At 69.5% G+C, this 55,681-nt stretch carries 55 protein-coding genes and 1 tRNA gene (2 of these 56 only partly in view); 35 read left to right on the top strand and 21 right to left on the bottom strand.

Annotated features, from left to right (window positions below; genetic code table 11):
* On the bottom strand, positions 1–766 hold the 5' portion of the coding sequence (locus ACZ5KV_RS01015; protein ID WP_464240481.1) for an LPS-assembly protein LptD. The gene continues 1,754 nt to the left of window position 1, outside the view; only the first 766 of its 2,520 coding nucleotides appear in the window; it begins with the start codon at positions 764–766; the stop codon falls past the left edge of the window.
* 156 nt (positions 767–922) lie between these two features.
* Between ACZ5KV_RS01015 and alr the strand changes: the two genes are divergently transcribed.
* The 9 genes from alr (at position 923) to ACZ5KV_RS00970 (ending at position 9,233) form a co-directional block, all read left to right on the top strand.
* Entirely contained in the window at positions 923–2,068 is a 1,146-nt protein-coding gene (alr, locus tag ACZ5KV_RS01010; protein WP_464240480.1) for an alanine racemase, read from the top strand.
* Positions 2,069–2,133: 65 nt separating this feature from the next.
* Positions 2,134–2,448, top strand: a complete 315-nt coding sequence (gene rpsF, locus ACZ5KV_RS01005) for a 30S ribosomal protein S6 (protein ID WP_464240479.1) — start codon at positions 2,134–2,136, stop codon at positions 2,446–2,448.
* Position 2,449: 1 nt separating this feature from the next.
* Positions 2,450–2,710, top strand: coding sequence for a 30S ribosomal protein S18 (gene rpsR / locus ACZ5KV_RS01000; RefSeq protein WP_464240478.1), 261 nt, complete (start codon positions 2,450–2,452; stop codon positions 2,708–2,710).
* Positions 2,711–2,722: 12 nt separating this feature from the next.
* Positions 2,723–3,283, top strand: coding sequence for a 50S ribosomal protein L9 (gene rplI / locus ACZ5KV_RS00995; RefSeq protein WP_464240477.1), 561 nt, complete (start codon positions 2,723–2,725; stop codon positions 3,281–3,283).
* Positions 3,246–4,697, top strand: a complete 1,452-nt coding sequence (gene dnaB / locus ACZ5KV_RS00990) for a replicative DNA helicase (protein WP_464240476.1) — start codon at positions 3,246–3,248, stop codon at positions 4,695–4,697. The genes rplI and dnaB overlap by 38 nt, the downstream gene beginning before the upstream one ends.
* A gap of 39 nt (positions 4,698–4,736) precedes the next feature.
* Positions 4,737–6,038 (top strand): phenylacetate--CoA ligase family protein, encoded by a 1,302-nt coding sequence (locus tag ACZ5KV_RS00985; protein ID WP_464240475.1) that lies wholly within the window; start codon positions 4,737–4,739, stop codon positions 6,036–6,038.
* Positions 6,039–6,551, top strand: a complete 513-nt coding sequence (locus tag ACZ5KV_RS00980; protein ID WP_464240474.1) for a DUF456 domain-containing protein — start codon at positions 6,039–6,041, stop codon at positions 6,549–6,551.
* Between the two features lie 55 nt (positions 6,552–6,606).
* Positions 6,607–8,055 carry a threonine synthase gene (gene thrC, locus ACZ5KV_RS00975; RefSeq protein ID WP_464240473.1) on the top strand — a complete coding sequence of 483 codons (1,449 nt, stop codon included), beginning with the start codon at positions 6,607–6,609 and terminating at the stop codon, positions 8,053–8,055.
* 479 nt (positions 8,056–8,534) lie between these two features.
* The gene (locus tag ACZ5KV_RS00970) at positions 8,535–9,233 is read left to right on the top strand and encodes a molybdopterin-dependent oxidoreductase (protein ID WP_464240472.1); all 699 of its coding nucleotides are present in this window, start codon (positions 8,535–8,537) and stop codon (positions 9,231–9,233) included.
* An 18-nt stretch (positions 9,234–9,251) separates the two neighbouring features.
* Here ACZ5KV_RS00970 and ACZ5KV_RS00965 read toward each other — a convergent pair whose 3' ends face one another.
* The 7 genes from ACZ5KV_RS00965 to ACZ5KV_RS00935 all read right to left on the bottom strand — a co-directional run bounded on the left by ACZ5KV_RS00965 (position 9,252) and on the right by ACZ5KV_RS00935 (position 16,136).
* On the bottom strand, positions 9,252–9,995 hold the full coding sequence (locus ACZ5KV_RS00965) for an ATP-binding cassette domain-containing protein (protein ID WP_464240471.1): 744 nt from the start codon (positions 9,993–9,995) through the stop codon (positions 9,252–9,254).
* Between the two features lie 20 nt (positions 9,996–10,015).
* Positions 10,016–10,777, bottom strand: coding sequence for an ABC transporter permease (locus tag ACZ5KV_RS00960; RefSeq protein WP_464240470.1), 762 nt, complete (start codon positions 10,775–10,777; stop codon positions 10,016–10,018).
* Positions 10,774–11,760: an ABC transporter substrate-binding protein gene (locus tag ACZ5KV_RS00955; protein ID WP_464240469.1), complete on the bottom strand. Its 987-nt coding sequence runs from the start codon at positions 11,758–11,760 to the stop codon at positions 10,774–10,776. Before ACZ5KV_RS00955 ends, ACZ5KV_RS00960 begins: the two co-directional genes overlap by 4 nt.
* A gap of 8 nt (positions 11,761–11,768) precedes the next feature.
* The gene (locus ACZ5KV_RS00950) at positions 11,769–13,820 is read right to left on the bottom strand and encodes a TonB-dependent receptor (RefSeq protein ID WP_464240468.1); all 2,052 of its coding nucleotides are present in this window, start codon (positions 13,818–13,820) and stop codon (positions 11,769–11,771) included.
* A 2-nt stretch (positions 13,821–13,822) separates the two neighbouring features.
* Positions 13,823–14,065, bottom strand: coding sequence for a TM1266 family iron-only hydrogenase system putative regulator (locus ACZ5KV_RS00945; RefSeq protein WP_464240467.1), 243 nt, complete (start codon positions 14,063–14,065; stop codon positions 13,823–13,825).
* 453 nt (positions 14,066–14,518) lie between these two features.
* The gene (locus ACZ5KV_RS00940; protein ID WP_464240466.1) at positions 14,519–14,863 is read right to left on the bottom strand and encodes an iron hydrogenase small subunit; all 345 of its coding nucleotides are present in this window, start codon (positions 14,861–14,863) and stop codon (positions 14,519–14,521) included.
* A 19-nt stretch (positions 14,864–14,882) separates the two neighbouring features.
* Entirely contained in the window at positions 14,883–16,136 is a 1,254-nt protein-coding gene (locus tag ACZ5KV_RS00935; RefSeq protein ID WP_464240465.1) for a [FeFe] hydrogenase, group A, read from the bottom strand.
* Positions 16,137–16,422: 286 nt separating this feature from the next.
* Here ACZ5KV_RS00935 and ACZ5KV_RS00930 point away from each other — a divergent pair, with 286 nt between their 5' ends.
* A complete protein-coding gene (locus ACZ5KV_RS00930) occupies positions 16,423–17,175 on the top strand; it encodes a TlyA family RNA methyltransferase (protein WP_464240464.1) in 753 nt (250 codons plus the stop codon).
* Between the two features lie 105 nt (positions 17,176–17,280).
* On the opposite strand, the gene ACZ5KV_RS00925 is transcribed toward ACZ5KV_RS00930, so the two are convergent.
* Positions 17,281–18,168 (bottom strand): rhodanese-like domain-containing protein, encoded by an 888-nt coding sequence (locus tag ACZ5KV_RS00925; RefSeq protein ID WP_464240463.1) that lies wholly within the window; start codon positions 18,166–18,168, stop codon positions 17,281–17,283.
* Between the two features lie 150 nt (positions 18,169–18,318).
* Between ACZ5KV_RS00925 and ACZ5KV_RS00920 the strand changes: the two genes are divergently transcribed.
* Both ACZ5KV_RS00920 and ACZ5KV_RS00915 read left to right on the top strand, forming a co-directional pair.
* Complete coding sequence (locus ACZ5KV_RS00920; protein WP_464240462.1) at positions 18,319–18,858, top strand: rhodanese-like domain-containing protein; 540 nt, start codon at positions 18,319–18,321, stop codon at positions 18,856–18,858.
* Positions 18,855–19,727 (top strand): MauE/DoxX family redox-associated membrane protein, encoded by an 873-nt coding sequence (locus ACZ5KV_RS00915; RefSeq protein WP_464240461.1) that lies wholly within the window; start codon positions 18,855–18,857, stop codon positions 19,725–19,727. Before ACZ5KV_RS00920 ends, ACZ5KV_RS00915 begins: the two co-directional genes overlap by 4 nt.
* Here the strand turns inward: ACZ5KV_RS00915 and ACZ5KV_RS00910 are convergent.
* Positions 19,724–20,626: a LysR family transcriptional regulator gene (locus tag ACZ5KV_RS00910; protein WP_464240460.1), complete on the bottom strand. Its 903-nt coding sequence runs from the start codon at positions 20,624–20,626 to the stop codon at positions 19,724–19,726. The genes ACZ5KV_RS00915 and ACZ5KV_RS00910 overlap by 4 nt on opposite strands.
* A 175-nt stretch (positions 20,627–20,801) precedes the next feature.
* Between ACZ5KV_RS00910 and ACZ5KV_RS00905 the strand changes: the two genes are divergently transcribed.
* The 15 genes from ACZ5KV_RS00905 to ACZ5KV_RS00835 all read left to right on the top strand — a co-directional run bounded on the left by ACZ5KV_RS00905 (position 20,802) and on the right by ACZ5KV_RS00835 (position 36,507).
* Positions 20,802–21,140, top strand: coding sequence for a hypothetical protein (locus ACZ5KV_RS00905; protein ID WP_464240459.1), 339 nt, complete (start codon positions 20,802–20,804; stop codon positions 21,138–21,140).
* Positions 21,141–21,267: 127 nt separating this feature from the next.
* Complete coding sequence (locus ACZ5KV_RS00900; RefSeq protein WP_464240458.1) at positions 21,268–22,599, top strand: response regulator transcription factor; 1,332 nt, start codon at positions 21,268–21,270, stop codon at positions 22,597–22,599.
* A gap of 121 nt (positions 22,600–22,720) precedes the next feature.
* On the top strand, positions 22,721–23,296 hold the full coding sequence (locus ACZ5KV_RS00895) for a TorD/DmsD family molecular chaperone (protein WP_464240457.1): 576 nt from the start codon (positions 22,721–22,723) through the stop codon (positions 23,294–23,296).
* A gap of 22 nt (positions 23,297–23,318) precedes the next feature.
* Positions 23,319–25,595 carry a molybdopterin-dependent oxidoreductase gene (locus tag ACZ5KV_RS00890; RefSeq protein ID WP_464240456.1) on the top strand — a complete coding sequence of 759 codons (2,277 nt, stop codon included), beginning with the start codon at positions 23,319–23,321 and terminating at the stop codon, positions 25,593–25,595.
* An 11-nt stretch (positions 25,596–25,606) separates the two neighbouring features.
* A complete protein-coding gene (locus ACZ5KV_RS00885; protein WP_464240455.1) occupies positions 25,607–26,176 on the top strand; it encodes a 4Fe-4S dicluster domain-containing protein in 570 nt (189 codons plus the stop codon).
* Positions 26,173–26,973, top strand: a complete 801-nt coding sequence (locus ACZ5KV_RS00880) for a dimethyl sulfoxide reductase anchor subunit family protein (RefSeq protein WP_464240454.1) — start codon at positions 26,173–26,175, stop codon at positions 26,971–26,973. Before ACZ5KV_RS00885 ends, ACZ5KV_RS00880 begins: the two co-directional genes overlap by 4 nt.
* A 69-nt stretch (positions 26,974–27,042) precedes the next feature.
* On the top strand, positions 27,043–27,495 hold the full coding sequence (locus ACZ5KV_RS00875; RefSeq protein WP_464240453.1) for a hypothetical protein: 453 nt from the start codon (positions 27,043–27,045) through the stop codon (positions 27,493–27,495).
* A gap of 225 nt (positions 27,496–27,720) precedes the next feature.
* Positions 27,721–28,413: a class I SAM-dependent methyltransferase gene (locus tag ACZ5KV_RS00870; protein ID WP_464240452.1), complete on the top strand. Its 693-nt coding sequence runs from the start codon at positions 27,721–27,723 to the stop codon at positions 28,411–28,413.
* A 30-nt stretch (positions 28,414–28,443) separates the two neighbouring features.
* Positions 28,444–28,863, top strand: a complete 420-nt coding sequence (gene nikR / locus ACZ5KV_RS00865) for a nickel-responsive transcriptional regulator NikR (RefSeq protein ID WP_028586855.1) — start codon at positions 28,444–28,446, stop codon at positions 28,861–28,863.
* The gene (gene folE2 / locus ACZ5KV_RS00860; RefSeq protein WP_464240451.1) at positions 28,864–29,646 is read left to right on the top strand and encodes a GTP cyclohydrolase FolE2; all 783 of its coding nucleotides are present in this window, start codon (positions 28,864–28,866) and stop codon (positions 29,644–29,646) included.
* A gap of 60 nt (positions 29,647–29,706) precedes the next feature.
* Positions 29,707–30,066 (top strand): flagellar basal body rod C-terminal domain-containing protein, encoded by a 360-nt coding sequence (locus tag ACZ5KV_RS00855; protein WP_464240450.1) that lies wholly within the window; start codon positions 29,707–29,709, stop codon positions 30,064–30,066.
* A gap of 269 nt (positions 30,067–30,335) precedes the next feature.
* Positions 30,336–31,349, top strand: coding sequence for a sigma-54 interaction domain-containing protein (locus ACZ5KV_RS00850; protein ID WP_464240449.1), 1,014 nt, complete (start codon positions 30,336–30,338; stop codon positions 31,347–31,349).
* Positions 31,350–31,470: 121 nt separating this feature from the next.
* The gene (locus tag ACZ5KV_RS00845) at positions 31,471–34,827 is read left to right on the top strand and encodes a tetratricopeptide repeat protein (RefSeq protein WP_464240448.1); all 3,357 of its coding nucleotides are present in this window, start codon (positions 31,471–31,473) and stop codon (positions 34,825–34,827) included.
* A gap of 43 nt (positions 34,828–34,870) precedes the next feature.
* A complete protein-coding gene (amrB, locus tag ACZ5KV_RS00840; protein WP_464240447.1) occupies positions 34,871–35,680 on the top strand; it encodes an AmmeMemoRadiSam system protein B in 810 nt (269 codons plus the stop codon).
* Between the two features lie 77 nt (positions 35,681–35,757).
* Positions 35,758–36,507, top strand: coding sequence for a hypothetical protein (locus ACZ5KV_RS00835; protein WP_464240446.1), 750 nt, complete (start codon positions 35,758–35,760; stop codon positions 36,505–36,507).
* 384 nt (positions 36,508–36,891) lie between these two features.
* Here ACZ5KV_RS00835 and pnp read toward each other — a convergent pair whose 3' ends face one another.
* The 11 genes from pnp to ACZ5KV_RS00780 form a co-directional block, all read right to left on the bottom strand.
* The gene (pnp, locus tag ACZ5KV_RS00830; protein WP_464240445.1) at positions 36,892–39,168 is read right to left on the bottom strand and encodes a polyribonucleotide nucleotidyltransferase; all 2,277 of its coding nucleotides are present in this window, start codon (positions 39,166–39,168) and stop codon (positions 36,892–36,894) included.
* 175 nt (positions 39,169–39,343) lie between these two features.
* Complete coding sequence (rpsO, locus tag ACZ5KV_RS00825) at positions 39,344–39,613, bottom strand: 30S ribosomal protein S15 (protein ID WP_464240444.1); 270 nt, start codon at positions 39,611–39,613, stop codon at positions 39,344–39,346.
* Between the two features lie 41 nt (positions 39,614–39,654).
* Positions 39,655–40,587 carry a tRNA pseudouridine(55) synthase TruB gene (gene truB / locus ACZ5KV_RS00820; RefSeq protein ID WP_464240443.1) on the bottom strand — a complete coding sequence of 311 codons (933 nt, stop codon included), beginning with the start codon at positions 40,585–40,587 and terminating at the stop codon, positions 39,655–39,657.
* Positions 40,588–40,589: 2 nt separating this feature from the next.
* Positions 40,590–41,558, bottom strand: coding sequence for a DHH family phosphoesterase (locus tag ACZ5KV_RS00815; protein WP_464240442.1), 969 nt, complete (start codon positions 41,556–41,558; stop codon positions 40,590–40,592).
* On the bottom strand, positions 41,533–41,871 hold the full coding sequence (rbfA, locus tag ACZ5KV_RS00810) for a 30S ribosome-binding factor RbfA (protein ID WP_464240441.1): 339 nt from the start codon (positions 41,869–41,871) through the stop codon (positions 41,533–41,535). Before rbfA ends, ACZ5KV_RS00815 begins: the two co-directional genes overlap by 26 nt.
* Before the next feature lie 16 nt (positions 41,872–41,887).
* Positions 41,888–42,262 (bottom strand): DUF503 domain-containing protein, encoded by a 375-nt coding sequence (locus ACZ5KV_RS00805; RefSeq protein WP_464240440.1) that lies wholly within the window; start codon positions 42,260–42,262, stop codon positions 41,888–41,890.
* A 51-nt stretch (positions 42,263–42,313) separates the two neighbouring features.
* Positions 42,314–45,205 (bottom strand): translation initiation factor IF-2, encoded by a 2,892-nt coding sequence (gene infB / locus ACZ5KV_RS00800; RefSeq protein ID WP_464241788.1) that lies wholly within the window; start codon positions 45,203–45,205, stop codon positions 42,314–42,316.
* A 40-nt stretch (positions 45,206–45,245) separates the two neighbouring features.
* Positions 45,246–45,431, bottom strand: a complete 186-nt coding sequence (locus ACZ5KV_RS00795) for a hypothetical protein (RefSeq protein ID WP_464241787.1) — start codon at positions 45,429–45,431, stop codon at positions 45,246–45,248.
* Positions 45,432–45,538: 107 nt separating this feature from the next.
* On the bottom strand, positions 45,539–46,885 hold the full coding sequence (nusA, locus tag ACZ5KV_RS00790) for a transcription termination factor NusA (RefSeq protein ID WP_464240439.1): 1,347 nt from the start codon (positions 46,883–46,885) through the stop codon (positions 45,539–45,541).
* A gap of 49 nt (positions 46,886–46,934) precedes the next feature.
* On the bottom strand, positions 46,935–47,426 hold the full coding sequence (locus ACZ5KV_RS00785) for a ribosome maturation factor RimP (protein ID WP_464240438.1): 492 nt from the start codon (positions 47,424–47,426) through the stop codon (positions 46,935–46,937).
* Positions 47,427–47,509: 83 nt separating this feature from the next.
* Positions 47,510–47,584 (bottom strand) — tRNA-Gly (locus ACZ5KV_RS00780).
* Between the two features lie 288 nt (positions 47,585–47,872).
* Between ACZ5KV_RS00780 and flgF the strand changes: the two genes are divergently transcribed.
* The 8 genes in view from flgF to flgK are tightly spaced (at most 29 nt apart) and all read left to right on the top strand, a layout consistent with a single transcriptional unit that may run on beyond the window.
* Positions 47,873–48,658, top strand: coding sequence for a flagellar basal-body rod protein FlgF (flgF, locus tag ACZ5KV_RS00775; RefSeq protein ID WP_464240437.1), 786 nt, complete (start codon positions 47,873–47,875; stop codon positions 48,656–48,658).
* A gap of 15 nt (positions 48,659–48,673) precedes the next feature.
* A complete protein-coding gene (flgG, locus tag ACZ5KV_RS00770; RefSeq protein ID WP_464240436.1) occupies positions 48,674–49,456 on the top strand; it encodes a flagellar basal-body rod protein FlgG in 783 nt (260 codons plus the stop codon).
* Positions 49,457–49,476: 20 nt separating this feature from the next.
* Positions 49,477–50,502, top strand: a complete 1,026-nt coding sequence (flgA, locus tag ACZ5KV_RS00765; RefSeq protein ID WP_464240435.1) for a flagellar basal body P-ring formation chaperone FlgA — start codon at positions 49,477–49,479, stop codon at positions 50,500–50,502.
* Between the two features lie 29 nt (positions 50,503–50,531).
* The gene (locus ACZ5KV_RS00760) at positions 50,532–51,239 is read left to right on the top strand and encodes a flagellar basal body L-ring protein FlgH (RefSeq protein WP_464240434.1); all 708 of its coding nucleotides are present in this window, start codon (positions 50,532–50,534) and stop codon (positions 51,237–51,239) included.
* A gap of 20 nt (positions 51,240–51,259) precedes the next feature.
* Positions 51,260–52,405 carry a flagellar basal body P-ring protein FlgI gene (locus ACZ5KV_RS00755; protein WP_464240433.1) on the top strand — a complete coding sequence of 382 codons (1,146 nt, stop codon included), beginning with the start codon at positions 51,260–51,262 and terminating at the stop codon, positions 52,403–52,405.
* A gap of 1 nt (position 52,406) precedes the next feature.
* Complete coding sequence (locus ACZ5KV_RS00750) at positions 52,407–53,639, top strand: peptidoglycan DD-metalloendopeptidase family protein (RefSeq protein WP_464240432.1); 1,233 nt, start codon at positions 52,407–52,409, stop codon at positions 53,637–53,639.
* Between the two features lie 5 nt (positions 53,640–53,644).
* On the top strand, positions 53,645–54,121 hold the full coding sequence (locus ACZ5KV_RS00745; protein ID WP_464240431.1) for a flagellar protein FlgN: 477 nt from the start codon (positions 53,645–53,647) through the stop codon (positions 54,119–54,121).
* On the top strand, positions 54,122–55,681 hold the 5' portion of the coding sequence (gene flgK / locus ACZ5KV_RS00740) for a flagellar hook-associated protein FlgK (RefSeq protein ID WP_464240430.1). Its footprint extends 561 nt past the window's final position; only the first 1,560 of its 2,121 coding nucleotides appear in the window; the start codon lies at positions 54,122–54,124; the stop codon falls past the right edge of the window. It abuts the gene before it with no gap.

Here is a 55,681-nt window from a genome sequence, read left to right as displayed (position 1 = left end):
CGGCTTCGTCGCTGATGGCCCAGTAGATGGGCTGGTTGAAGGTGAAGCCGTTGCGCGAGCTGGTGCCCCATTCGGGCAGCAGCAGGCCGGACTGGCGCTTGCCCTTCACGGGCAGGATGGCCATGGGCGAGTAGACGGTGGGCACGTCGCGCACCAGCAGGCGCGGGTTCCACAGCCAGGCGTAGCCCTCCAGGGTGATTTCACCCTCGTCCATGGCGATGGACCATGCCTCGCCGGGGTCGTCGCAGGCCGTGACGCGGGCTTTCTTGAAGGAGTAGTGGTCGCCCTCGTGTTTTTCGATGTGTTCGCCCTGGAAATAGAGATGCTGCTCGGCGACGAAGATTTCGCCGTTCTTCAGCCAGCCGACCTTGTTGCGCAGGTCGAACTCGGCCTCCTCGGCGCGCAGGCGGTCCATGGACCAGTCGATGTCCACATTGCCCACGAGGTGGACCCAACCCGTGGCGCGGTAGTAGGTGGCGTGGTCGGCCTTCAGGATGTTGGGCCCCTGGGTCAGCACGACGTTGCCGTCGGCCTGGAGCACCTCGGTGTCGTGCTGGGCGGCGAGGTTGTCGGCCTTGATCTGCCAGGGCTGGTTCTTGCTTTCGGTTTCGAGCTGGTCGGCCAGCATGTCGCCCTCGGCCCGGGCGGACGGGGCGGGACAGGCCAGCAGGGCCAGCAGGGCCACCACCAGGGCCAGGGCCCCCAGGGCCGCAAGGGGCGGGGCCTCCGGGCGTTTCGGGCGACGGGGCGGGTGCGGTTCGGTCATGCTCTGCCTTGGGCTGCTGACGTGGGCTGGCGGCGGCCAGCGTGACGATGCCGCCCTGCTTATCACAGCCGGGGCGAAAAGAACAGTGGAAGACCGGACGGAAAATCCGTATATCTGGCCGCGTTGCGCCGCCAGGAAGCGGCAAAGGAGCATGCAATGACCATCGGCTACAATCATCTGGTCACGCGGGTCCGGCCGGGCGCCATCGCCCACAACTACAAGGTCATGAACGCCCTGGGCGGCAACGGTTGCGCGGTCGTCAAATCCGACGCCTACGGGCACGGGCTGGCCGTGGCCGCCGAGGCCCTGGCCGGGGCCGGGGCGCGGACCCTGGCCGTGGGCACCGTGGGCGAGGCGCTGGACCTGGGCCGCACCTCGTTCACCGGGCGAGTGGTGGCCCTTTTGGGGCCGCAACTGCCCGAGGACTACGAGGCCGCCGCGCGCAAGGGCGTCGTCTGCTTCTGCGCCCGGCGCGAACAACTGGAAAAGCTTTCCGAGGCCGGGGTGCGCGCCGGGTGCCGGGCGCCCGTGGCCCTGAAATTCGACACCGGCATGCGCCGCCTGGGCTTTCTGCCCGACGAGGCCGGGCGCGTGCTGGAAAAGATCCTGACCCTGCCGGGCATCGAGGTGGTCATGGCCGCCTCGCACCTGGCCGTGGCCGACGACCCGGATCAGGAGGCCTTCGTGCGCGAGCAGGGCGCGCGCTTCGCGGCGGCGGTGGCCGTGCTGCGGGCGGGCGGGCTGCGCGTGGAGGCGACCCTGGCCAACTCGGCGGCCATAGTGGCCTACCCGGACCTGCGCCTGGACATGCAGCGTCCCGGCATCGCCCTCTACGGGGCCGACCCCTTCTGGGGCACGGCCGCCCAGGGCCGGGGCCCGGCCCTGGAGCCCGCCATGGAGACCTTCACCCGGGTCTATCAGGTCCATGACCTCAAGAAGGGCGAGACCATCAGCTACGGGCGCACCTTCACCGCCGAGCGCGACATGCGCGTGGCCGTCATCGGCGCGGGATACGCCGACGCGTGGTCGCGCGGGCTGTCCAACCGGGGCCGGGTGCTGCTGCACGGGCTGCGCGCGCCGGTGGTCGGCCGGGTCTGCATGCAGATGACCGCCGTGGACGTGACCGACGTGCCCCAGGCCCGCGCGGGCGACAAGGTCTGGCTGCTGGGCGGCCCGGGGGAGAACTCCATCCGCAGCGAGGAGCTGGCCCAGTGGTGGGGCACCATCAGTTACGAGGCGCTGTGCCTGCTGGGCATGAACCGCCGGGAATACATCCTTGACAGCCCGGTGGAAAACGAATAACAACCCCGCTTCGCCTTGCTCGCGCCCAGGGGGGCGCGGGCCATACGACCGCAAGGAGAGCATCAATGAGAAAGTTTGAAACGCTGCTGCTGCTTTCGCCGGAGCTTCCGGCGGAGGAGCGCCAGGGCCTGCTGGACGCCCTGACCGGCGTCATCGCCCGCGAGGGCGGCGCGCTGGTGGAAGTGGACGACTGGGGCATGCGCGACCTGGCCTACCCGGTGCGCAAGATGGATCGCGGGCACTACGTCCGCCTGGTGTACGACGCCCCCGGGGCCCTGGTGGCCGAGCTGGAGCGCAACATCCGCATCGCCGACGGCATCTTCAAGTTCGTCACCGTGAAGCTGGATGAGAACGTCGAAAGCGCCGAGGAGGTCGCGTAGCATGGCTTTCCGCAAGAAGTTCACCCCCCGGCGCAAGTTCTGCCGCTTCTGTGCCGACAAGGACCTGCCCATCGACTACAAGCGTCCGGACATCCTGCGCGACTTCATCGCCGAGCGCGGCAAGATCATTCCCCGCCGCATCACCGGGACCTGCGCCAAGCACCAGCGCGCCCTGACCACCGCGATCAAGCGTGCCCGCCAGATGGCCCTTCTCTACTACACCGCGACCCACAGCTCGGCTGTGCGCAAGCGGACCATCTAGGAGGATACGACCATGAAACTCATCCTCCGCGCCGACGTGGATAATCTCGGCCGCCTGGGCGAAGTCGTCACCGTCAAGCCCGGCTTCGGTCGCAACTACCTGGTGCCCCAGGGGCTGGCCATGCCCGCCACCGAGGGCAACCTGCGGGCCTTCGAGCTGGAGCGCAAGAAGCTCCAGGCCAGGATGGACGCCGTGAAGGCCGCCGCCCAGGACCTTTCCGACAAGCTCACCGCCGAGCGCGTCATCGTGCGCGTGCGCGTGGGCGAGGGCGGACGCCTGTACGGCTCCGTGTCCACCTCGAACATCGCCGAGGCCCTGGCCGAGCGCGGTGTCGAGTTCGACCGCCGCAAGATCGTGCTGGGCGAGCCCATCCGCGCCCTGGGCGAATACTCCCTGGAAGTGAAGCTGCACCCCGACATCGAGACCGTGCTGGTCGTGGCCGTCGTGAGCCATGACTGGGTTCCGGGCCAGCCCATCACCCCCGAGGAGGCCGAGGCGGCCGCCGCCGCCAAGGCCGAGGAAGAGGCCGCCAGCGATGACGCCGGACAGCCCGAGGAACAGCCCGCTGTATAGCGACAAACGGCAGCGCCGCCCCGCAGGGGGCGGCGCCGCCGACGCCGGCGCGACCCTGGAACGGGTTTCGTCGGACCTGCTGCGCAAAGTCCCCCCCCACAACCTTGAAGCCGAACAGGCGGTTCTGGGGGGGGTCTTTCTTCGCAACGAGGTCTTCCACGACCTCGTGGACATCCTGGGCCCGGACGACTTCTATTCCCCGGTCCATCAGGTCATCTTCGAGACCTTCTCCGAACTCTTCCGCAAGAGCAGGCCCATGGACCTGCTCACCGCCCAGGACGAACTGGAGAAATCCGGCCGCCTGGACGAGGTCGGCGGCGCGGTCTATCTGGCCGAGCTGGCGGGCAGCACCGTGGCGGCCTCCAACGCCGTGCACCACGCGCGCATCGTGCGCGACAAGTCCGTGCAGCGGCAGCTCATCTCCACTTCGGCGGACATCATCGCCTCCTGCTTTGAAGGCCACCTGGACGTGGAGGAACTCCTCGACCGCTCCGAGCAGGCCATCTTCGACATCACCGAGAAGCGCTCCACCAAGGGCTTCATGGGCTCCAAGCAGCTTTTGCAGCACGTCTTCGACAAGCTGACCGAGCTGTACAACCGCAAGGAGCAGGTCACCGGCGTGCCCACCGGCTTCTACGACCTGAACGAGATCACCGCCGGGCTCCAGCCCACGGACCTGATCATCGTCGCGGGCCGCCCGGCCATGGGCAAGACCTCCTTTGCCCTCAACGTGGGCCTGAATGCCGCCGCCGATTATGGCGTGACCACCGCCGTCTTCTCCCTGGAAATGGGCATGGAGCAGCTTATGATGCGCATGCTCTGCACCCGGGCCCGGGTCAACCTCTCCAGCCTGCGCCGGGGCTTCCTGGACGACGAGGACTGGCAGCGCCTTTACGACGCCGGAGACTACCTCGCCCGCGCGCCGCTGTTCATCGACGACACCCCGGCCATCACCACCATGGAACTGCGCGCGCGCTGCCGCCGCCTCAAGGCCGAGCACGACCTGGGGCTGGTCATCGTGGACTACCTCCAGCTCATGCGCCCCGGGCGGCGCATCGACTCGCGCGAGCAGGAGATTTCCGAAATTTCGCGGACGCTCAAGGCCCTGGCCAAGGAACTGCACGTGCCGGTGGTGGCCCTGTCGCAGCTCAACCGCAAGGTCGAGGAGCGCACCGACAAGCGCCCCAAGCTCTCGGACCTGCGCGAGTCCGGCGCCATCGAGCAGGACGCCGACGTGATCATGTTCCTGTACCGCGACGCCGTGTACAACCCCGCCGAGGACAACCCCAAGCGCCACATCGCCGAGGTCATCGTCGGCAAGCACCGAAACGGCCCCACGGGCACGGTGGAACTTTTCTTCGACAACGAGTACACAGCCTTCCGCAACTTGACCCGCGAGCCCCGCGCGGAGTAGCCTGCTCCGGCCTTGCAACCCTCAACATCGGAGCACACCGTGGAAGTCTTCGACCGGGCGGAACGGCTCTCGCGCGAGGAGCTGGACGCCGTTCAGCTCGTGCGCCTGCGCGGCGCCGTGGAACGCGCCCGCCGCTCCCCGCACTACGCCAAGGCCCTGGCTGGCGTCACCCCCGATTCCATCCGCACCCTGGACGACGTGCGCCGCCTGCCGCTGACCACCAAGCAGGACCTGCGCGACAACTACCCCTACGGCCTGTTGACCCAACCGGTGGACCGCATGGTGCGCCTGCACGCCTCCAGCGGCACCACAGGCAATCCCACGGTCATTTTCTATACCCGGAACGACGTGGACACCTGGGCCGGGCTCATGGCCCGCTGCATGCACATGGCCGGTGTCCGCCCCGAGGACCGCTTTCAGAACATGTCCGGCTACGGGCTGTTCACCGGCGGGCTCGGGTTCCACTACGGCTCCGAGCACCTGGGCTGCCTGACCATCCCCGCCGGAGCGGGCAACACCGCGCGCCAGATCAAGCTCATCACCGACATGGGCGTCACGGTGCTGCACATCATTCCGTCCTACGCCCTGTATTTCGCCGGGGCTCTGGAGCAGATGGGCATCGACCCGGCGGACAAGACCCGCTGGCCCGTGCGCATCGCCATGATCGGCGCCGAGCCGCACACCGAGGAAGTCCGCCGCAAGATCGAGGAAAAGCTCTGCCTGCGGGCCTTCAACTCCTACGGCCTGTCGGAAATGAACGGCCCGGGCGTGGCCTTCGAGTGCCCGCATCAGGCCGGGATGCACGTCTGGGAGGACGCCTATCTGGTCGAAATCCTCGACCCCGTGACCCTGGAGCCCGTGGCCGAAGGCGAGGTCGGCGAGATCGTCATGACGACCCTGACCCGCGAGGGCATGCCCATCCTGCGCTACCGCACGCGCGACCTGAGCCGCTTCGTGCCCGGGCCCTGCGCCTGCGGGCGCGCGCACCGGCGGCTGGACCGCATCAAGGGCCGCGCCGACGACATGATCATCATCAAGGGCGTGAACATCTACCCGATGCAGATCGAGCAGGTGCTCATGTCCATGCCCGAGGTGGGCGAGAACTACCTGATCGTCCTCGAAAAGGAAGGCTTCATCGACCAGATTCGCGTCAAGGTCGAGATTCGCCAGGAGTATTTCGTGGAAGACATGCGTGTGCTCTCCGGCCTGCAAAAGCGCATCCAGACCCGCCTGCGCGACGAGTTGCTGGTGACGCCCCGGGTGGACCTGGTGCAGAGCGACAGCCTGCCCAAGAGCCAGGGCAAGGCCCAGCGCGTCCTGGACGAGCGCGGGGAGGGCTAGGTGGAACTGGCGCAGATCGTCCCCGGGCTGTTCATCCTGCTGTGCATCGCCGTCATGGGCCTGCACGTGCTGTCCCTGCCCGCCAACTGGATCATCCTGGTCCTGCTGGCGCTGTGGAAGTTTTTTCATCCGGCCATGGACATGAGCTGGTGGTTCTTCCTGGGCCTTGCGGCCCTGGCCGGGGTGGCCGAGGTGCTGGAATTCGTCATCCAGTTGAAGGGCGCCAAGAAATACGGCGCCACGGGGCGCGGCAACCTGGGCGGCATCATCGGCGCCATTGCCGGGGCCATCCTCGGGGCCGGGTTCCTGCTGGGTGTGGGGGCGCTGCCCGGGGCGCTCCTGGGCGCCTGGGGCGGCTGCCTCGTCGTGGAGCGCATGAACGGGCGCGACTGGGCCGAGGCCAAACGCGCGGCCATGGGCGCCATGTGGGGCAAGTTCTTCGGCATGACCGTCAAGATCGGCTTCGGGGCGGTGATCCTTTCCCTGGCCGTGCCGCCCGTCTGGGGCGGCTGAAACCTCCGGCGCGACGGCGCCGGGGGACGCGCCCGCGCGGGCGCAAAGGAGCGTTATGCGACATTGCGAGTTCCCGGCCCATCGCGGCCGGATGGAATACGTCTGCCTGGGCTGCGGCGCCACCTACGGCATCGGCGAGCTGCACTACACCTGCCCGACCTGCGGCGGGGTCTTCCTGCTGCGCGACACGGCTTTTGACGAGTTGAAGAAAACCTCCGGCGCCGCGTGGCGCGAGGTCTTCGACGCGCGCATGGCCGCCAAGCGCAGCGCCCTGCGCGGGGTCTTCCGTTTCTATGAGCTTATGGCCCCGGTGCTGGAGGAGGGCGATATCGTCTACCTCGGCGAGGGGCAGACGCCCATCGTGGAGTCTTCCCCCGCGCTTTCGGCCCGCCTGGGCGGCCAGCGGCTGGCCTTCAAGAACGACGGCCAGAACCCCAGCGCCAGCTTCAAGGACCGGGGCATGGCCTGCGCCTTCAGCTTCCTGCGCCAGCTCATCCGCACCACGGGCGCGGACGACATCCTGGCCGTGTGCGCCAGCACGGGCGACACCTCGGCGGCGGCGGCGCTGTACGCGGCCTATGTGGGCGGCGGCGTGAAGAGCGCGGTGATCCTGCCCCAGGGCAAGGTCACCCCGCAGCAGTTGGCCCAGCCCCTGGGCAGCGGGGCCGTGGTCCTGGAGGTGCCGGGCGTGTTCGACGACTGCATGAAGGTCGTGGAACACCTGGCGGACAATTATCAGGTGGCCCTTTTGAACTCCAAGAACGCCTGGCGCATCCTGGGCCAGGAGTCCTACGCCTTCGAGGTCGCCCAGTGGTACGACTGGGACCTCGCGGGCAAGTGCGTGTTCGTGCCCATCGGCAACGCGGGCAATATCACGGCCGTCATGGGCGGATTCCTGAAGCTTTTCGACCTGGGCGTCATCGCGGCGCTGCCGCGCGTGTTCGGCGTGCAGTCGCACCACGCCGACCCCGTGTGGCGCTACTACGACCAGCCCGAGGGCGCGCGGGAGTTCCACCCCGTGGCCGTGACGCCCAGCGTGGCCCAGGCGGCCATGATCGGCAACCCGGTCTCCTTCCCGCGCGTGCGCCATTTCGCCGAGCGCTATCTGGCCGCCGGGGGCCCCGGGGCCTTCCAGGTGGTTCAGGTCACGGAGCAGGCCATCGTCGAGGGCATGCTCGACGCCAACCGCCACGGGCACATCGCCTGCACCCAGGGCGGCGAGTGCTTCGCGGGGCTGGTGCGCGCCCGCGAGCTGGGGCTCATCGACCGCGACGAACTGGCCATCCTCGACGCCACGGCGCACATGCTCAAGTTCATCGGCTTCCAGGACATGTACTACGAGAACGCCTTCCCGCCGGAGTACGGCATCACGCCCCGGCCCGAATACGCCAACCGCCCGCAACTGGTCATCGACCCCGCGCGCAAGGCGGCCTTGTCCGAGGCCGACTACACCGCCGAAGCCGCCCAGGCCGTGGTCGAGCGCCTGGGCCTCAAGGCCCGGTAAGACACGGCTCCACCGGGCCCGGCGTCCGGCGTTCCAAAGATTCACGGCATCCGGCCCCGGTCCGCACACGCGGGCCGGGGCCGTCTGCTTTCCCTGCCGCTGCCGTGACCGTTTGTGGTCGCCCGGGCGGATATCCTTGCCTCTGCGCTCGCGGAGGCCGACCGCATGGCTCGCACCGGGGCGGCGGATACCCTGAACGGCCCGCACACCCTCGACCGACTCCTCCGGAATGGGGAAAACCTGATCGTCATCCGGAGGCCGCGTGACCGGTGCGCCCTTGATTTCGCGCGCCTGCCGGGCGCAGGGCGTCCGGCTTCGGGAACAGGCCGATGCTCCGCCCTTGTGCTTCCTCCCGCTCTTTGCGACAGTGTATCCTAGAGCCTCGGGGCGGCATGCCGCCCGGGCGCCGGGCCTACAAGGGCAGCGGCGGCGGGGGCGGTGCCTTCCGCCCGATGGCTCCACGTTCAGGGAGGTATTTTATGGAAAAAGATCCCCGGTTTTCCAGGCGTGCCTTTTTGACCGCCGCGGCGGAAAGCGCGGTCGCCATCGGATTGCCCGGCCTGTTCGCCACGGTTTCGGAGGCCCGCCAGCGGAGCCTGGCCGGGGAGTTGCGCAAGGATGGGCGGCCCCGGCTCCCTCCGGGGCAGCGTGCGATCGAGGAGCTTGAGGACATGGGCGGCACGCCCGGCTCGCCCGACCCCCGGGATTTCCGGCTCCGGGTCCACGGGGAAGTCGAAAACCCCTATGAGATCGACTTCCGGGAACTCCTGGAGTTCCAGCAGACGGACATCGTCTGCGACGTGCACTGCGTGACGGGGTGGACCCTGCTCGATTCCTCCTGGCGCGGGGTGCCGCTCTCCGCCCTGCTGGACCGGGCGCGCCCCGTGCGGGACGAGGGTTTTCTCGTTATCCAGGCCGCCCACGGGTACACCACGAGCATCCCCCTTGCCGAAGCCCGGAAGGAAAACGTGTTTTTGGGGCACACCCTGTCGGGCAACCCGCTGCCCGGGCCCAACGGCGGCCCGGTGCGGGCGGTGGTGCCGGACCTGTACTTCTATAAAAGCGCCAAGTGGGTGGAAGGGCTGAAGGTGACCTCGCGCGACGAGTTGGGCTTCTGGGAAACACGCGGCTACAGCAACTCCGCCGACCCCTGGAAGGAGGAGCGCTATTCGCGCTAGAGGCGGCGGTTCGGGGCGTCACCCCGACGCAACGGGCGCAGCGGGCGGAATCTTCGCCGGGGCCTGCGGCAGGCCGGAAACCACGGATTGTTTTTGCGGTGGCGCCGCCAGCACCAGCGGCCCCTGGGTGTCGCCGACGTGGACCACGGCGATGCGCGGGTCCAGGGTGGCGGGGGTCTGGTGGCTGGTCATGAGCAGGGCCGCGCCCGCGTCCAGGGCCTCGGTGAGCAGGGCGGCCACGGTGGCGCTCCAGGCCGCGTCGAGAAAGGCGAAGGGTTCGTCCAGGAACAGGGCCTCGGGGCGGACGGCCAGGGCCCGGGCCAGGTTCAGGCGACGGCGCATGCCGCCCGAGAGCGTCGTGGGCAGGGGCCGACCGGGCAGGCCCAGGCGCTCCAGCCAGGGCCGGGCCTGCTCGCGCCGCGCGGCCAGGGGCCCGCGCAGGACGTAGGCCACGTTGTCGCGGCAACTGAGCCAGGGCAGGAGCACGTCGTCCTGGAACATGCAGCCCAGGCGCGAGGTGCCCAGGCGCACGCCGCCCGCGTCGGGCCTGCTCAGACCCGCCGCCACTTCCAGCAGGGTGGTCTTGCCGCAGCCCGAGGGCCCGGCCAGACACAGCCCCTGGCCCGGGGCCAGGGCCAGGTCGGCCCGGGCCACCACCGGCCGCCCCCCGGCGGCCTTGACCACGCCGTCCAGGACGATCATGGGCCCGGCGGCGGCCCCTGCTCCCCGCGCCGCGTCGGCGGCGGCCATGGAATTCTTCATCCGAACCTCTTCCGGGGCGCTCATTGCGGCCCCCGGGCGCGGCTGGTGTAGCGCAGGGCCGCGCGGCGCAGCCGGGCCACCAGCCCGATTTCCAGGCTCACCCCGGCCAGCATGAGCACCAGGGCCCAGGCGAACAGTGCGGGCACGTCGAGCATCCGGTAGGCCCAGTACATGCGCGCGCCCAGGCCCTCGTCCGCGCCCAGGTACTCGGCCACGGCGGTGATTTTCCAGGCCGCCGCCATGGCGTAGGACAGCCCGGCCAGCACCGCCGGGGCGATGCCCGGCAGCACCTCGCGGGCCAGCCGCCGGGGCCAGGGCACGCGGTAGAGCCCGGCCATGGCCGCGTAGCGCGGGTCAAGCGCCGCGCAGCCCTGGGCCACGTTGGCGAACAGCGGCGGAAAAACCCCGGCGAAGACCACCAGCACGGGCATCACCGAGCCCGTGCCCGCCCAGACCATGACCAGACTGGTCCACAACACGGGCGGGCAGGATTGCAGCGCCGCCACCAGCGGGCCCAGCAGGGCCACGGCGGTGCGGTGCAGCCCGGCGGGAATGCCCAGGGCCAGGGCCGCGCCCAGGCCCAGGCCCAGGCCCAGGGCGCCCCGGGCGGCCGTCAGCCCCAGGGCGCGCCAGAAATCGGCCTGCGCGGCCAGCCCGCCCAGCACGGGCAGCACCCGCCACGGCGGCGGCACCAGCTCCGGCGAAAGCCACACCCCGGCCAGACTCCAGCCCCCCAGGAGCAACCCCAGGGACACCGCCAGCGGCGCCACGCGGTTGGTCATGGCCAGAAAAATCCCTCGGGCAGGAGCGAGGCGCCGTCCGGCCCCACGCTTTCGGGCAGGACCATGGCCAGATAGGCGCGCACGGCCTCGCGGCACTCCGCCGCCGGGCGCACGCGGATGGGGTCGCGCTCCAGGGAGCGGCGCACCGTGGCCGGGTCGATGAAGGCCGCGAATTCGGCGGGCAGCACGGCCACGGCGGCGTCCGGGTCGCGGGCCAGGGCCGGGGCCTCGTCCTGCATGGCTTGCAGCAGGCGGGCCACCAGTTCGGGCCGCTCGGCGCACAGCCGGGCGCTGACGGCCAGTCCGGCCAGGGGCAGGGTGCCGTCGCCGCCCGCCGCCCGGGCGTACAGGTCTTCCACCGCCGCCAGCACGCGCAGCCCGGGCACCTTGTCCAGCAGCACGCTGGTCAGCGGCTCGGGCACGACCATGTCGCACACCGCGCCGCGCGCGGCGTCCCGCAGCAGTTGCCGGGGTTCGGCCAGGCTGAAGGCCACGGGCGGCCCGCCCCGGCGGCGGACCTCGCGCAGCACGGCCACGGCCGGGCTCTCCCGGGGCGTCACCGCCAGATGGACCACTCCGTCGGGCCCGGCGAGGTCGGTAAGCTCCCGCGCGTCGGCCCGGGTGGTCAATACGGAAAACTTGCGCCAGCCGGTGACGGCCAGCAGCCGCACCGGCGCCCCGCGCAGGGCCGCCTGGGCGAAGCCTTCCAGGTGCCCGAGCCAGATGTCGCCCTGGCCCGCCAGCAGGCTGGCGCGCAGGTCGTCCAGGTTCTTCCAGTGCCGGACCTCCAGGTGGGCCAGCTCCGGCAGGCGCCCGTGGGCCACGGCGGCCCAGAAGGGCATCTGCGGTGTGGTGGCCTGGCCGGTGGTGTGGAAGCGCAGCGTGGGCACGACCTCGGCGGGGGCGGGCCGCTGGCCCTGGGCCAGCAGCGCCGCCCCCAGGGCAACGAGGCAGAAGGTGCAGAAGGCGAAAGCGCGCGTCATGGACGCCCCTAGAAGGACAAGGTGTAGAGCACCTCGGCGTTGAAGCCCGGCTCAAGGACGGTCATGCCCCGCGAGTTGGCCAGGGCGTTCACGTAGCGCCGGTCGAGCAGGTTGCGCAGGTGCAGGGAGATGTCGTGGTGCAGGCGGCCGGAGTCCGTGCCGTAGCCCGCCGCGAGGTTCGCCGTGCCCCAGCCGGGCAGGTCTTCCACGTCGTCGGGGCCGTTGTTCTTGTCCGCCGCGCACTGCACCTCGCCCAGGGCCCAGAAGCCGTTGCCCCGGTCGTAGCGCAGGCCGAAGAGGCCGGACAGCGGCGGGATGTTGCGCAGAGGCTCGTCGGCATTGGTGTCCTTGCCCGTGAGCCAGGCGACGTTGCCGTACAGGGTGTGGCGTTGGGTCAGGCGCCATTCGGCCTGGCCCTCGGCGCCCAGGATGCGCGCCTTGCCCACGTTCTCCATGGTGTACAGGGTCGGCGAGGCGTAGGCCTCGGTGATCAGGTCGTCCACCCAGTTGGCAAAGGCGTTGGCCGAGGCCGAGAAGCGCCCCTCGGCATAGCGCAGGGTGTATTCCAGGGAGCGCGACTTCTCGGGGTCGAGGTCGGGGTTGCCCGCGAGGGTCACGCCGCCGCCCAGGTTGATGGACTTGAAGCGTTCCATGATGTCCGGCGCGCGGTAGCTGGCGGCGGCCAGCAGGCTGTGGGACCAGCCCGGGGCGAAGCGCCAGGTCAGCCCGGCGTGGGCGATGCTGCCGGTGTTGCTGTGCGAATCCTCGGCCCGGGTGCTGGAATCCTCGTTGTCCAGGCCCACGCGGTCCAGGCGCAGGCCGAGGTTCAGGGTCCAGTCGGGGTGCAGGGCCCAGTCGTCCTCCGCGAACACGCCCATGGAGGTCATGGTCGCGTTGGGCGTGGGGTCGTCGTGGTTGATGACGCCGCTGTTGAAGAAGTAGGTGCGGTCGGAAGTCATGCGCCAGCGCCAGGCGTCGGCCCCGGCGACCACGGTGTGCGCGCCGGGGGTGGCGATGGCCTGGAGCTTGGCGCCCATGGTTTCGTGGGAGGCCACGGGCCGCAACTCGCGCACCAGCGGATTGGGGTTCTCGATGCGCGTGCGCCGGTCGTTCTTCATGTAATAGGTGTCCAGTTCCAGGCTTTCCAGCCAGCCCGCGTCCACGTCCCAGGTCGTGTCCATGCTGAGCATGACGTTGCTGGTGCGCGGGTAGGTCACGGGGGCGTTGGCGGGCATGCTGGACGAGCCGCCGGGAATACCGACCTCGTTGGCTTCGAGCACCAGGGCCTGGAACTCGGTGGTCAGCCCCGGGCCCCAGCGCAGCCCGGCGGCCAGGCGGCCCTGGTTGTCGGCGTAGCCGCTGTTGGTCATGGTCGTGGCGTCGCCGCCGCGGTAGTCGTCGTGGTCGCGCAGGCCGCCCGAGGCCTGAACCCAGAGGGTCTCGCTCTCGTAGGCCGCGCGGCCGTAGCTGTCCACGCCCTCGGTGTTGGTGGAAAAGCCCTGGGACACTTCGCCCGTGAGCGTCGGCTCCTGGCTGAAGCGGCCCTTCTTGGTGATGACGTTGATGACCCCGCCCAGGGAGCCCGAGCCGTAGAGCGCGCTCACGGCGCCCTTGAGCACCTCGATGCGCTCCACGTCGCGCGGCTGGACGAAACCCATCTGGGCGTTGATTTCCGTGGCGGTGTTCACGCGCTTGCCGTCGATGAGGAAGACCACCGAGGAGCCGGACAGGCCGCGGATGTTGATGGCCTGGCCCCAGGGCGAGTCCCCGCCGTGGAACACGCCGGGAATGCGCGCGGCGGCGTAGGCCAGGCTGCTCTTGGGCTCCAGGAGCACGTCGGTTTCGGTGGCCACGCCCACGCCGCCGGGCGTGTTGGACAGGGAGCTGGCCATGCCGCGCGCGGTGACGATCATTTCGTCCAGAACCGTTTCTTGCGAAGCGGTGGGCGCGGTGGCGTTCTGGGCCGCCCCGTCCTCCCGGGCGAGCAGGGGCGCGGGCAGGGCGCAGCACAGGGCCAGGGCCGACAGCAGCAGTGCGGAAGAAAATATGGAGTTACGCATGGCTAGACCATCAGGGACTTGACCTGCACGCCCGGGAGCATTCCCAGCTTGCCGGTCATTGCGCCGAGCTCGTCGGTGGTGGCCTCGACGATGAGGCTGATGACGCTGACGTTGCGCTCGCGGTAGGGCAGGCCCACGCGGGCCACGATGAGCTCGCCGAAGGTGGTCAGCACTTCGTTGACCTTGGGCGCGGTCTGGGCGCGGTTGCCGACCACGAGCCCGACGACGCCGATACGTTTCTCCATGACGGACACTCCGCAGGGGGTTGCGGCAGGGTTTCCGCCTGGGCGAGGAGGGGGGCTTCCGGCGGAGCCGGAGGGGCAGGGGGATCCACAAGCGCGGCGCGGGCGGTCGTCCTTGCGGAGAACCCCGCCCTGAAGGTCAGATGCTTCCTCGCCGCAGGCAGATTCCCAAACCAGGTTGATGAGGTGTCACGAATGTTCCTTCGTGGCGAATTCAAGGTGTACTAATTTGAAAAACGTGTCAAGAGTGTTGCGCTTAAAATGGATAATTTTTCAAAAAGTGTGTCACTATGTGCCCGCCGGAGGCGACAGCGGGTCTCCGTCCGGGTGCGCTCCCCGGCGGTGGGATCGTGGAGGGCACAGACGGCGGCGCGTTGAAACGGAAGGGAACGGGAGGGCAGGCCCTTGGGTCAGACGCCGGGGGGCATCCTCCACTCAGGCCGGATCGGCGGGAGGCTACAGCTTCAGGGCCACGCCCTTGGCCTTGAGGGCCTCGACGGCGGCGCCGCGCTCCACGTAGTGGGTGTGCAGCAGACGGTGGGACATGTGGCCGCAGGGGCCGTCGTGCAGGAAGCCGTCCTCATGGTTGTAGAGTTTCTGGACCATGGGGTTGTCCTGGGATTTGCGAATCTTGTAGACCTTGGCGTCGGCTTCGTACACGGCCTGCTGGCGCAGGCCGACATAGCCGCCGACGTTGGCGAGGGCCGAGCCCGCGAAGCGCAGGCCGACGATGGTGTAGCCGGTCACGATGGCGGCGGCCTTGAGGAAGCCGCGTCGGGACATGGTGGCAATGCCGCTCATTGTTCGTCCTCCTGGCTGGTTAGGCGGTGCGGTGCGCGAAGCGCTTGGTGATGCGGGCCACGGCGTTCTGGAACAGGGACGCGCGCAGAGCCGGGTCGATGGGCTGGCCGCCGCCGTTCACGCACCCGCCGGGGCAGGTCATGATCTCGATGAAGTGGTAGGGCGACGTGCCCGCGCGCACCTCGTCGCACAGCTTGGCCGCGTTTTGCAGGCCGCTGGCCACGGCCACCTTCACGGTGCCGAAGTTCGGCACTTCCACGTCGGCGGTGTTGATGCCTTCGTGGGTGCGCACGACCTTGATGTCCGGATTGGCCAGCTTCTTGCCCGAGAGCACCTCGTAGGCCAGGCGCAGGGCCGCTTCCATGACGCCGCCGGAGTTGCCGAAGATGGTCGCCGCGCCGGTGGACATGCCGAGCACCGGGTCGGGCTGCACGTCGGGCAGTTCGTTGAAGTTGATGCCCGCGGTCTTGATCATGTAGGCCAGCTCGCGGGTGTCGATGGTCGCGTCGATGTCGCGGAAGCCGCTGTCGCACATCTCGGGGCGCAGGCCCTCGAATTTCTTGGCGATGCAGGGCATGATGGACACGGTGTAGATCTTCTTGCCTTCGACGTGGACCTCGTGAGCGCCGTAGGTCTTGGCCAGCGGGCCGAGCATGCCGATGGGCGACTTGCAGCTCGACATGTGCGCCAGCAGGTCGGGGTAGAAGCTCTCGGCGAACTTGACCCAGCCGGGGCAGCAGGAGGTGAACTGCGGCAGGGGCCGCGCGTCCTTCTTGCCTTGTTCCTGCACGCGCTGGATGAGCTCGGTGCCTTCCTCCATGATGGTCACGTCGGCGGTGAACTCGTTGTCCCACACGTAGTCGAAACCCAGGGCCTTGAGGGCCGCGTGCATCTTGCCGCCGACGTAGGTGCCGGTGGGGTTGCCGAAGCTCTCGCCCAGGCCGTAGCGCACGGCGGGGGCGGGCATGGAGATGACGATGGTGTTCGGGTCGCGCAGCTTCTCGAACACTTCGTCCACGTAGGACACGCCCTCGTAGATGGCGCCGAAGGGGCAGTTGACCAGGCACTGGCCGCAGTTCACGCACGCGGCGGGGTTGACCACCTGGTGGATGCCGTCGTCGTTGATGGCCTGGATGACGCCGGTGGGGCACACCTCGTCGCACGTGCCGCAGGCTTCGCACTTGGTGGCATCGACCTGGACGAAGAAGATGTTCGCCGGGTCGACGTTTTTGGGCGCGTTGCTCTGGTAGAAAACGCCTTCGATCTCCCTCATCGTTCCCTCCTTGACTGGTTGAATGGAAGAAAGATCCACAGGGGCCACGGGTGGGCTCTGGGCCCTGCAACCTGCCATAGGCAGACCTCCTTGGAGCGCCACGGGGCGTGGCGCGTTGCGGTGATTAAATCAAAATACGTAGCACGAAACGTCGATAGTATGAAAAAAAGTAACCGTCAAGGGGCGATGGGGATTTTCAACGGCTGGAGCGGCCCTTGCCAAGGCCCGGGCCTTGGGGCATGAACCGGGCTGCGTCCGTGTCCGTCCTGTCAGCCCCGGAGAGCCTGTGCCCCCGAAAATCCGCGCCGATCAGCTCCTGTTCCAGCAGGGCCTTGCCGACAGCCGCGAGAAGGCCAAGCGCCTGATCATGGCCGGGCAGGTGCGCATGGAGCAGGGCGGGCGGATGGTGCCCGTGCCCAAGCCCGGCCACCCCCTGCCCGAAGACACGGCGCTGGAGGTGGAGGGCGGGCGGCGCTTCGTTTCGCGCGGGGCCTACAAGCTGCTCACGGCCATCGAGCACTTCGGCATCGACCCCGCCGGGATGGTCTGCCTGGACGCCGGAGCCTCCACGGGCGGCTTCACCGACTGCCTGCTGCAACACGGAGCCGCGCGGGTCTACGCCGTGGACGTGGGCTACGGCCAGCTCGACCAGAGCCTGCGCCAGGATGCCCGGGTGGTGAACCTGGAGCGCGTGAACCTGCGCCTGGCGCCGGACGACCTGATCCCCGAGCGGGTGGATCTCGTGGTGGCCGACGTGTCGTTCATTTCGCTGACCAAGGTGCTCGGGCCGTGCCTGCGCTTTTTACGGCCCGGGGGGCGGGTGGCGGCGCTGGTCAAGCCGCAGTTCGAGGTCGGCCCCGGGGGCACGGACAAGGGCGTCGTCCGCGACGAGGCCGCCAGGCGCGCCGCCGTGGACGGCGTGCTGGCGTTTTGCACCGCCACGCTGGGACTGGCCTTCCTGGGCGAGGTGCCCTCGCGTATCAAGGGCCCCAAGGGCAACCAGGAGTACATCGTCTACCTGGAGAAGCCCGGCGTGTAGGGCGGTGCGGGTCGGCGGCCGCATGCGGGCCCCCGCGTCGCGCGACGCGGGGGCCCGCATGCGTTTCGTGAACGGGAGGGGCGGCCGGGGGGCCTTCGGAATCGCTCAACCCCGGCCCATACGGTCCAGCAGGGCGCCCAGGGCCTTCAGGTGGCCGCGCTCCTCGTCGGCCAGCCCGCCGAACAGGGCGCGGGCCTCGGGGTTTTCGGCCCGGGCGGCGCAGCGGGCGTAGAGGTCCATGGCCTGGGCCTCGAACATCATGCCCGCCTCCAGCACGCCGCGCGGGTCGGCGAATTCCGCGCCGTGCAGGGCCAGGAATTCGGCGGCGGTGAGCCCGCCTTCCAGCGGAGGGGCGCCGCCGGGCGCCTGCGCTGCCGCTGCGGGCGCGGTGTCCGCAACGTCCGCGCTGTTCTCGCCCTTCCCCTCTCCCGGCGCCGCCTGGGGCCCGCCGTCTTCGGCGGTGCAGCCGGGCGTCTTGCGGCACAGCTCCAGCAGGCGGGCCTTGTGGCGTTCCTCGAAGCCCGCCAGGCGCCGCAGCAGGGCGGCGGCTTCGGGCGGGGCCGCGTCGGCCGTGGCCGCGTAGAAGTCGCCCAGGGCGGCCTCCATGCGCCAGGCCCGGGCCAGGACCAGGGCCGGAGGCCCGCCTGCGGGCAGGGCGTGCAGCCCGGCGCCGCCGGGGCCCGCGGCCACGGCGCCGTTCCAGGCGAGGATGCCGCCTTCCAGGTTGAAGACCTCGCCGAAGCCGTGGGCCGCGAGCATGGCCGCCGCCGCCGCGCTGCGGCTGCCGCTGCGGCAGTAGACCACCGTGGGCCGCCCGGGGGCCAGTTCGCCCAGGCGACGGTCCAGCTCGCCCAGGGGCACATGCACGGCGCCGGGCAGGTGCGCCTCGGCGTATTCCCAGTCCTGGCGCACGTCGAGCAGGGTGTGGTCGCCCTGGGCGCGCGCGGCCAGCCAGCGCCGGGCCTCGTCGGCGGTCATGGTCCCGTGGTGCATGAACGGTCCTCCTGCGGGCGTCCCCGCGTGGTCTGATTCCTTTCTAGCCCTTTCCCGGCGCGGGTTCCAGGCAAAAACATGTTTGCCCCTGCGCGCCGAAGCGGGTATACCCCTGAAACCGAACGCACACACCGGCCCCGGAGGAACCCCATGCCGCCCCTGTCCGCGCCGAAAACGTTGTTTCTGGAAGCGCTGGTCCTGCTGGCCCTGTCCGCCGCCCTGGCCGTGGCGCTGAACATGGCGCGCCCCGCGCCGCTGCCCTGGCTGGGCAACGGGCTGCCCGAGGCCCCCGCCACCCCCGCTCCCCCCGCCGGGACGGACGCCTCCGGCGAGGCCGCCGCGCCCGCCGTGCGCGAAGTGCCCGAGATCGATACCGCCCAGGCCCTGGCCCTGCACGCCGCCGGGCAGGCCCGCTTCGTGGACGCCCGCTTCGCCGAGGACTTTGCCCAGGGCCACATCCCTGGCGCCCTGAACGTGGCCCCCGGCCTGTTCGAGGACGAAATCCGGACCCTGCTGGGCGACCCGGACCCCGCGCGGCCCCTGGTGCTGTATTGCAGTTCCCCGACCTGTCCCATGGGGCAGGAACTGGCCCTGTTCCTGACCTATATGGGTTACGAGGCCCTGAGCGTGTACCCCGGGGGCATGGCCGAATGGACCGCCGCGGGCGGCCCGGCGGAGGTGACCCGATGAGCGCCGTCTTCACCGTGTTGCGCGTGCTGTTCGGGCTGACGTTCCTGGCCGCCGCCGTGTCCAAGGCGGCCTATCCCGTGGAGTTCGCGGCCATCGTCGCCAATTATCAGCTTTTGCCCGACGCGTTGGTGAACCCCGTGGCCATGGTGCTGCCGTGGGTGGAAGTCGTCTGCGGCGCGGCCCTGGTGGCCGGGTTCTGGCCCCGGGGGGCGGCCCTTGTGCTGTGCGGGCTGCTGGTCGTCTTCCTGGGCGCTTTGGGCTTCAACGCCATGCGCGGGCTGTCGGTGCAGTGCGGCTGCTTCAGCGTGGCGCCCCAGGCCGGGGCCTCCATGCGGGCGGACATGATCCGCGACGCGGTGATCCTGGCCGTGGGGCTGCTGGTCTTCGGCCACGCCGTGTGGGAGGAGCGCAGGCGCCGGGCCTCGGCGCGCTTCTGGGAGGTGTTCTCGCGTCCCGCCGTGCCGTCCATGGGCACGGGAGAGACGTTGATCGTCGGCGGCGCGGCGACCTTTGGGGCGGCTTCCGGAACGTTTTCCGCCGGGCCGTCGGGCGAGGGGGCGGGCGAAACCCAGGGCGAGACGTTCGACGCCGCCTCCGACGAGGCCCCCGCCGCGGCGCCCATTCCGGTGTTCGCGGCGCCCGAGGCCGCTCCGGCCCTGGCGCTGGAAGCCCAGCAGGAAGCCCTGGCCGACCGGGAGGATCAGGACCGGCCCGCCCCGGTGGCGGACGGCCCCGACGCGCCCGGGCAGCCCGGGATGCCTACGCCCGAAGCCTCTCCGGCCTCCGGGAGCCCCGATGCCCCTGGAGGCTCCGGTTCCACGGGTGCCGCCGCGAATGACGAGGACGACGAGGACGCCCGGAAGTTCTAGACGGCGGCTTCTTCCGGCGCGGCGGGCAGGTTCCAGACCTCGCGCACGGCGCGCAGCAGGGCGCGGATCAGGGCGTCCCCGCTGCGGCGCGAGTGGTGAATGAAGCTCAGGCCGATGCTGCCCGGGCAGTGGGGATGCAGGGCGACCGTGCCCCGCGCCAGCGCATCCAGGGCTTCGGGTTCGCGCATGAGCGCCAGTCCGTGCCCGGCCTCCACAAGGGCCAGAACCACCGATTCGTCGTCGGCCATGGCGGCCTTGGCGGGGCAACGCCCCCGGCCCGGGAACAGGCTCTCGGTCACCCGGGTGAACGGGCATTCCGGCGGTGTCCATATCCAGGGCAGGTCCACCAGCTCCTCGCAGGGGGTGCCCGCAAGCCGGTCGGCCCAGGCCGCTGGCCCGACCACGCGCATGGGCGTCCGCAGGACGGTCAGCGCGGCGAAATCCTCAGGAATTTCTCCGAATATATAGCCAGCGTCCATCTCTCCGGCGGCGATGGCCCCGATGACCTGATGGGACATGGTGTTGTTGAAGCGCACGCCCAGCTCCGGGTGGTCGCGGCGCAGGGCCGCCACGAGGCGGGTTCCGCGCAGCAGGTCCGGGCAGGTGTTCAGCCCCAGGCGCACCGTGCCCGTGAGCCGCCCGCGCAGGGTTTGCGCCGTTTCCAGCAGATCCTGCGCGCTGGCCAGGGCCTTGCGGGCGTGCTCCAGCAGCCGCCGGCCGTCCGGAGTCAGGTGCATGCCCCGGGGCGTGCGCTGGAACAGGGCCAGCCCCAACTCTTCCTCCAGGGCCTTGATCTGTGCGCTGACTGTGGATTGGCTGGCGTGGACGCGCCCGGCGGCGCGGGTCAGGTGGCCTTCCTCGGCCACGGCCACAAAGGTGCGCAACTGGTAGAGTTCCATGGCTGGGCTCGTGGCTGGGCGTTCGGCGGAGCCGAACGCGGGGTTCGAAGACTCTCGTTGGATTGCCGCGCGCGGGCCGGGGTAGGGTGACTGCGCCGGTGGACGGACGATGCCCCATCCCGGGGTGTTCGTCCAGCACCGGGCAGCCGCCCCGCATGGGGTTTCCGGAGGCCGCATGTCCCGTCGTGTCCCCATTGTGCAGCGCGCGTTCCGTCTTGCTTCGGCCTGCGGGCTGGTTCTGGCCCTGGTGGCGGCCCTGGCGCCTCCGGGCTCCCGGGCCCAGTCGGGCGGCCCCTCCGGGCCGCTGGCGCGCAGCGCCCCCTGGCGTGGGCCCGCCCCCCGCGTGGCGGACCGGGACATGTTTGCCCTGCGTTACCGTCTGCTGTGCGCCGACCCCGGCCGACCCTCGGCCCTGCCTTCGTCCTGCGAGGCCTGCATCGCCGCCGCTGTGGACGCCGGGGCGGGCCGGGCCGCCGCCGCCGCCGCCTGCCGTCGGGCCTGCGGGCTGCCCTAGGCCCGGGCGGGCCGCAGGCCTGTCTGCCCCTGAAGGTATTCCCTCCGCTCCGGGCGGGGTTTCCTTGCCGTCGCCACGGCTTCTCATGCCCGCCGAAATGCGCTAGCCTTGGGGACAAGGAGTCCGCATGGCCGCATCCGCCCCGGGCGTGGCGCTGATCCTGGCGCTGCCCGACCACCTGGAAAGCTTTCTGGAAATCTGGCCCCGGCGCATGGGTCTGGCCGGATATCTGGCCTTCACCACCGCCAAGCGGGAGGACTGCACCCTGTCCTTCCTGTGGTTTCTGGAGCCGCTGCTGGAGCGCCTGCGCCAGGGCGGCGGCGCCCCGGCCTTCGAGACGCTCATCCGCAACGCCGACGGCTGGGCCGACCCCCTGGTGGAAACCGCCCGGCGCCACCATTCGCGCGGGGTCACGGCGGGCATGTTCCTGGGCTGCCTGCACACCCTGGTCCATTCCATCGAGGAGATCATCGAGGCCCAGGACGCCCCGGCCGCCGAGCGCGCCGCCGCCCTGCACCTTGTGCGGCGCTATGGCGACGCCTACGCCGCCATCGTCATGGACGACTGGGACGCCAAGTCCGGCCACGAAAGCCGCAAGCGCCTGGACGCCACCAACCGCGAACTGACCCTGGGCAAGAACAAGTTCGAGAACATGCTGGCGGCCATTTCCGACATGGTGCTCGTGGTCGGGGAGCAGGGCGTCATCGCCGAGGCCAACGAGGCCGCCGTGGCCAGCCTGGGCAGCGACCCCGTGGGCCGGACCCTGTGGGACGCCCTGGGCCTGGAAGGCCACAGCATGGCCGACCTGCGCCGCTTCTATCCCGTGGAGTCGTCTCATGAAATCCCGCTGCCCGGCGGGCGCTTCCTGGAAATGAAGCTCGTGCCGCTCAGTGCCGTGAGCCTGTCGTCCACGGAGTCGCTGGTGGTTTTGAGCGATATCACGCCCCACGTCACCCAGCGCGCGACCCTGGAGCGCGTCGTCTCCCAGCGCACCGAGGACCTGCTGCGCGAGAAGTCGCAGCTCGAAGAGATGAACATCACCCTGCGCCACGTCCTGGGGTCCATCGAAAAGGAGCGCGAGGAGTTCGGCCGCTCCGTGGCCCATACGGTGAAGACCGTCATGCTGCCCGCCCTGGCCCGCATCCGCGTGCAGGACGACCCCTCCGTGCGCAAGGGCTACACGGACGTGCTGGAGGACCAGCTCCTGCGCCTGGCCCCGGGCGCGGACGGCGGCCAGGACGCCCGCCTGCTCAAGCTGACCCCCACGGAATTGAAGATCTGCCGCTTTTTGCAGGCCGGAAGCGCCACCAAGGACATCGCCGAGGCCATGCACCTCTCCCTGGGCACCATCCAGACCCACCGCAAGAACATCCGCAAGAAGCTCGGGCTCCAGGGCCAGGGCGTCAGCCTCTACACTTTCCTGCAAACGCTCGACACCGCCTCTTCTCCAAGTGGGTAGATAGGGATACCCATTTTATCACCGCTCCCTCACCTTGTTGCCCCGGGTGCGCACGGCGTATCCAGGGAAGCATGGATGGTCCGCCCTTTTCCCGGGGCAGGACGCAACGCAGGGAGACCCCATGGAATCACGACAGGACAGAACGGCCCTGACCACGGCGCTGCGCGACTTCTTTTTCGCCTCGGGCGGGGAGGAGTTGCGCCGGGCCTACGCACGGCTGGCCGCCGCACCGGGCACCCAGGCGCCATCCGTGGACGACTGGGAGCGCGAAGAGTTCGCCTTCAACCGGCTCTTCGTGGGCCCGGGCGCGCTCCAGGCGCCGCCCTTCGCCTCGGTGTACCTCGACGCCGAGCCCCAGGTCATGGGCCGGACCACGCTCATGGTCCGCAGCATCTACGACGCGGCGGGCCTTGCCTCGCCCTGGCAGGGAACCCTGCCCGAAGACCACCTGAGCCTGGAGCTGGACGCCGCCGAGGCCATGGCCGCCGGCCTGGACGCCGCCTGGGACGACGGACTGGCCCGGCTGCGGGCCTTCCTGGTGGCCGAGCACATGGCGGCGTGGCTCCCCGGGCTGGTGGGCGCCGTGGAGCGCAGCGGGGAGACCGCCCCGGGCGTGCTCCACGCCGTGCGGCGGCTTCAGGACTGGATGGAACACGAAAGGGCGGCCGCGGGCGTTGGCACCGTGGCCGCCGGATGAACCTTTCACCTCGGAGGACGGCATGCAAAACAAGACCCCCCAACAGCGGGAGCGGGCCTGCGGCCCGACCCTGGACCGCAGGCGCTTTCTGCAGGGGCTTCTGGCCTCGGGCGTGGCGGCGGCGCTGCCCTGCGGGCTGCTCGCGCCCGCATCGGCCAGGGCTGAAAAAATCGTCTATGAAGGCAATTACGATATTTTCCGCAACGCCTGCCCGCGCAACTGCTACGACACGTGCAGCATCAAGAGCTACGTCAAGGACGGTGTGCTCCAGTTCATCGAGGGCGCGCCGGAATCGACCTTCACCCGCGGCGGGCTGTGCGTGAAGGGCTACAGCTACACCCGCAGGCCCTACAGCCCCGACCGCATCAAGTACCCCATGGTCCAGCAGGGCCGGGGCAGCGGCAACTGGAAGCGCGTTTCCTGGGACGAAGCCATGGGCCGCATCGCCGACAAGCTCCTTGAAATAGGGGAGAAGGACGGCACCATGCTCGGCCTGGGCATGACCAAGTACTCCGGCAACTTCGGCATCACCAACTACGGCGTGGAGGGCATGCTGACCTCCCTGGGCTACACCACGCGCTTCGCGGGCACGCCGTGCTGGCCCGCGGGCATCGACGCCCAAAACTACGACATGGGCAACATGTGGTGCAACGACCCCGAAGACATGGTCGATTCGCGCTATATCATCCTTTGGGGCGGCAACCCGGCATGGTGCTCCGTGCACAGCATGAAGTACATCTACGAGGCCCGGCGGCGCGGGGCCAAGGTCGTGGTCGTCGACCCCATCCTGACCCAGACGGCGGCCAAGGCCGACGTGTTCTGGCAGGTGGAAACGGCCTCCGACGGCGCCCTGGCCCTGGGCATGGCCCGGCATATCCTGGACAAGGGGATGGTCGACGAGCAGTGGGTGCGCGCCAACTCCGTGGGCTTCGAGGCCTTTGCGGACTATCTGCGCCGCGAGGTCAGCGTGGAATGGGCCGCGCAGCAGTCGGGCATTCCCGCGCAGCAGATCGCCGAGGTGGCCGAGGAGTTCGCCCAGGCCAAGCCCGCGACCATCTGGATCGGCTACGGCATGCAGCGCCACGTCAACGGCGGGGCCAGCGTGCGCAGCATCGATGCCCTGGTGGCCATGACGGGCAACGTGGGCAAGGTCGGCGGCGGGGCGCGCTACGGCCACCTGCAAACCTGGGGCTTCAACTACCACGCCCTGCTCCAGCCGCGCCCCGAGGGCGCCAAGGGCTACGTGGGCGGCGGCACCATCAAGGGCGACTTCCACTTCACCGGCGACGAGGGCGCCGTGGAGTACACCGACCGCTCCATGAACATCAACAAGATCGCCCAGGAAATTCTGGACGCCAAGGAACCGCCGGTGCGCGTGCTGTGGGTGTCGTGCAAGAACCCCATGAGCCAGGACTTCGACCGCGCCAAGCTCCAGCGGGCCTTCGACACCCTGGAAATGGTCGTCACCGTGGACCAGTTCTTCAACGAGACGGTCAAGCAGTCCGACATCGTGCTGCCCGTGACCACGCTCTTCGAGGAGTGGACCGTCAACGCCTCGTACTGGCATTACTGGGTGGGCATCAACGAGCAGGCCATCAAGCCGATGTACGAAACCAAGTCGAACATCGAGATCGCCGCCGCCCTGTCCAAGGCCATGAACGAGCGCAAGCCCGGCTCCTGCACTTTCCCCACCGAAATCGACACCAAGGACTGGATGGCCAGGGAGTTCAACTCCGGCGTCTACGACCTGCTCGGCATCAAGGACTGGACGGAGCTGCGGGACGGCCCGCGCAAGGCGCGCATGCATCCCGCCGCGTGGCACGACCTGAAGTTCGGCACACCCTCGGGCAAGTACGAGTTCCAGTCCGACCTGTGCGCCGAGCACGGCCATCAGGCCCTGCCCGCGTACAAGCAGCCGCGCCCGGCCTACGACAAGCTGCGCGTGCTCACCCCGCACACCAAGTTCGCCATCCACTCCCAGTTCGTGAACCTGGACTGGATGGAGGACTTCAACCCCAAGCCCTTCGTCTACCTGCATCCCGCCACGGCGGCCCAGCGCGGCATCGCCACGGGCGACACGGTGCGCGTGTTCAACAAGACCGGCGAGGTGCGCCTGGAGGCCAAGCTCACGGACAACGTGCCCGCCGGATGCGTGCTGCTGTACGAGGCATGGTTCCGCAACAACGACTTCAACTGCCAGTACCTCGTGGACGACGAATCCTCGGACATGGGCGCGTACAAGACCGGAGCCCCCGGCGTCGCCATCCATGACCAGTTCGCCGACGTGGCCAGGGCCTAGGAGGAAAGACCATGAAGAAACAGTATGCCTTCCTGGTTGACGCCGAGCGCTGCATCGGGTGCTTCTCCTGCGCCATGGCGTGCAAGAACCAGTATCATCAGGAGCCCGGCGTGGTCTGGCGGCAGGTCCACCCGCTGGATGAGCAGATCTACCCGCACCGCGAACGGGCCTTCCTCTCCCTGGCCTGCAACCACTGCGAGCATCCGACGTGCCTGGAGGTCTGCCCCGTGCAGGCCTACTACAAGCGCGAGGAGGACGGTGTGGTCGTCCACGAGCAGGACAAGTGCATCGGCTGCGGCAACTGCATCCGCTCCTGCCCCTTCGGTGCGCCCAAGTATAACCCGGTGGAAAAGCGGGCCGAGAAGTGCAGCTTCTGCTGGCAGCGCCTGGACGCCGGGCTCCGGCCCGCCTGCGTGCAGAGCTGCCCGGTGGAGGCCCTGCAACTGGTGGACCTCGCCGCATTCGACGAGACGGGCACCGTGCGCTTCCCCCCCGGTTTCCCGCGCTTCCCCAAGCTGAACCCCTCCGTGCGGTTCCGCACGCCCAGGCAGCCCCACGTGGTGAGGAGGAACGAGAGATGATCGCACCCATGGAACTCCCTCTGGTGGTGTTCACGGTCCTGGCCCAGGCCTCCGTGGGCATCGTGGTCATGAGTCTGGCCCTGGCTCAGGCGGGCGAGAGCCCGGGCGGCACGGCGCGCAGGCAGTGGCGCCTGGCGGCGGTGCTGCTGGGCGTGGGTCTGCTGGCCTCCCTGGCCCACTTGGGCCACCCCCTGGGCGCGCCCATGGCCATCAAGCACCTCTCCACGGCCTGGCTTTCGCGCGAGGTGCTGTCTTCCGGCGCGCTCCTGGGGCTCATCGCCGTCGGCGTGCTGACCATGCGCGAGGGCCTGAACCACGGCCTGGGCTGGCTGGCGGCCCTGGTGGGCCTGGGGGCGCTCTTCGCCATGGGCATGACCTATTCGCCCCCGGCCCTGCCCGCCGTGAACAACGTGCTGCCCTTCGTGTTCTTCACGCTCACGGCGGCCATCCTCGGCGCGGCTTTCGGCAGCATGCTGGTGTCCCGCGAGCAGGAGCGCCTGCTGGCGCGGGTGCTGGCCTCCGCGCTGCTGGTGGCCCTGGTCGTCTATCTGGTCGTACCCTGCGTGTGGCTCTCGGGCGGCACGGTGACGGAACTGACCGGCAAGGCCTGGATCGCCTCGCCCCTCTACTGGGCGCGCATCGTCTTCGGCCTGGGGCTGCCCCTGGCCGTGGTCTGGCGCAAGGGCGCGGTGCCCACGTGGCTGCCCGTGCTGCTGCTGCTGGGCGAACTGGCCGGGCGGCTGGTGTTCTTCGGCGAAACCATGCACGCCGCCGCGAACATGGGCGGACTGTACTGACCTGATCCGCCTCCGGGCGGGGCGGCACGCGCCGCCCCGCCCGGGGGCATCCGCCTTGAAGGAGCCTTTATGCCGTTCCCGCGCTTCGCCTCGCCGCGCTTTCGGGCCGCCGCCCTGGCGGCGCTGTGCCTGCTGCCTGCCGCCGTCCCGTCCCTCCCGGGCCCGGCCCGGGGCGCGGGATTGGCCCAGGTTTCGGACTACACGGCGACACTCGATTCCGGCCGCCTTTCCGGCACCGTGGGCCGGGAAGTGGAACTGACCATGACCCTGAGCCCGCCCGTGCCGCCCGCCGGGTATTTCGTGACCGTCCTGGTCACACCCCTGGAAGTGCCCGAGGGCGCGGCGCCGACCATCCTGCCGGGCTTTCCGGTCACGGTCGTCGTGCCCCGTGCGCCGGGCCGCCACAGGTTCGGCGTGCGCGTGAACATGATTACCAAATCGAGCTGCGGCGGAGTGGAGGCCCACAGCGTGCTCGACGCCATGGCGACCCTCGACGCCGCGCCCGCGCCCGCCGCACCCTGACCGAAGCCGCGCTTTCCGCCGGTCCGATTCGTCGGCCCTCCGGGCCGTGCCGCGCCCATGCGTCCGTTTTTTTTCGGCTTCCTTGCCCCGTGCGAACCAATTCATTTGACCGCGTGTTACCCCGGGTGTATTTTCCCGCAAGAACGCGCGTCTTATCGGCACGTGCCCCGGTTCGGGGCGTCTTGTCGGCCTGAAGCAAGGCAGCGTCGTCCCAGGAGAATCCCCATGGTCACCGTCCCCTTGGCCTCGCAGGCCGCGCCGCCGTCCGAGCGGCTTCTGCCCGTGGTCGGGGGCCGGACCTGGATCGTGGAGCGCCGGGGCGACCTGGAAGCCATGTGGCAACAGCTCGGCGAGGCGGACTTCGGGCCCGACGAGCGCATGCCGTACTGGGTGGAGCTGTGGCCGTCGAGCCTGGCCCTGGGCCGCTGGCTGGCCGGGCAGGCCGGAGCCCTGGCCGGGCGGACCTGCGTGGACATCGGCTGCGGCCTGGGGCTCTCGGCCATGATCGGCGCCGGGCTCGGGGCGCGGGTGCTGGCCTTCGACTACGAGTTCGCCCCGCTGCCTTTCGCGCGGCGCAGCGCGGCCCTGAACGGCGTGCCCCAGCCGCTGTGGATTCAGATGGACTGGCGCGCCCCGGCCCTGGCGCCGGGCTGCGCGGCCTTCGCCTGGGGCGGCGACGTGATGTACGAACTGCGTTTCGTGGAGCCGGTCACGGCCCTGCTGGACCATGTGCTGGCGCCCGGGGGCCGGGCCTGGATCGCCGAGCCGGGGCGTTCCATCCGCCAGCCGTTCCTGGACCACGCCGCCGCGCGGGGCTTTGCCTGCTCGCGGGCGCTCACCGAGCGCTTCGAGCACCAGGGCCACCCCGTGACGGTGCATATTCTCGAACTGCGCAAACCCGGCGGCGCCCACTCCTAGGCGCGCCGCTCCAACTTCCGGAGGATTCGTATGGGCAAGACCATCCGCTTCGGCGTGTCCCTGGACTCCGACCTGCTGGACAAGTTCGACCAGCTTTGCGAGGAGCAGAGCTACCAGACCCGCTCCGAGGCCATCCGCGACCTGATCCGCAACCATCTGGTGCGCCGCGAGTGGGAGGACACGGACAAGGAGATCGCCGGGTCGCTGACCATGGTCTACGACCACCACCAGTCCAATCTCTCCCAGCGGCTGACCGAATTGCAGCACGAGGCCCACGACATCATCCTGTCTTCCCTGCACGTGCACCTGGACCACGACAACTGTCTGGAAGTGCTGGTGCTCAAAGGCAAGGGCGACGAGGTGCGCATGCTCGGCCAAAAGCTCATTTCCACCAAGGGCGTGAAGCACGGCAAGCTTTGCCTGACCACCACCGGGGAGAATCTGGTCTAAATGCAGGACGTACAGAGCGGCCCGGCGGAGGTGGCCATGCCCATCGACCGCGTCGGGGTCAAGAATCTTCAGCTTCCCGTGCGCGTGCGCTCGCGCGACCAGCAGGGCGCCGTGCAGCACACCGTGGCCGAGGTGGACCTCTCGGTGGACCTGCCCGCCGAGTTCAAGGGCACGCACATGAGCCGCTTCATCGAGGCCCTGCAGGACTGGGGCGAGGACCTGGGCTACGCCAGCTTCAAGAACCTGCTCGAAAGCGTGCGCACCCGGCTGGCGGCGCGCCGCGCGCATATCCTGTTCCGCTTTCCGTACTTCATCCAGCGTCGGGCGCCGGAGTCGGGCAGCCCCGCGACCATGAACTACGCCTGCATGCTTCAGGGCGAGCTGGAGGGCGGACGGCTGGCCTTCATGCTCGGGGTGGACGTGCCGGTGATGACCGTGTGCCCGTGCTCCCTGGCCATCAGCAGCGGGGGGGCCCACAGCCAGCGGGCCCTGGTGCGCATCCGCGCGCGCTTTACCGGCTTTTTGTGGCTGGAAGACCTCATCGCCATTGCCGAAGAGTCGGGCTCCTCGCCGGTGTTCGCCCTGCTCAAGCGCGAGGACGAGCGCCACGTGACCGACCACGCCTTCGCCCACCCGGCCTTCGTGGAGGACGTGGTGCGCGCCGCGGCCCACCGCCTGGCCCACCACCCGCAGGTCACCTGGTACCGCGTGGAGGTGGAGAGCATGGAGTCCATCCACAACCACAGCGCCTACGCCAGCATTGAAAGCGGGGGCGATGTGTGAGAAAATTGCCCCATGGGCGGCATTCTCCGGGCCCGCGCCCGGCCCGCCCGGGAGGTTCGCATGTCCATCCGCGCGCTGGATGCGGCGGCCTCGGCCCTGGATGCCTTTTCCACGGTCCAGGCCGTGTCCGCCAACAATGTGGCCAACATGAACACCGAGGGCTTCGACCCCTCGCGGGTGATTCTTGAGGACCGCCCGGACCAGGGCGGCGTGGCCGTGCAGGACATCCGCCGCGAGGACGTGCAGGGGCCCATGGTGCCCTCGGCCGTGCCCGGAACCACCTACGCCGAGGGCTCGGGCACGGACCTGGCCCAGGAGATCGTCCTGAGCATGGCCAACGAGCGGGCTTTCGAGGCGGCGGCCACCGTGGTGCGCACCGCGGACGAGATGCTCGGCACCTTCCTGGACGAGGTGGTCTGAAAGCCATGATCGCCGGTACAGCCCCCGCGCCGGAAACGGACGGGGGCTTTTCTTTTTCCGAGCCCGGGCCCTTGAGGGCCGTTGCGGCCGCCGGGGGCCGTGGGCCGGGGCCGGCCGGGCGGGAGCGGGGCAGGGCGCCCGGTGACCCGGGGCACGCTGCCGAAAATATTTCTAGAACTTCTCTTGACATTGTGTCAGAGGATTGACAGCAAGGATATGCCTTCCGTGGCCGCCCTTGGCCCGGTTCCGGTTTTTTCGAGGGAGAGGAGATGGATCTGAACACCTGCGGCATCATCGGCCAGAGCCCCGCGCTGCTGGACGTTTTCAAGGTCCTGGCCAAGGTGGCGCCCACGGACAGCACCGTGCTTGTCACCGGCGAATCGGGCACGGGCAAGGAGCTTCTGGTGCGCGCCCTGCACACCAACAGCAAGCGCGCCGACAAGCCCTTCGTGCCCATCAACTGCGGAGCCATTCCGCGCGAGCTCCTGGAGTCCGAACTCTTCGGCCACGAGAAGGGCGCCTTCACCCACGCCATCCGTTCGCGCCAGGGGCGCTTCGAGTTGGCCGACGGCGGGACGATCTTCCTGGACGAAATCGGCGAGCTGGACCTGTCGCTGCAAGTGAAAATCCTGCGCGTGCTCCAGGAAAAGGAGTTCGAGCGCGTGGGCGGCACGGGCACCAGGAAGGTCGACGTGCGCGTCGTCGCGGCCACCAACCGCGACCTGGAAGCCGAGGTGGCGCGCGGGGGCTTCCGCGAGGATTTGTTCTACCGCCTGAACGTCATTCCCATCCATCTGCCGCCCCTGCGCGAGCGCGGCGAGGACACGATGCTCCTGGCCGAGGCCTTCCTGCGCGGGTTCTGCCGCGACAAGGAACGCAAGACCCTGCGCCTGGCGCCCGACGCGCGGGCCATGCTCCTGCGCTATTCCTGGCCCGGCAACGTCCGCGAGCTGGAAAACATCATGGAGCGGCTGTCCATCCTGTGCGACAACGACGTGGTCGCCGCCGACGACCTGCCCGCCAAGATATGGACCAGCCTGGGCCAGGAGAAGGCCCGGCCCGTGGCCCCGGCCCCGGTGGCGGCGGCGGGCTTCGCCTGGCCCACGGTGCGCGACCTGGAAGACAAGGGCATGGATCTCAAGGCATTCCTGGACGAAATGGAGGACCGCCTGTTGCGCGAGGCCCTGGACATGGCCGACGGCGTGAAGAACCGCGCCGCCGAGATTCTGGGCATCAAGCGCACCACGCTCATCGAGAAGCTGAAGAAGAAACAGATCGGCTGACCCCGTGCGGGCCCCGGGGGCGTTGGGCGTTCCGGGGCGTTTGGGGCCGCCCGGCCGCCCCGCGGCGTTTCCAGCCGCCGCGAAAACTGGTCATTGCACGGTTATTGCAGAGCTTTTTGCCGTGAACGCACGTTCCGCCAGCAGGGTTGCCTGCCTCTTCGTCCTGACGGGCCTCGCGGCGCTCGTCCTGGCCGCCCCGGCCCAGGGGGTGGTCTACTCCTTCGGGCGCCATCCGGACAAGGAGCGCCTGGTCCTGCAATTCCCGGACAGGCTCCCGCAATACACCCTGGCGCGCAGTGCGGCCCAGGCCCTGGCCCTGCGCCTGCCCGCCGGGGGCGACATGGCGGGCGAACTGCCCGACGTGGGCGGGGCGCGGCTGGTGTCCGGCCTGCGGGTGGTGCCCGGCGGGCTGGATGTCGAGCTGGGAACGGCCGAGGCCGGATTCGTGGCCTTCACACTGGACAACCCGCCCCGGCTGGTGGTCGACGTGTTCAGCGACCCGCTGGGCGCGCGCTGGAAGCCCGAGGGCCCGCCCCTGCGCCAGGAGCGCCCGGCGACGCCCACCGGCCCGGTGCCCACGGCGCGCGCGGCCACGCCCCGGGGCGCGGTGCCCCCCGCGCCGCCCGTTGCCCCCGCGGCCCGGCCCACGACCCCGGCGCCGGTCCAAAGCCGGGAGCTTCCCGACCCTCCCGCGCCGCAGGCCGCTCCGCCTGAAACGCCGCCGCCTGTCACGCCCGTGGTGGCCGCAGCGCCTGAAACGCCGCCCGCCCGGGCGGCCGCACCGCGTTCCGGAGCCGCGACCGCCTCGGCCCCCGGAGTGCCTCCCGTCACCCAGGCCGCTCCGGCACAAAATACCCCCCAGGTCGGGGCGCCCCAGGCAGAGCCCGAGGCACCCTATGCCTTCCGGGGCCGGGTCACGCCTCCGGGCCAGCCCGCGCCCGCTCAGGCCGAGCGCGTGCCCGCGCCACAGGCCGCCACCGCTCCGGGAGCCATGGCGGATTCTGCCACGCCGCCCGCCGCCGATGCCCCGCAGGCCGCCGCGCCCGCCCCGGGAGCCGGGGCCCAGGACGCCGTGCCCGTGCCCGGCAAGCCCGGCACCTTTTCCGTGGGCGGCCCGGTGGCCGTCGGCGCCGCGCCCGGGGCCGAAACGCCCGTGGAGTCCGCCGCGCCGCCCCGGCCCACGCCCACGCCGCCGCCCGCCGAAAGCCAGCCCCTGCAACGCGACGTGGTCGAGCGCATCACCGAGAATCTGCTCGGGCCCCAGAGCCCGGCCTCGCAGTTCCGGGGCCGGGTGTTCAGCCCGGGCGAGGGGCCGCCCATGCCCGGGCCCTCGGCCTCCGGCCCGCTGCCCCAGCCTGACGCCGAGCAGACCAGCCCTCCGGCGCCCTCCGCCGAGGACGTTGCTCCCGCCGTGCCTGTGGAGCAGCCCGCCGCTCCCGATGCCGCCTCCGCCGTGGCCTCCGCCGCTGGCGCCCAGAACGCCACGGCCGAGGAGCAGGCCCGCGCCCGCCAGGAGGCTCTGGACGAGATGATGAACGCCGCGCGCGCGGCCCAGGGCAACGAGGACTACGACACCGCCCTGAAGGAGCTGGCCACGGTGCTGGCCCAGCCCGACGTGCCGCCGGACATGGCCGAGGAGGCCATGTACCTGAAGGCCGACGTTCTTTCGGTGAAGTACAAGGACGATCTGGCCGGGAATTTCGACGAGATCAACGGCGCCTACGAGGCCGCCGTGAACAGCAACCTGGAGTCCTGGCGCGTTCCCGCGGCGCTGCTGCGCCGGGGCGTGCTGAACCTCAAGGTCGGCAACGTGCCCGAGGCGGCGGCCTTTTTCCGCCTGCTGCGCGAGCGCTACAAGGGCGACCCCAACGTGCCGCTGACCTATTACTATTGGGGCGACTACTACTTCAACAAGGGCGACTACCAGAAGGCAGCCGACGAGTTCCAGTATCTCGTACAGGTCTATCCGGACAGCAAGTTCGTGCGCGAGGCTTCCCTGGGGCTGGCGCGCTCCCTGCGCCACCTGGGCTACGACAAGCAGGCCTTCCAGATTGTGGACTACATCGAAAAGCGCTGGCCCAGGTTCTACATCGAATTTCCGCCTTTCCTGCGCCTTCTGGGCGACGCGGCCTACACCGTGGAGAACTACGACAAGGCCAAGGACGACTACTGGACCTATTACAACCTCGACCCCAAGGGCGACGAGGCGGACATCATCCTGGCGCGGCTGGGCGACATCTACGTGCGCACCAACCGCCCCGAGGCCGCCCGCGAGATGTACGACAAGGCCCTGGCCGACTTCCCCGACCGCGAGGGCGGGCTCATCGCCAAGATGCGTCTGGCCGAGGAGGGCATCTACGACGAACCCAGCGTGGAGCAGATGTTCACGGTTTTCGACCGGCCCCTGAACCTCGCCCCGGCCCAGGCCTACCAGGACATTGTGGACAATCATGCCGACAGCGCCCTGGCGCCGCTGGCCCAACTCAAGCTGGCCATGTGGCAGCTCTGGAACAACAAGAACCTCGACGCCCTGACGGCGGTGCTCGACTTCGAGAAGAAATTCCCCGAAAGCACTCTCATGCCCCGGGCCCGCGAGGTCGGCCTCAAGGCTTTCGGCGGATTGGCGACCCAGCTTGTGGTGGACGGCAACTATCCGAAGATCGTCTCCCTGTGGCAGGAATACGACTTCGTGCGCGAGCAGGTTGCCGGGCTGGACCCTCAGGCGCGCATCGCCCTGGGCCTCAGCCTGTGGAAGCGTGGCATGCCCGATCAGGCCCTGGACGTGGTCCGGCCTTTCCTCAACGAGGAGCAGGTGCCCGAGCAGTCCGAAATCGCCATGAACCTCGTGCTGTCCATCTATGCCGACAACGCCCGCTGGGAGGACGTGCTCGGCGTGGGCGAGGCCGTGCGCGACTGGGAGCTGCGCCCCGAGTCCCAGCGCGACCTGCGCTACGCCACGGCCCTGGCCCTGGAAAACCTCGGGCGTTTCGACGAGAGCCGCCCGCTGTGGGTGCGACTGGGCGACGACGCAGGGTTGACTCCGGCCCAGCGCGCCTACGCCACCTTCTTCCTGGCCCAGGACGCCCTGGCGGGCAAGCGCCTGCGCGAGGCCTACGAATACGCCCAGGACGCCTACGAAATGCTTGTGGCCCAGGGCGGCGAGGAGCCCAAGCTGCGCGAGACCCTGGGCATCCTGCTGGACGTGACCGAACGCTCGGCCCGCTACCGCGAGGCCCTGAAATGGGGCACCGAACTGGAGGGGCTGCTGCCCCAGGGCGACCCCTCGCGCGCGGCCCTGGTCTACCGCATGGCCGGGCTGCACCGCCGGGCCGGGGATCTGCCGCGCTGGCGCGAGCTGCTGAACGAACTGGCCACCCGCCAGCCCGACACCCTCTACGGCCGCATGGCCGCCTCGGACCTGCAACTGGAAAAGATCGAGCAGGCCGCGCGGGAATACGCGCCCTCCGGGAACTTCTAGCCCGGGCGCCCGCGCAGCCCCGCCGCACGGCAAGGAGGCCCCCATGGACAGACCCGCCGCTGTTGCCGGACGCTTCTACACCGCCGACCCGCGTGCCCTGGGCCTGGAGGTGGCCAGCTATCTGGCCCTGGCCGAAACCCCCGAAGAGGCGCCGACCCTGCTGGCCATGGTGCCCCACGCGGGCTATGTGTTCTCCGGGCCCGTGGCCGGGCGGACCCTGGGCGAGGCCCGGCTGGCGCCGCTGGTGGTGCTGCTGGGGCCGAACCATACCGGCCGGGGGCGACCCCTGGCCCTGTGGCCCTCGGGCCGTTGGGTCGTGCCCGGCGGCGGGCTGGACGTGGACACCGAGTTGGCCGAGGCCCTGCTGCATGCCGAACCGCGCCTTGCCGCCGACACCGCCGCCCATGCCCAGGAGCATTCCCTGGAGGTCGTGCTGCCCTTCCTGGCGGCCAGGAATCCGCAGACGACCATCGTGCCCCTTTGCGTGGCCGAGCCGCGTTACGCCGAGCTGGAGGCCGTGGCCGCCAGCCTGGCCGGGGTGCTCGGCGTGCTGGGCCGTCCGGCATCGCTGGTGGTCAGTTCGGACATGAGCCACTTCCTGCCCGACGCGCAGACCCGCCGGGTGGATGCCCGGGCCCTGGAACCCGTGCTGACCCTGGACCCGCGCGGTCTCTACGACACCGTGCGCGCCCAGGGCATCAGCATGTGCGGCGTGCTGCCCATGACCCTGGGCCTGCTGGCGGCCAAGGCCCTGGGCGCGACCTCGGCCCGGCTGGCGGCCTACGGCACCTCCGCCGCCGCCAGCGGCGACGCTTCGCGCGTCGTGGGCTATGCGGGCGTCATCGTGCGCTGACCCGCACCGGCCCTTGCCAGACCGGCGGCAGGCATTATACTTCAGCTTTCCCCGCAACCTGAACCCGAGGGATGACCATGTTCAAACGTCCCGTGCGTCAAACCGTCGCTTTCGGCCTGCTGGCCGTGATGTTGCTGTCCCTGGTGGCCTGCCAGGCCACCAAGCCCCTGCCCCAGCCCCGCCGCGTGGTGGATCCGGCCCAGGTCGAGGGCTCGGCCCAGTCCCAGCGTTGGGACCTGGGCGCCATTCATTACGAGCACTTCGGTCAGGGCATGGACTACCGCGAGGCCGGGCTCGACCCGGTGTTCCTGGTCTTCAAGAACAAGAGCCTGCAAACGCCCACCGTGCGCATCGAGGAAGTGCGCGGCGTGGGCGCCGACGGCGAATACCTGGCCTACACCCTGGACGAGGCCACGACTCTGGTCTTCGCCTCCGAGGCCTTTTCGACCACCATGGCCAACGCCTCGCGCACCGGCGCCCTGGGCGCCTTCCTGGGCGCGGGCCTGGGCGCCCTGGCCGGAACCATCGGCGGCGGCGACAACATCTGGAAGGGCGCGGCCATCGGTGCGGGCGTCGGCGCCCTGGCCGGCGGCGCGGCGGGCACCATGGCCAACTCCGAGGCCGACCTCAAGCGGACCATCCGCAGCGAACTGACCCAGTACGGCTGGAACGAGGAGCCCATCCCGGCGGATTACACCCGCGTGGGCTACGTCTATCTGCCCGCCGGGCGCGGCATCGAAAGCCTGAAGGTCATCGTGCGCGTGGACGGGCAGGTGCTGCCGTACACCATGCGCATCGCCGACGCCCAACCCCCGGCCGCCCAGTAGCCCCGACCGCACGCGGGGCCGCCGGAACGGCACACGGACGCCGCCTTCCTTTGGGGAGGCGGCGTTTTTTTTGCGATTGCCAGAGGCGCGGCGGACACCGGGAAAAGCGCGGCGGGCCGAAGGGCAGGCGGCAGCAGGGCCGGAGGACAGGACGCTGCCCACGGCAACGCGGCGGACGGCTCGGGCGCGGCGGGCGCGGCAGCGGGACGGACCCGGGGGCCGCGCGGCACGGGCAGGGTAAACGCGGGGGCAGGGTGGGGCGGGAGGAAAGGGGCATGAAAAAAGGGCGGAGGCCGCAGCCTCCGCCCTGTGGCATTTGCATTGTCGGGGTGTGTGCCAGCTCCGGGAATCCCGGCCGTCGTCATTGCCCCGTCGTCGTTCGGCCTACCGGCGGCCGCCTCGGTCGCGGTCGCGGCCGCCGCGGTCACGCCCGCCGCGGTCACCGCGGTCGCCCCGGTCGCGGTCACGGCCGCCCCGGTCGCCGCGGTCGCGGTCGCCGCCCGGGCGGCGGCCCGAGGTCTTGGCGAAGTCGGCCAGATCGACCTCCACGCCGCGCTCTTCCATCTGCACGGCCTTGCGCGACAGGCGCACGCGGCCCGTGGGCTCCACTTCGAGCACCTTCACGCGCACGTTGTCGCCGAGCTTGACCACGTCGGTGACGTTTTCCACGCGCTCTTCGGCGAGCTGGGAGATGTGCACCAACCCGTCCACGCCGGGCAGGATCTCCACCACCGCGCCGCAGTCGATGACCTTGGTCACGCGGCCGTCGTAGTTGCGGCCCACGTCGGGGGTCTGGTCGTGGTAGAGCACCATCTCCTTGGCCATGGCCATGGACTCGGAGTTGGGCGCGAAGATCATGATGCTGCCGTCGTCCTCGATGTCGATGGAGGCGCTGGTGGCGGCGGTGATGGCCTTGATGTTCTTGCCGCCGGGGCCGATGACGGAGCGGATCTTCTCGGGGTTGACGTGCACGATCTCAAGCTGCGGCGCCAGGGGCGACAGCTCGGGCCGGGGCGCGGCGATGATTTCGCCCATGCCTTCCAGGATGTGCAGGCGGCCCTGCTTGGCCTGGGCCAGGGCGTTGCGCAGCACCTCCGAGGGGATGCCGGCGATCTTGATGTCCATCTGGATGGCGGTCACGCCGTCCTTGGAGCCCGCGACCTTGAAGTCCATGTCGCCCAGGGCGTCCTCGTCGCCGAGGATGTCCGTCAGCACCAGGTATTCCCCGCCCTCCTGGATGAGGCCCATGGCCACGCCCGCGATGGGGTCGGACACGGGCACGCCCGCGTCCATCAGCGCCAGGGAGGCGCCGCACACGGTGGCCATGGACGAGGAGCCGTTGGATTCCAGGATTTCGGAGACCACGCGCAGGGTGAAGGGGAACTTCTCCTGGTCGGGCAGGATGGGCGTGATGGCGCGCAGGGCCAGGGTGCCGTGGCCGATGTCGCGCCGCGACGGCCCGCGCATCATCTTGACCTCGCCCACGCAGTAGGGCGGGAAGTTGTAGTGCAGCATGAAGCGCTTCACGTCGTCGCCGACCAGGGAGTCGGTGCGCTGCTCGTCGCGCGTGGAGCCCAGGGTGGCGGTGACCAGGGCCTGGGTTTCGCCGCGGCTGAACAGCGCCGAGCCGTGGGTGCGCGGCAGCACGCCGACCTCGATGCCCAGGGGCCGGACCTCGTCCAGTCCGCGCCCGTCGATGCGGGTGCGCTCGGTCTTGATGCGCTCGCGCACGACGCGTTTGGTGATGTCCTTGAGGATGTCGCCCAGGGGCTTGAGGCGCGCGGGGGCCTCGTCGCCGAAGCGCTCGGCCAGGGCCTGCTTCACGCTGTCCTTCACGGCGTCCTTGGCGGCGTAGCGCTCCTTCTTGGTGCGGATGGCCAGGGCGTCCTTGAGGGCCGGGGTGGCCAGTTCCTCGACGGCGGCGCGCACTTCGGCGTCCACCTGGGGCGGCGTGATTTCCAGCTTGGGGGCGCCGCACTTGGCGCGCAGTTCCTCCTGGGCGTCCAGCAGGGGCTGCATCTGCTGGTGGGCCCATTCGATGGCGTCGGCGATGAGCGCCTCGGGGGCGAACCTGGCCAGGCCCTCGACCATGACCACGGCGTCCCTGGTGCCCGCGACCACGATGTTCAGTTCGCTGGCCTCGACCTCGGCATAGGTCGGGTTGAAGACGAACTGCTTGTTCACGTAACCCACGCGGCCACCGGCGATGGGGCCGAGGAAGGGAATCTTGGAAATGTGCAGCGCGGCCGAGGTGCCGCAGATGGCCAGCACGTCGGGGTCGATGGCGTCGTCGGCGCTGTGGACCTGGGCGATGATCTGCACCTCGTCGCGGAAGCCCTCGGGGAACAACGGGCGATGCGGGCGGTCGATGAGCCGGCAGACCAGGATTTCGCGCTCGCTGGGGCGGCCGATCTCGCGGCGGAAGAAGCTGCCCGGGATGCGTCCGGCGGCGTAGGCCAGCTCCTTGTATTCCACCGTCAGGGGGAAGAAGCCCTTGTCTTCGGGCAGGGGCTGGGTCACGGCGGTGACCAGCACCACCGTGCCGCCGCACTGGACCCACACGGCCCCGTGGGCCTGCTTGGCCAGCTTGCCGGTCTCGAAGGTGATTTCGTGGCCGGCCACATTGGCTGTGGTGCGGGTGGGGTTGAATTCGAGTTTCATACGTCCTCTTGGGGTAAAACGGTTGTGCGGCAGTGGCCGCAGAATCCCCTTTGAAGGACCATGGCTGTAAAGTTGGGAGGGTGGGGCGTCCGGCCCGGGACGCCGCATCGTCGCAACCTCACAGCGGTCGCCTTCAAAGGGGTGGGGGCTCCCCTGGCGGGAAGCCCCCGGCAGACTACTTGCGGATGCCCAGGCGCGCGATGAGGTCGCGGTAGCGCTGAACGTCCTTTTTCTTCAGGTAGTTCAGGAGCTTCCGGCGCTGGCCGACCAGCTTGAGCAGGCCGGTGCGCGAGTGGAAGTCCTTGGCGTGCACCTTGAAGTGCTCGGTCAGATACTGGATGCGGTGCGTGAGCAGCGCAACCTGGACCTCGGGGGACCCGGTGTCCTTGTCTGCGAGCTGGTACTCTTCGATAACCTTTGCCTTGTCGTCGGCGGTCATGACCACAGCGTTATCCTCCGTTTTGTGTGCCGTCAGCGGCGGTGGGGCTACCAAAGGCCCCGCAGGATGGACCAGTACACGCTGCCATCGCGGTTCTTGACCTCGGCCAGGGCCAGGGGCGTGCCGTCGGGGGCGGCAAGCAGGGCGCGCTCGCCCGGTTTGCCCGTGATTCCCGCAAGGGGAACCTGGGCCACCGGGAGCCACGTCCCGTTGCGCACCGCCTCGGCCTGTTCCCCGGTCAGGGCGGCCAGCGGCCAGTGGGGCAGGGCCTCCCGCAGGGGGATGACCCGCCCGGGGAAGCCCTCGGGGTCGCCGAGCACTTCGTCCAGGCCGTGGGCCTGATCGAGGCCGAACGGATGGCATCGCTCCCGGGTCAGGGCGGTAAGCATGGCGCCGCACCCAAGTCGCATCCCCAAGCTGTGGACCAGGGACCGTACATAGGTACCGGCGCTCACCGTCACCCGGAAGCGCACCAGCGGCAGAGCCGTTTCCAGCACCTGCACGCGGTAAATTTCAACGGCCTTGACCTTTACGGGCACTTCCTTGCCCGCGCGCGCCAAGGCGTACAGCGGCTTGCCTTCATGCTTGGCAGCCGAAACCGGGGGCACTTCCTGCTCGGTCAGCGTTCCCCAGTCCAGAACGGCCTGTTGTACATCGTCCGGGGACAGATGGTCAAACGGCTTTTCTTCGACAACCTGGCCCTGGGCGTCGTAGGTGTCGGTGCGCACGCCCAGGCGCAGTTCGCCCACGTAGGTCTTGGGTCCATCGGTCAAAAAGGGCGCGAGCTTGGTGCCGTGGCCGAGCAGCACCAGCAGCACGCCGGTGGCCATGGGGTCCAGGGTTCCGGCGTGGCCGATCTTGCCCTGGTCCAGGGCCCGGCGGATGGTCGCCAGACAGCCCGCCGAGGTCGGGCCGCCGGGCTTGTCGAGCACCAGCACCCCGTCCTGCTGCGCCGCGCCGCGCTTTCTGCTGCGGCCCACGGTTAGGCCAGCTCCAGCAGGCGTCCGGCGGCTTCGAGCACCAGGGCCTGAGCCTCGGCCAGGGGCGCGGCCACGACGCATCCGGCGGCATTGCGGTGCCCGCCGCCGCCCAGCTCGGCGGCCACGGCCTGGACGTTGACCGTACCCCACGAGCGCAGGCTGACCTTGGTCAGCTCCGGGCCGTCCTCGCGCAGGCACACGGCGGCCAGGACGCCCCTGATGCGCCGGATGTAGTTGACCACACCCTCGGTGTCGGCGCTCTGGGTGCCCGTGGCCTCGAACATGGCGGCGGTGATGCGGATGACGCCCACGGCGCCGCCGAAATGCAGCTCGGCGGTGTCCAGCACCCGGGCCCAGAGCTGGACGCGGCCCAGGGTCCACTGGTTCTGGAGCTTGGCGTTGAAGTCTTCGGGGTCCAGCCCCTGGCGCAGGATTTCGGCGGCCAGTTCCAGGGTCTCGGGGCGGGTGTTGCCGTAGCTGAAATAGCCCGTGTCGGTGATCATGGCCAGATAGACGGCTTCGCCCAGGGGCCCGGACAGGGGCACGTCCAGGTCGGCGGCCAGCCGGGCGATCATTTCGCCCACCGAGGCGAAGCCCGTGTCCACCCAGTTGATCTGGGCGTAGCCCGGGTTGCCCAGGTGATGATCGATGTTGATTGTGCCCTGGGTGCCGAAACGCCCGGCCAGGGCGTCGCCCAGGCGCGTGCGGTCGCCGCAGTCCATGGCGATGATCCAGTCGAAGGGGCCGTCGGGCAGTTCGTCCGAAAGGGGCGCGGGGGGCACCAGCCAGGCGAACTGCTCGGGCAGACCGCTGGCGTTGTACAGCGCGACCTGTTTGCCCAGGCGCACCAGCAGGTGGCCCAGGGCGAAGGTCGAGCCGATGGCGTCGCCGTCGGGTCCGGTGTGGGCGGCCAGCAGGAAGGTTTCGCCACCCGTGAGCGCGGCGCTAACCTGCTTGAGGGCCTTTTCCATACACCATTTCCTCGAGATAGTCGTCATGCACGAAGACCAGCCGGGGGATGAACTTGGTCTTCAGGCGTTTGCCCAGGCCGCCGCGCAGGAAGTGCGCGGCTTTGTCCAGCCCGGCGCGCACGGCGTCCAGGTCCGCCCCGGCGGGGGCGGAGTAGAGCACCTCGGCGATGGACAGGTCCTTGTTCATGCGCGCTCCGCTCACGGTGATCATGGCCAGCCGGGGGTCGGCCACCTCCAGAGCGAGCATTTCGGAAACCTCGCGCATGATCTGGTCGGCCATTCTGTGGGCGCGGCGTGAGCCGGAAGGATGCATGAAAACTCCTGAAAGTTCAGTTCCGGTCCCCGGCGTCGCCGCCGGGGCCGCAGGGCCCGTCGCCGTCGTCCGCCCCGTACGCGCCATCGGCGCCGCCCGCGTCGTCTGCGGAGAACAGCTCGATGGCCGAGTCGGCCAGTTCCTCGGCGGTGGCGGCCTGGGCGTGCATGAGGGCCTTGTCCAGGCGGCTTTGCACCGTGCGCGAGTCGGGCGCGACGCTGACCACAGCCAGGACCAGGGTGCCGGGGTCGTCCTGGCGGGCGACCTCGCTCACGGCCACGTTGAATGTGTTGCGCAGCTTCTGCTTCAGGCTGGCCGCCACCTGCCGCTTGCCCTTGAGGCTGCGGTTGCCGTGCAGGCGGAAGGTCAGGGTGAGCACGCCGATGATCATGGCCCCGCCGGGCGGCCCCGGGCGGTGGCGCCCGGGGCCGTCAGGTCCAGGTTAATCCAAAGTCGCGGCGGTTTCCACTTCTTCGAAGGCCTCGATCACGTCGCCGACCTTCACGTCGTTGAACTTGTCCAGGGCCGCGCCGCACTCGTAGCCGCGCCGCACTTCCTTGGCGTCGTCCTTGAAGCGCTTGAGGGAGGACAGGGCGCCCGTGTAGACCACCACGCCGTCGCGCAGCAGGCGGATCTTGGCGTTGCGCCGCAGTTCGCCGTCCACCACGTAGCAGCCCGCGATGGTGCCGACCTTGGGGATGCTGAAGGTCTCGCGGACCTCGGCCTGGCCCAGGTACTTCTCGGAAATCACCGGGGCCAGCATGCCGGTCATGGCGTCCTTCACGTCGCTGACCAGCTTGTAGATGATGTCGTAGAAGCGCACGTCCACGTTCTCGTGGTCGGCGACCTCCTTGATCTTGGCCGTGGGCCGGACGTTGAAGCCGATGACGATGGCCTCGGAGGCCGCCGCCAGCAGGATGTCCGATTCGGTGATGGCCCCCGCGCCGCCGTGGATGACGTTGACCTTCACGGCGTCGGTGGACAGCTTCTTCAGGGCGTCCACGATGGCTTCCAGGGAGCCCTGCACGTCGGCCTTGAGCACGAGGTTCAGGTTCATGGCCTCGGCGCCGGGCTTGGAGGCCATGAAGCTCTCCAGGGTCACGCGGGACTCGCGGGCCAGGGTGCGCTCGCGCTCCTTGAGCTGGCGGTTGCCCGCGATGCGCCGGGCCACCTTTTCGTCCTCCACGCACACGAACAGGTCGCCCGCCTGGGGGATGCCGTCGAAGCCCTGGACCTCCACCGGGGTGGCCGGTCCGGCCTCCTTGAGCTTGCGGCCCTGGTCGTTGAACATGGCGCGGACCTTGCCGTTCTGCGTGCCGCAGATGAAGGTGTCGCCCTGGCGCAGGGTACCCGCGGTGATGAGCACCGTGGCCACCGGGCCGCGGCCCTTGTCCAGCCGGGCTTCCACGATATGGCCCTGGGCGGGCTTGTCGGGGTTGGCCTTGAGCTCCAGCACCTCGGCTTGCAGCAGGACCATTTCCAGCAGGGTGTCCAGGTTCGTCCCGGCCTTGGCCGACACGTTGACGAAGATGGTCTCGCCGCCCCACTCTTCGGACGAGAGGCCCTGTTCGGCCAGTTCGCGCATGACGCGGTCGGGGTTGGCCTCGGGCTTGTCCATCTTGTTCACGGCCACGATGATCGGCACCCCGGCGGCCTTGGAGTGGCTGATGGCCTCGCGGGTCTGCTCCATGACGCCGTCGTCGGCGGCGACCACCAGGATGACGATGTCCGTCACCTGGGCGCCGCGGGCGCGCATGGCCGTGAAGGCCGCGTGGCCCGGGGTGTCCAGGAACACGATCTTGCCGCGCGGGGTCGTCACGTCGTAGGCGCCGATGTGCTGGGTGATGCCGCCGGCCTCGCCCGAGGCGATCTTCGACTTGCGGATGGCGTCCAGCAGGGAGGTCTTGCCGTGGTCGACGTGGCCCATGATGGTCACCACCGGGGCGCGGGGGACCAGGGTTTCGGGGCTGTCCTCGTCCTTGGGCGCGAGGTATTCCTCCTCGGAGAAGCCGACCTTTTCCACCTCGTAGCCGAACTCGGCGGCCACCAGGGCGGCGGTGTCGTAGTCCAGGGACTGGTTGATGGTCGCCATCAGCCCGAACTGGGCGAAAAGCACCTTGATGAGCGCCTGGGCCTTGACGCCCATGCTCTTGGCCAGATCGGCCAGGCGGATGGCGTCCTCGATGCGCACCTTGCGCTTGGCGGCCTTGATGGGCTGGGTGCCCTGGGGTTCGGGAATCTCGAAGCCGCGCCGGTCGCGGCGGGTCTTCTTGCCCTTCTTGCCCCGGTCGAAGCCCTTGGGCACGTCTTCCTTGTAGGAGAAGTCCACCACGCGGCGGTCCTTCTTGCGGCGCTTTTTGCTGGACGCATCGCCGGAGTCGCCCGCGGGGGCCTCGCCGCCGGGGGTGTTCGCGGGGGCGTTGAAACCGCCGGGGCGGCCGGGGCCGCTATAGCCGCCGGCGGGACGGCCCGGCTCGGCGCCGGGCGCACCCTGGCCGCGCAGACGCAGCACGGGGCGCTGGCGTTCCTGGGGCTGCTCCTCGGCAACGGCCGCCGCGGGGGGGGCCATGTTCGGATCGGGCCGCGAAATGACGCGCACCTTGGGGGTGATGATGATCTTCTTCTTTTTCTTCTTGCGCGGCTCGCCCTCGGCGTCGGCGCCTTCGGCCTCGGGGGCCTCGGGGCCTTCGGCGGCGCTCTCGGGTCCGGCTTCGGCCTCGGTGACGGGCGTTTCGGCTTCGGGGGCCGGGGCGTCCTGACCGGGGGCCTGGGGCTCTGTGGCCCCCGCCTCGGGTGCCTCGGCCGTCACGGGCGCTTCGGGAGCCGCAGGCGCTTCGGGAGCCTGGGGCTGGGCGTCGGCGGGCTGGGCGTCGACGGGCGTCTGGGCCACGGGCTCTTCGGCCTCGGGGGCCGGGGCGGGCTCGGAGCCGCGCAACTCGGCGGGGGAAATGATGCGGGCCTTGGGCGTTTCGCGCACGACGCGGGCCTTGCGGGCCGGGCGGGGCTGCGCGGGGGTGCTTTCGGCCGCCTGGGCCGCCTCGTCGGGCGCCTCGGGAGCGTCGGGGGCGTCGGCCTGGGCCTCGTCGCCGGGCTCCATGTCCTGGGCCTCGTCGTCCTCCGGCTCGTCGGCGGAATCCTCGGCCACGGGCTGCGACCCGGGGCGCACGGCCTTGCGGCGGCGGCGAACCACCATGCCCGGCTGCACCTCCTTGAGCACGACCTCGGTGGCCTTGGCACCCTTTTTCACGTGGGCGCGAATCTGGTCGGCCTCGTCGTCCTCGATGGTGCTCATATGGCTTCTGACCGGAATATCGAGATCGCGGCACGCCTGCATGACGTCCTTGTTGCCGATCCCGAGTTCCGCCGCGATGTCCTTAACCCGAAGCTTGTTGTCTACCACGTCGTTCCCCTTGGCATTTCTTCCGCCAGCCCTTGTATTTCCCAAAATTCCGTATGCACTGCGGCGCTTGGCAGCAGTAGAACCCGCGTCCCGGCATGGTCTGGGCCGGGTCGGGCACCGGCTCCCGGCCGTCTTCGCCGGGGCAGACATGGCGCGTCATGGCGCCCTTGGGCAATCTGGCGCCGCAGATCACGCAGCGGCGCAGCGGCCCTTGGCCCGGATCGTCCTTTGCCATGACTTCGCCGGTGCGCCCGCCTTCCGGCGGGGCTAGGCCTCGTCTCCGGGGGCCTGCGGGGTCTGTTCCGCGTCGGTTTCGCCGTCCCCGCCGTCTTCCCCGTCCGCATCGTCCGCATCGTCCGCATCCTCTGCGGGGGCATCGACCCGGAAGGAACGCAGCAGGTTGATGGCCGAGCGGATGTCGCCGATGCGGTCCTCGGTGATGGAGTCGATTTCCAGGAGTTCCTCGTCGGTGGCGGTGTCCAGCTTCTCCATGGTGTCGTAGCCCGAGGCCAGGAGCCGGTCCACGGAGATTTCGGCCACGCTGGCGATCTGCTCCAGGGTCTGCAACTCCGCGTGCAGTTCGCCGTAGCGGCTTTCGGTGAAGATGTCGATCTTCCAGCCCAGCAGCTTGGAGGCCAGCTTGACGTTCTGGCCCTTGCGGCCGATGGCCAGGGTCAACTGGCTGTCGGGCACCACCACTTCGAGCATCTGCTCGTCCTCGTCCACGGTGATGCGCGTGATCACGGCCGGGGAGAGGGCATTGACGGCGTAGGTGGCCACGTCCGGGCTCCAGACCACGATGTCGATGCGCTCGCCGCGCAGTTCCTGGACCACGTTCTGGATGCGCGAGCCGCGGATGCCCACGCAGGCGCCCACGGGGTCCACGTCGCGGTCGTGCGAGGTCACGGCGACCTTGGCCCGGCTGCCCGGATCGCGTGCGACGCCCAGGATGCTCACCGTGGCGTCGGCCACTTCGGGCACTTCGCGCTTGAACAGGGCGATCATGTAGTCGGGGTGCGAGCGGGACACGATGACCTGCGGGCCCCGGCCCTCGCGGCGCACGTCGATGAGATAGGCCTGAACCCGGTCGCCGCGCTTGTAGCGCTCGCGGGGGATCTGCTCTTCCTTGGGCAGCAGGGCCTCGGTGCGCCCGAGGTTGATGATCCAGCCCGTCTTGTCGCGGCGCTGGATGATGCCCGAGACGATTTCGCCCACGCGGTCCTTGTATTCCTCGTAAATGATTTCCTGCTCGGCGTCGCGCATGCGCTGGATGATGACCTGCTTGGCCGACTGGGCGGCGATGCGCCCCAGGTCCTCGATGCTCAGGCGGAAGCCCAGCTCGTCGTCGATCTGCGCCCCGGGGTCGGACTTGCGGGCATCGTCCAGGGAAATCTCGATGGCCGGGTTTTCCACGGTCTCCACCACGGCCTTGAACTGGTAGACCTCGATCTCGCCCTGCTCGTCGTTGTAGCTGACCTCGACATCCATGTCCTCGCCGTACTTGCGCAGCACGGACGAACGCACGGCCTCCTCAAGGGTGTCCACCAGCATTTCGCGGTCGATGCCCTTGTCCTTGCTGATCTGGTCGATGGCCTTTTTCAGTTCCATGCCCATGGTATGCCTCCAGTCGCATCCGAGCCCGGGCGGGCCGTCGCTTGGGACGTTAAGCCTTTTGCCCCTTGGCGGGGAATTCGTAGCGCAGGGCGGCCTTTTTCACATCGCTCCAGGCGACGCGCACGGGCTGCCCGTTCTCTTCGATCATGAATCCGTCGGGTTCCACGGCGGTCAGCCGCCCCTGGTACTTGCGGCGGCCGTCCACGGGCCCGCGCAGGCTGACCTGCACCTCGGCGCCCTCGTGGCCGAGCATCTGCCGCGGCGAGAAGAAGGGCCGGTCCAGCCCCGGGGAGGACACTTCAAGGTAATAGCTGCCGGGGATGAGGTCTTCCACGTCCAGGGCCACGGAAAGGTCGCGCGAGAGTTCGGCGCACTGGTCCACCGTGACGCCCGTCTCGCCGCCGGGGCTGTCGAGGTAGACGCGCACCACCCCGCGCCCGTGCCCGCCCGTCAGCTCCACGCCCCACAGGGTCAGGCCCATGGCCTGGGCCATGGGGGCGGCGAGTTCTTCGAGGGCTTTGCGGAGGCGGTCTTCGTTCATGCCTGAAGTCCTTAATAAAAAAGTGGACCCCAGGGTCCACTCGAATCATCTTCCAGGAGATGCGAGAGGGTAAAAGGTTTGTTTGGAGCGGGCGACGAGATTTGAACTCGCGACCTTCAGCTTGGGAAGCTGACACTCTACCACTGAGTTACACCCGCTTGTACGCCCAGCCGGGGCCCCCCGGCGTTGCGAACGACCTTCTCTAACAAACCGTGCCTGCTTGTCAACATCTTTTCTTTTCCGGGCGCGCGCCGGTCGCGCCCGCGGCGGGCGGGCCCCGGCCCGGGGTCGGTTCGCTGACGCCCCGGGCGGCCGCGCCTGTCGCACCGGCCCCAGGCAACGTGCATGCAACATGCTCTAATAAAAGATGAAAAAGCGCCACGTCTCCTTTGGCGCGCTCTTTGCTTTCCTTGCGGCAGAGCAAACCCCCACGGAGGGTGGAGACGATGCAGGAAAGCATGTACAGCGCCATGTTCGGGGCTTTGACCCAGGAACACCGCCTGAACATCATCGCCAACAATTTGGCGAACGTGAATACCACGGGCTACAAGCGCGACCAGATGGCCTTCAAGGACGTGTTCGTCCGTTTCGCGCACGACGAAATCCGCGAGGCGACGTTCAACCTGAAGTCCGAGCAGTTGTTCCCGGACCCGGACCACTACGCCAAGCCGCGCATCGCCGTGGCGCAGATCGACTTCGAGCAGGGCAGCCTGAAACAGACCGGCGGCCCGTTGGACGTGGCCCTTTCGGGCGAGGGGTTCTTCAAGGTCCGCACGCCCGAGGGCGAGGATTTCTACACCCGGGGCGGCGCCTTCCACGTCAACGCCGTGGGCCAGCTCGTCAACGGCAACGGCCACCAGGTGCTCGGCGAGGGCGGCCCCATCGAGCTGCCCGGGGAAGGCGGCCAGGTGACCGTCAGCGGCTCGGGTCAGATTTTCGTCGACGGCGACGAGGTGGACGCGCTGACCGTGGTCGGCGTGGACAACCCCCAGGTGCTGGAAAAGGTCGGGCACACCTATTTCAGAATCCGCACCCCCGGCGCGGCGGCGGAAATCCCCGTGCCCGAGACGGTGGTGGAGCAGGGCTATCTGGAGATGCCCAACGTCGAGGTGGTCACGGAGATGGTCAATATGATCGAGGCCCACCGCGCCTTCGAGGCCTACCAGAAGATCATTACCAACACCCGGGAAACCGACAGCAAGGCCACCGACCAAGTCGGCCGCGACAAGTAAGGAGGAACCCCAGCCATGATGCGCTCCCTTTGGACAGCCGCCACCGGCATGGTCGCCCAGCAGCTCAATATCGACGTGATTTCCAACAACCTGGCCAACGTGAACACCATCGGCTTCAAGAAGAGCCGGGCCGAGTTCGAGGACCTCATGTACCAGAGCCTGAAAATCGCCGGGTCGCCCACCGAGGCCGGAAACCTGATCCCCACCGGAATGCAGGTGGGCATGGGCGTCAAGCCGACCACGGTCCACAAGTTCTTCACCCAGGGCGACTTCCAGAACACCGGCAACCCGCTGGACATGGTCATCGAGGGCGACGGGTTCTTCCAGGTCGATGTCAACGGCGAGATGGCCTACACCCGCGCGGGCGCCTTCAAGCTGGACAACGAGGGCCGCGTGGTCACCGCCAACGGCTACGTGCTCCAGCCGGAGTTCACCGTGCCGGTGGAGACGGCCAGCGTGGTGGTTACCGAGGCCGGGCACATCGCCGCTCTGGACGAGAACGGCGACGAACTGGCCGCGACGGACATCCCCATCTACACCTTCATCAACCCCGCCGGGCTGAAGGCCATGGGCAAGAACCTGTACTCGGAGACCGAGGCCTCCGGCGCGGCCACCGAGGGCGTGCCCGGCGAGGACAACTTCGGCACCATCGCCCAGGGGTTCCTGGAAATGTCCAACGTGGAGATCGTGGATGAGATGGTGGCCATGATCGTCGGCCAGCGGGCCTACGAAATCAACTCCAAGGCCGTGCAGACTTCCGACGCCATGCTTCAGACGGCCAACCAGCTCAAGCGCTAGGCGCGGGGAGGAGAGCGACGATGACCTGCATGCAACGCCGCATGGCCATGGACAGGCTCGGGCATTTCGCCCCCGCGCTGGCCGCCCTGGGCACGGCGGCCATGCTGCTGACCCTGCTGCTGCTGACCGTGGCCCACGCCGGAACCATGCAGGCCTCCTGGCGCCTGGCCGTGGCTCCCGCCGCCGTGACGCAGACGGACACGGTGCTTTTGGGCGACATCGCCCGGCCCGTGGGCGACCTGCCCGAGGAACACTGGCGGACCCTGGCGGCCACGCCCCTGTGGGCGGCCCCGGCAAGGGACGGCGAACAGCAGAACATCACGCGCGGCAAGGTGGAAAGCCTGCTGCGCTACCATCTGCGCGACCTGGCCCAACTGTGCGTCGTGTCCGGGCCGCTGGTGGTGCAGCGCGGCGGGCGCCTGCTCGACGAGGCCGCCCTGCGCGCCCTGGTCAGCGAATCGCTCACGGCCCGCGTGTCGGGCATGCGCGGGGAGGTTTCCCTGCGCGATTTCCGCCTGCCGTCGCAGGTCTTTCTGGCCGACTCCCAAAACACCCTGGCCGTGGACGTGGCCGGGGGCTTCGGCCCGGGGCGGATTTCGCTGCTGCTGCGCGAGGTCAACCCGGCCCAGATCACCGTGCGCAAATACGGCGCCACCGTGTTCCTGGACCAGTGGGTGAACGTGGCCTGCGCGGCGCGGCCCATCAACCCGCGCGACGAGCTGAGCCCCGACAAGGTGACCTTCATGCGCAAGAACGCGGCCTACCTGCGCGGCGAGCCCTGGGACGGGCGGCGCTTCGGCCTGCGCGCCGTGCGGCCCATGGGCACCGGCGAGGTCATCTACAAGGCCAACCTGGACGACGTGCCCCTGGTCAGCCGGGGCGATACCCTGACCTTGGTCTATCAGGGGCGCAACGTGCGCCTGCGGACCCAGGTGGAGGCCCTGGCCGACGGCGGCCTGGGCGACATGATCCCCGTGCGCAACACGGACAGCAAACGCGAGGTCGTCGCCGAAATCCGCGACGCCGAAACGGTGGTGGTGCGCTAGGCGCGCCGAATTTCCCAAGGAGCCAAGTCATGAAGCTGTATCCCTATGCCGCCCTGACGCTGCTGACCCTGGCCGGGTGCGCCGCCTCCAGCGACAGCCACGTGCCGACCCCGGTGCTGACCCCGCCCGTGGTCGAGGCCCCGGCGCCCCAGGACAATCCGGGCTCGCTGTTCAACCCCGCCGACGCCAGCTACCTCTACGGCGACACCCGCGCGCGCAACGTGGGCGACGTGGTCATCGTCGAGGTGGTCGAGGTCGCCAAGGCCACCAACAAGGCCGACACCACGGCGGACCGCACCTCCAGCGTGGAGATGGGCATCTCCAACTGGTTCGGCAAGAACGACGCGCGCATCCTGCCCTTCGGGCCCAGCCTGGGCATGGTCGGCAAGGTCGGCGACACGCCGATGATCGGCGCCAGCTCGGCCAGCACCTTCGAGGGCACGGGGGAAACCAAGCGTGAGTCCAACGTGTCGGCCACCCTGGCCGCGCGCGTGGTGCGCGTTATGCCCGGCGGGTTGCTGGAGGTCGAGGGCGCGCGCGAGGTCAAGGTCAACAACGAGACCCAGGTGCTCGTGGTGCGCGGGCTGGTGCGCGCTCAGGACATCAGCCCCGCCAACACCATCGCCTCCACGCACATGGCCGACGCCAAGATCGAGTACTACGGCCAGGGCGTGCTGGCCGACAAGCAGCGCCCCGGCTGGATGACCCGCGTTTTGGACAACATCTGGCCGTTCTAGTCTTTGCAAGGAGAAGGTCCATGTCCATCGTTTCGCTGCTCCGCGCCCCGCGTCCCGCCCGCTCCGGCCACTGCGTGGTCCGTCTGGCGGCCCTGGCCCTGGCCGTGCTGGTGCTTTTGCCCGCCGGCGCCTGGGCCGTGCGCCTCAAGGACGTGGCCACTTTCGGCGGCGTGCGCTCCAACCAGCTCGTGGGCTACGGGCTGGTGGTCGGCCTGTCGGGCACCGGCGACAAGACCGGCTCGCAGTTCACCGTGCAGTCCGTGGCCAGCATGCTGGAGAAGATGGGCGTGGCCGTGGACAAGAGCAAGCTCAAGCCCAAGAACGTGGCCGCGGTGATGGTCACGGCCAAGATGCCCGTTTCCGCACGGCCCGGCACGAACCTGGACGTGACCGTCTCGTCTCTGGGCGACTCCCAGAGCCTGCTCGGCGGCGTGCTCCTGCTCACGCCCATGCGCGGGGTGGACGGCAACGTCTACGCCCTGGCCCAGGGGCCCCTGGCCCTGGGCGGCGTGTCGGCCGAAGGCGCGGCCGCCACGGCCCAGAAGAACATCACCACCGTGGGCACCGTGCCCAACGGCGCCACGGTGGAGCGGGGCGTGCCCTTCCAGTACAACGCCCAGGACGAACTGACCCTGAACATGAACGTGGCCGATTTCAGCACGACCATGAACGTGGTGGATTCCATCAACAACACCCTCGGCCAGGACTTCGCCCGCGCCGACGACATCACGACCATCCGTCTGGCCGTGCCCCAGGAGTTCCGGGGCAACCTCGTGCCGCTCATGGCCAGCCTGGAGAACCTGGAAGTCACTCCCGACGGCAAGGCCCGGGTGGTCGTGGACGAGAAGACCGGCACGGTGGTTCTGGGCCGCAACGTGCGCCTGACGCGCGTGGCCGTGGCCCACGGCAACCTGCAGATCGTGGTCCAGGAAAGCGCCGACGTGTCCCAGCCCGGGCCCTTCAGCTCCGGGCAGACCGTGGCCACCCCGCAGACCAACGTGAACGTCGCCGAGGAGCAGAACCGGCTGGTGATGATGGAGGGCGCGACCCTGCAGGAGCTTATCGACGGGCTGAATTCCATCGGCGCCACCCCGCGCGACCTGATTTCCATCCTCAAGAGCCTCAAGACCGCAGGCGCGCTGCACGCGGAACTGGAGGTCATGTAGCATGCTGGCTCCCAAGATCGACGCCCAGGCCGCCCTGGATCAGACCCGGACCGACGAGGTGCGCCAGAAGCTGGCCATGGACCGCGTGCGCGCGGGCCTGGTGCCCGCCGGGCAGGAAGAGAAGAAGCTGCGCGAGGCCACCCAGGGCTTCGAGGCCATGTTCATCCAGCAGCTCTGGAAGCAGATGCGCCAGACCGTGCCCCAGGAAGGCTACCTGCACAGTCGCGAAGAGGAAATGTACCTCTCCATGTTCGACGAGGAGCTGTCCAGGAAGATGGCCGGGGCCGGGGGCATCGGCCTGGGCGACATGCTGCACCGCGAACTGCGCGAGCAGCTCACGCGCTCGGCGGGCGGCGCGGCGTCGCGGCCCGACGCGGCCCTGAGCCCGCTGCACGCCTCGCCCATTTCCCTGAACGGCGCGGCGGATGTGAAGAGCCTAGCCGAAGCCGAGGCCCTGCGGCCCCTGGACGCCAGCGACCGGCGCATTCCCCTGGCTCCGCGCACCGAGCCGCGCTTCGATCCGCTGCTGGACATCGACCCCACCCTGCGCGACGGCGTGAGCAGCGGGCCGCAGATCATGCAGCAGGTCACGGCCCTGGCCACGCGCATCCGCCTGGAGAGCGGAGAGGGCGCTCCGGCCACCGTCGCGACCTTCGGGCCGGTGATTCCCGCCGCCGCCTCCGCTGAAGCCGTCTCCGCGCCCGCCGACGAAGGCGCGGCTCCGACCGAAGCCGCCGTTGCGCCCGGGGCCGCCCCCGCCGCCGCTTCCACCGTTTCCGCTGCTCCGGCCGCGGCCGCCGCGCCCGGAGGCATGCACTGGCCCGTGCAGGGCGAGGTCGTTTCCGGCTACGGCTGGCGGACGGATGCGGTCACCGGCGCCCAGCAGTGGCATTCCGGCCTGGACATCGCCGCCGCCGAGGGCGACCCGGTGGCCGCCTGCTGGGACGGCAAGGTAGTTTTTGCCGGGCAGCGGGGCCGTTTCGGCAACATGGTCATTCTCGAACATCCCGGCGGATGGCGCAGCTACTATGGCCACAACCGGGCCAACCTGGTCTCCGAGGGCCAGACCGTGACCGCTGGCAGCAAAATTGCAGAAGTGGGCACGACGGGAAGGACCTCGGATGCCCACCTGCACTTCGAAGTCAGGCGCGAAGACAGGGCGGAAAATCCCCTTGAGGTTATGGAACGATTGCAGGCCGGGCTTTCCGGGACAACTGCCAGCATGCCGGAGTAGGGGCGATGTTCGAAAAGCTGATGGAGAACGTGGGGCGGCAGGAGAAGGGGCTCGCGGTGCTCCTCGAGTTGTTGCAGGAAGAATTTTCCCTGCTGACGGGGCGCGATCCCAAGGCCGTCACGGGCTGCGAATTCTCCATCCAGGAGCTTTTGCGCCAGTTGGCCGCCGAACGCGTGGCCCTGCGCGCGGTGGTCAAGGCCACCGTGCCCGGGGCGCGGTCGCTCAAGGACGTGCTGGCGGCCCGGGGCGAGGCCGGGGCGCTCCTGGCCGAGGTCATGGAGCGCGTGGACGCCCTGGAGCAGCGCTGCGCCGTGCAGGCCGAAAAGAATTCGCATCTGGCCATGGCCTTGGCGGACCAGAGCCGCAACATGCTCGACTTCCTGCACAAGCAGATCCAGCCCAAGGGCAACGCCACCTATTCGCAACGGGGCCGCGTGTCCTCAAGCCATCCCGAGGCCGCCCTGTTCCGCGGGAGGTCGTAGATGGCCGGGCTGAACACGATCCTCGACATCGGCAAGGGCGCGTTGTTCGCCTCGCAGACGGCCATCAGCGTCGCGGGCAACAACATCGCCAACGTCAACACCCCGGGCTACGCCCGCCAGGCCGTGCGCCTGGAGGAGCAGTACGCCCTGGACCGCACCCCGGGCCAGATCGGCACCGGGGTCAAGACCGTCGAGGTCATCCGCTATTTCAACTCCTTCGTGGAGCAGCAGTACGTGGACAAGGTGTCCACCCAGCGCCGCTGGGACGCCGTGTACCAGAACATGCGCGCCCTCGACAGCCTGTTCAACGAAAGCCAGACCGAGGGCATCAACGCCTCCATCGCCCAGTTCTGGCAGGACTGGCAGGACCTGGCCTCCCACCCCGAACTGAACGCCTCGCGCGAGGCGCTGCTCGGCAACAGCCAGACCCTGCTCTCGGCCATCCACACCGTGGCCGACGACATGCGCCGCATGCAGGTCCAGATGGACGAGTTCATCGCCCAGGAAGTGGACACGGCCAACGACATCATCAAGCAGATCGCCGAGGTCAACCTCCAGATCCAGACCTCCGACGTGCCCGGGCAGAACAACGCCAACAGCCTCTACGACCGGCGCGACCAGCTCGTGCGCGAACTGGCGGGCTACCTGGACGTGGACTACGTGGACAACGGCGGGGGCGAATTCACGGTCATGACCAAGGCCGGGCACGTGCTGGTCGACGGCGTGCAGACCTACAAGCTGGCCTTCGAGAGCCCCAAGAGCGCCCAGGAGCTGACCGGAGGGTCGAGCTTCGACGGCGACGTGTATTTCGAGGGCGGCGACGATTTCGAATACACCCTCGAAGTGGTCCAGCCCGGCGACGTGGCCCTGGGCGGCACGGCGGCGCAGTTCCGCGTGTCGCTGGACGGCGGCAAGACCTGGATGACCGACGACGACGGCAACGAGATGCACTTCGCCGCGCGGCCCGACGAGGGCAAGATGCGCATCGGCGACCTGAACATCTGGTTCGGCGACAAGGCCGACGCCGGGGCCGACCCCGCAGGCACCCTCGTGGAGGGCGACAGCTTCACCATCGTGCCCAAGAAGGGCCTGTACTGGTACAAGACGACCTCCACGCCGATGAACATCACCCCGCAGCAGTACGCCAACGGGGCCGACAACACCCGGCGGCTCACCGGCGGCAGCCTGGCGGGCTATTTCCAGTTCCGCGACGAGAACATCGGCAGCTACGTGGACAAGCTCGACGGCTTCGCCAAGTCCTTTGTTTGGGAGGTCAACCGGCTGCACAGCCAGGGCGCGGGCGCCCAGAACCACGTCAACATGGTCGGCACCTACGCGGTGGACTCGACCTCCGCGCCCCTGGGCAGCAACAGCTCCGGCCTGGTCTGGGCCGACCGGCTCCAGCAGGGCAACATGCAGATGTTCTTCTACGATTCCAGCACCGGGGAACTGGCCTCGGGGGCGTCCTTCGGGCCGCTGGATTTCGGCGGCGGGGCCATGTTCGACCCTTCCGTGCATTCCCTGGAAGACGTGGCCGACGCCGTGAACAACACCTGGGGC

Source organism: Desulfocurvus thunnarius, assembly GCF_055390965.1.
The sequence above is the reverse complement of the archived record's forward strand: the minus strand, read 5'-3'. Positions and strand labels throughout refer to the sequence as shown.

Coding starts and splice junctions, on each gene's coding strand:
- alr (WP_464240480.1), top strand. CDS start 923: ATGACCATCGGCTACAATCATCTGGTCACGCGGGTCCGGCCGGGCGCC.
- rpsF (WP_464240479.1), top strand. CDS start 2,134: ATGAGAAAGTTTGAAACGCTGCTGCTGCTTTCGCCGGAGCTTCCGGCG.
- rpsR (WP_464240478.1), top strand. CDS start 2,450: ATGGCTTTCCGCAAGAAGTTCACCCCCCGGCGCAAGTTCTGCCGCTTC.
- rplI (WP_464240477.1), top strand. CDS start 2,723: ATGAAACTCATCCTCCGCGCCGACGTGGATAATCTCGGCCGCCTGGGC.
- dnaB (WP_464240476.1), top strand. CDS start 3,246: ATGACGCCGGACAGCCCGAGGAACAGCCCGCTGTATAGCGACAAACGG.
- thrC (WP_464240473.1), top strand. CDS start 6,607: ATGCGACATTGCGAGTTCCCGGCCCATCGCGGCCGGATGGAATACGTC.
- ACZ5KV_RS00970 (WP_464240472.1), top strand. CDS start 8,535: ATGGAAAAAGATCCCCGGTTTTCCAGGCGTGCCTTTTTGACCGCCGCG.
- ACZ5KV_RS00965 (WP_464240471.1), bottom strand. CDS start 9,995: ATGAAGAATTCCATGGCCGCCGCCGACGCGGCGCGGGGAGCAGGGGCC.
- ACZ5KV_RS00960 (WP_464240470.1), bottom strand. CDS start 10,777: ATGACCAACCGCGTGGCGCCGCTGGCGGTGTCCCTGGGGTTGCTCCTG.
- ACZ5KV_RS00955 (WP_464240469.1), bottom strand. CDS start 11,760: ATGACGCGCGCTTTCGCCTTCTGCACCTTCTGCCTCGTTGCCCTGGGG.
- ACZ5KV_RS00950 (WP_464240468.1), bottom strand. CDS start 13,820: ATGCGTAACTCCATATTTTCTTCCGCACTGCTGCTGTCGGCCCTGGCC.
- ACZ5KV_RS00945 (WP_464240467.1), bottom strand. CDS start 14,065: ATGGAGAAACGTATCGGCGTCGTCGGGCTCGTGGTCGGCAACCGCGCC.
- ACZ5KV_RS00940 (WP_464240466.1), bottom strand. CDS start 14,863: ATGAGCGGCATTGCCACCATGTCCCGACGCGGCTTCCTCAAGGCCGCC.
- ACZ5KV_RS00935 (WP_464240465.1), bottom strand. CDS start 16,136: ATGAGGGAGATCGAAGGCGTTTTCTACCAGAGCAACGCGCCCAAAAAC.
- ACZ5KV_RS00925 (WP_464240463.1), bottom strand. CDS start 18,168: ATGCACCACGGGACCATGACCGCCGACGAGGCCCGGCGCTGGCTGGCC.
- ACZ5KV_RS00920 (WP_464240462.1), top strand. CDS start 18,319: ATGCCGCCCCTGTCCGCGCCGAAAACGTTGTTTCTGGAAGCGCTGGTC.
- ACZ5KV_RS00915 (WP_464240461.1), top strand. CDS start 18,855: ATGAGCGCCGTCTTCACCGTGTTGCGCGTGCTGTTCGGGCTGACGTTC.
- ACZ5KV_RS00910 (WP_464240460.1), bottom strand. CDS start 20,626: ATGGAACTCTACCAGTTGCGCACCTTTGTGGCCGTGGCCGAGGAAGGC.
- ACZ5KV_RS00905 (WP_464240459.1), top strand. CDS start 20,802: ATGTCCCGTCGTGTCCCCATTGTGCAGCGCGCGTTCCGTCTTGCTTCG.
- ACZ5KV_RS00900 (WP_464240458.1), top strand. CDS start 21,268: ATGGCCGCATCCGCCCCGGGCGTGGCGCTGATCCTGGCGCTGCCCGAC.
- ACZ5KV_RS00895 (WP_464240457.1), top strand. CDS start 22,721: ATGGAATCACGACAGGACAGAACGGCCCTGACCACGGCGCTGCGCGAC.
- ACZ5KV_RS00890 (WP_464240456.1), top strand. CDS start 23,319: ATGCAAAACAAGACCCCCCAACAGCGGGAGCGGGCCTGCGGCCCGACC.
- ACZ5KV_RS00885 (WP_464240455.1), top strand. CDS start 25,607: ATGAAGAAACAGTATGCCTTCCTGGTTGACGCCGAGCGCTGCATCGGG.
- ACZ5KV_RS00880 (WP_464240454.1), top strand. CDS start 26,173: ATGATCGCACCCATGGAACTCCCTCTGGTGGTGTTCACGGTCCTGGCC.
- ACZ5KV_RS00875 (WP_464240453.1), top strand. CDS start 27,043: ATGCCGTTCCCGCGCTTCGCCTCGCCGCGCTTTCGGGCCGCCGCCCTG.
- ACZ5KV_RS00870 (WP_464240452.1), top strand. CDS start 27,721: ATGGTCACCGTCCCCTTGGCCTCGCAGGCCGCGCCGCCGTCCGAGCGG.
- nikR (WP_028586855.1), top strand. CDS start 28,444: ATGGGCAAGACCATCCGCTTCGGCGTGTCCCTGGACTCCGACCTGCTG.
- folE2 (WP_464240451.1), top strand. CDS start 28,864: ATGCAGGACGTACAGAGCGGCCCGGCGGAGGTGGCCATGCCCATCGAC.
- ACZ5KV_RS00855 (WP_464240450.1), top strand. CDS start 29,707: ATGTCCATCCGCGCGCTGGATGCGGCGGCCTCGGCCCTGGATGCCTTT.
- ACZ5KV_RS00850 (WP_464240449.1), top strand. CDS start 30,336: ATGGATCTGAACACCTGCGGCATCATCGGCCAGAGCCCCGCGCTGCTG.
- amrB (WP_464240447.1), top strand. CDS start 34,871: ATGGACAGACCCGCCGCTGTTGCCGGACGCTTCTACACCGCCGACCCG.
- ACZ5KV_RS00835 (WP_464240446.1), top strand. CDS start 35,758: ATGTTCAAACGTCCCGTGCGTCAAACCGTCGCTTTCGGCCTGCTGGCC.
- pnp (WP_464240445.1), bottom strand. CDS start 39,168: ATGAAACTCGAATTCAACCCCACCCGCACCACAGCCAATGTGGCCGGC.
- ACZ5KV_RS00815 (WP_464240442.1), bottom strand. CDS start 41,558: ATGGAAAAGGCCCTCAAGCAGGTTAGCGCCGCGCTCACGGGTGGCGAA.
- rbfA (WP_464240441.1), bottom strand. CDS start 41,871: ATGCATCCTTCCGGCTCACGCCGCGCCCACAGAATGGCCGACCAGATC.
- ACZ5KV_RS00805 (WP_464240440.1), bottom strand. CDS start 42,262: ATGATCATCGGCGTGCTCACCCTGACCTTCCGCCTGCACGGCAACCGC.
- infB (WP_464241788.1), bottom strand. CDS start 45,205: ATGCAGGCGTGCCGCGATCTCGATATTCCGGTCAGAAGCCATATGAGC.
- ACZ5KV_RS00795 (WP_464241787.1), bottom strand. CDS start 45,431: ATGACGCGCCATGTCTGCCCCGGCGAAGACGGCCGGGAGCCGGTGCCC.
- nusA (WP_464240439.1), bottom strand. CDS start 46,885: ATGGGCATGGAACTGAAAAAGGCCATCGACCAGATCAGCAAGGACAAG.
- ACZ5KV_RS00785 (WP_464240438.1), bottom strand. CDS start 47,426: ATGAACGAAGACCGCCTCCGCAAAGCCCTCGAAGAACTCGCCGCCCCC.
- flgF (WP_464240437.1), top strand. CDS start 47,873: ATGCAGGAAAGCATGTACAGCGCCATGTTCGGGGCTTTGACCCAGGAA.
- flgG (WP_464240436.1), top strand. CDS start 48,674: ATGATGCGCTCCCTTTGGACAGCCGCCACCGGCATGGTCGCCCAGCAG.
- flgA (WP_464240435.1), top strand. CDS start 49,477: ATGACCTGCATGCAACGCCGCATGGCCATGGACAGGCTCGGGCATTTC.
- ACZ5KV_RS00760 (WP_464240434.1), top strand. CDS start 50,532: ATGAAGCTGTATCCCTATGCCGCCCTGACGCTGCTGACCCTGGCCGGG.
- ACZ5KV_RS00755 (WP_464240433.1), top strand. CDS start 51,260: ATGTCCATCGTTTCGCTGCTCCGCGCCCCGCGTCCCGCCCGCTCCGGC.
- ACZ5KV_RS00750 (WP_464240432.1), top strand. CDS start 52,407: ATGCTGGCTCCCAAGATCGACGCCCAGGCCGCCCTGGATCAGACCCGG.
- ACZ5KV_RS00745 (WP_464240431.1), top strand. CDS start 53,645: ATGTTCGAAAAGCTGATGGAGAACGTGGGGCGGCAGGAGAAGGGGCTC.